The 57,671-nt window shown below is 65.2% G+C and carries 42 protein-coding genes and 1 pseudogene (3 of these 43 running past the window's edge); 20 read left to right on the top strand and 23 right to left on the bottom strand.

Annotated features, from left to right (window positions below):
- The 5 genes from LB564_RS09250 to LB564_RS09230 form a co-directional block, all read right to left on the bottom strand.
- On the bottom strand, nt 1-1,014 hold the 5' portion of the coding sequence (locus LB564_RS09250; RefSeq protein ID WP_224536949.1) for a hypothetical protein. It extends 261 nt beyond the left edge of the window; the window shows 1,014 of its 1,275 coding nt (coding positions 1-1,014); its start codon is at nt 1,012-1,014; the stop codon falls past the left edge of the window.
- 29 nt (nt 1,015-1,043) lie between these two features.
- Nucleotides 1,044-1,571: a phage tail protein gene (locus LB564_RS09245; RefSeq protein ID WP_224536946.1), complete on the bottom strand. Its 528-nt coding sequence runs from the start codon at nt 1,569-1,571 to the stop codon at nt 1,044-1,046.
- Between the two features lie 12 nt (nt 1,572-1,583).
- The gene (locus tag LB564_RS09240; protein ID WP_224536944.1) at nt 1,584-2,087 is read right to left on the bottom strand and encodes a phage tail protein; all 504 of its coding nucleotides are present in this window, start codon (nt 2,085-2,087) and stop codon (nt 1,584-1,586) included.
- A gap of 12 nt (nt 2,088-2,099) precedes the next feature.
- Nucleotides 2,100-2,612, bottom strand: coding sequence for a phage tail protein (locus LB564_RS09235; protein WP_224537791.1), 513 nt, complete (start codon nt 2,610-2,612; stop codon nt 2,100-2,102).
- A 202-nt stretch (nt 2,613-2,814) separates the two neighbouring features.
- The gene (locus tag LB564_RS09230) at nt 2,815-16,203 is read right to left on the bottom strand and encodes a hypothetical protein (protein ID WP_224536942.1); all 13,389 of its coding nucleotides are present in this window, start codon (nt 16,201-16,203) and stop codon (nt 2,815-2,817) included.
- A 347-nt stretch (nt 16,204-16,550) separates the two neighbouring features.
- Here LB564_RS09230 and LB564_RS09225 point away from each other — a divergent pair, with 347 nt between their 5' ends.
- On the top strand, nt 16,551-17,087 hold the full coding sequence (locus tag LB564_RS09225; RefSeq protein ID WP_224536940.1) for an invasion associated locus B family protein: 537 nt from the start codon (nt 16,551-16,553) through the stop codon (nt 17,085-17,087).
- 70 nt (nt 17,088-17,157) lie between these two features.
- Nucleotides 17,158-18,402 carry a M24 family metallopeptidase gene (locus LB564_RS09220; protein ID WP_224536937.1) on the top strand — a complete coding sequence of 415 codons (1,245 nt, stop codon included), beginning with the start codon at nt 17,158-17,160 and terminating at the stop codon, nt 18,400-18,402.
- Nucleotides 18,403-18,585: 183 nt separating this feature from the next.
- Here the strand turns inward: LB564_RS09220 and LB564_RS09215 are convergent, their stop codons facing one another.
- From LB564_RS09215 to LB564_RS09195, 5 genes are all read right to left on the bottom strand, one after another.
- On the bottom strand, nt 18,586-20,028 hold the full coding sequence (locus LB564_RS09215; RefSeq protein ID WP_224536935.1) for an amidase: 1,443 nt from the start codon (nt 20,026-20,028) through the stop codon (nt 18,586-18,588).
- A gap of 164 nt (nt 20,029-20,192) precedes the next feature.
- Nucleotides 20,193-21,284, bottom strand: a complete 1,092-nt coding sequence (locus LB564_RS09210; protein ID WP_224536932.1) for a Gfo/Idh/MocA family protein — start codon at nt 21,282-21,284, stop codon at nt 20,193-20,195.
- 273 nt (nt 21,285-21,557) lie between these two features.
- Nucleotides 21,558-22,721 carry an ABC transporter substrate-binding protein gene (locus tag LB564_RS09205; protein WP_224536929.1) on the bottom strand — a complete coding sequence of 388 codons (1,164 nt, stop codon included), beginning with the start codon at nt 22,719-22,721 and terminating at the stop codon, nt 21,558-21,560.
- 66 nt (nt 22,722-22,787) lie between these two features.
- Entirely contained in the window at nt 22,788-23,630 is an 843-nt protein-coding gene (locus LB564_RS09200) for an ABC transporter permease (RefSeq protein ID WP_224536926.1), read from the bottom strand.
- A complete protein-coding gene (locus tag LB564_RS09195) occupies nt 23,627-24,454 on the bottom strand; it encodes an ABC transporter ATP-binding protein (RefSeq protein ID WP_224536923.1) in 828 nt (275 codons plus the stop codon). Before LB564_RS09195 ends, LB564_RS09200 begins: the two co-directional genes overlap by 4 nt.
- A 314-nt stretch (nt 24,455-24,768) precedes the next feature.
- On the opposite strand from LB564_RS09195, the gene LB564_RS09190 reads away from it, so the two are divergent.
- Together LB564_RS09190 and LB564_RS09185 are read left to right on the top strand one after the other, a co-directional pair.
- Complete coding sequence (locus LB564_RS09190; protein WP_224536920.1) at nt 24,769-25,707, top strand: MurR/RpiR family transcriptional regulator; 939 nt, start codon at nt 24,769-24,771, stop codon at nt 25,705-25,707.
- Between the two features lie 110 nt (nt 25,708-25,817).
- Nucleotides 25,818-27,608: an NAD(P)/FAD-dependent oxidoreductase gene (locus LB564_RS09185; protein ID WP_224536917.1), complete on the top strand. Its 1,791-nt coding sequence runs from the start codon at nt 25,818-25,820 to the stop codon at nt 27,606-27,608.
- 206 nt (nt 27,609-27,814) lie between these two features.
- Here the strand turns inward: LB564_RS09185 and LB564_RS09180 are convergent, their stop codons facing one another.
- Together LB564_RS09180 and LB564_RS09175 are read right to left on the bottom strand one after the other, a co-directional pair.
- Nucleotides 27,815-29,056, bottom strand: coding sequence for an amidohydrolase/deacetylase family metallohydrolase (locus LB564_RS09180; protein ID WP_224536914.1), 1,242 nt, complete (start codon nt 29,054-29,056; stop codon nt 27,815-27,817).
- Nucleotides 29,057-29,083: 27 nt separating this feature from the next.
- Entirely contained in the window at nt 29,084-29,449 is a 366-nt protein-coding gene (locus tag LB564_RS09175) for a RidA family protein (RefSeq protein WP_140703987.1), read from the bottom strand.
- Nucleotides 29,450-29,671: 222 nt separating this feature from the next.
- On the opposite strand from LB564_RS09175, the gene LB564_RS09170 reads away from it, so the two are divergent.
- Complete coding sequence (locus LB564_RS09170) at nt 29,672-30,157, top strand: hypothetical protein (RefSeq protein ID WP_224536912.1); 486 nt, start codon at nt 29,672-29,674, stop codon at nt 30,155-30,157.
- A gap of 256 nt (nt 30,158-30,413) precedes the next feature.
- On the opposite strand, the gene LB564_RS09165 is transcribed toward LB564_RS09170, so the two are convergent.
- Complete coding sequence (locus LB564_RS09165) at nt 30,414-31,487, bottom strand: peptidase C39 family protein (protein ID WP_224536910.1); 1,074 nt, start codon at nt 31,485-31,487, stop codon at nt 30,414-30,416.
- 217 nt (nt 31,488-31,704) lie between these two features.
- Between LB564_RS09165 and LB564_RS09160 the strand changes: the two genes are divergently transcribed.
- The 10 genes and pseudogenes from LB564_RS09160 to LB564_RS09120 all read left to right on the top strand — a co-directional run bounded on the left by LB564_RS09160 (nt 31,705) and on the right by LB564_RS09120 (nt 41,963).
- On the top strand, nt 31,705-32,349 hold the full coding sequence (locus LB564_RS09160; RefSeq protein WP_224536908.1) for a TetR family transcriptional regulator C-terminal domain-containing protein: 645 nt from the start codon (nt 31,705-31,707) through the stop codon (nt 32,347-32,349).
- Complete coding sequence (locus LB564_RS09155; protein ID WP_140703685.1) at nt 32,346-33,269, top strand: LysR substrate-binding domain-containing protein; 924 nt, start codon at nt 32,346-32,348, stop codon at nt 33,267-33,269. The genes LB564_RS09160 and LB564_RS09155 overlap by 4 nt, the downstream gene beginning before the upstream one ends.
- A 165-nt stretch (nt 33,270-33,434) precedes the next feature.
- Entirely contained in the window at nt 33,435-35,576 is a 2,142-nt protein-coding gene (locus LB564_RS09150; protein WP_224536905.1) for an acetate--CoA ligase family protein, read from the top strand.
- A gap of 9 nt (nt 35,577-35,585) precedes the next feature.
- Nucleotides 35,586-36,755, top strand: coding sequence for an acyl-CoA dehydrogenase family protein (locus tag LB564_RS09145; RefSeq protein WP_224536903.1), 1,170 nt, complete (start codon nt 35,586-35,588; stop codon nt 36,753-36,755).
- 40 nt (nt 36,756-36,795) lie between these two features.
- Entirely contained in the window at nt 36,796-37,629 is an 834-nt protein-coding gene (locus tag LB564_RS09140; RefSeq protein ID WP_224536900.1) for an ABC transporter permease, read from the top strand.
- Entirely contained in the window at nt 37,626-38,426 is an 801-nt protein-coding gene (locus tag LB564_RS09135; RefSeq protein ID WP_224536897.1) for an ABC transporter permease, read from the top strand. The genes LB564_RS09140 and LB564_RS09135 overlap by 4 nt, the downstream gene beginning before the upstream one ends.
- A gap of 113 nt (nt 38,427-38,539) precedes the next feature.
- Nucleotides 38,540-38,863, top strand: a pseudogene (locus LB564_RS31730) (ABC transporter ATP-binding protein); the annotation flags it as partial.
- Nucleotides 38,864-38,908: 45 nt separating this feature from the next.
- Nucleotides 38,909-39,535, top strand: coding sequence for an ABC transporter ATP-binding protein (locus tag LB564_RS31725; RefSeq protein ID WP_411961729.1), 627 nt, complete (start codon nt 38,909-38,911; stop codon nt 39,533-39,535).
- Nucleotides 39,528-40,580: an ABC transporter substrate-binding protein gene (locus LB564_RS09125; protein ID WP_224536894.1), complete on the top strand. Its 1,053-nt coding sequence runs from the start codon at nt 39,528-39,530 to the stop codon at nt 40,578-40,580. Before LB564_RS31725 ends, LB564_RS09125 begins: the two co-directional genes overlap by 8 nt.
- 78 nt (nt 40,581-40,658) lie before the next feature.
- The gene (locus LB564_RS09120) at nt 40,659-41,963 is read left to right on the top strand and encodes an NAD(P)/FAD-dependent oxidoreductase (protein WP_224536892.1); all 1,305 of its coding nucleotides are present in this window, start codon (nt 40,659-40,661) and stop codon (nt 41,961-41,963) included.
- Nucleotides 41,964-42,001: 38 nt separating this feature from the next.
- Here LB564_RS09120 and LB564_RS09115 read toward each other — a convergent pair whose 3' ends face one another.
- On the bottom strand, nt 42,002-42,634 hold the full coding sequence (locus LB564_RS09115; RefSeq protein ID WP_224536890.1) for a methyltransferase family protein: 633 nt from the start codon (nt 42,632-42,634) through the stop codon (nt 42,002-42,004).
- A gap of 230 nt (nt 42,635-42,864) precedes the next feature.
- Here LB564_RS09115 and LB564_RS09110 point away from each other — a divergent pair, with 230 nt between their 5' ends.
- From LB564_RS09110 to LB564_RS09100, 3 genes are all read left to right on the top strand, one after another.
- The gene (locus LB564_RS09110; protein WP_224536887.1) at nt 42,865-43,653 is read left to right on the top strand and encodes a hypothetical protein; all 789 of its coding nucleotides are present in this window, start codon (nt 42,865-42,867) and stop codon (nt 43,651-43,653) included.
- A gap of 103 nt (nt 43,654-43,756) precedes the next feature.
- The gene (locus LB564_RS09105; protein WP_140703665.1) at nt 43,757-44,440 is read left to right on the top strand and encodes a winged helix-turn-helix domain-containing protein; all 684 of its coding nucleotides are present in this window, start codon (nt 43,757-43,759) and stop codon (nt 44,438-44,440) included.
- 63 nt (nt 44,441-44,503) lie between these two features.
- The gene (locus LB564_RS09100; RefSeq protein ID WP_224536885.1) at nt 44,504-45,868 is read left to right on the top strand and encodes an ATP-binding protein; all 1,365 of its coding nucleotides are present in this window, start codon (nt 44,504-44,506) and stop codon (nt 45,866-45,868) included.
- 427 nt (nt 45,869-46,295) lie between these two features.
- Here LB564_RS09100 and LB564_RS09095 read toward each other — a convergent pair whose 3' ends face one another.
- Nucleotides 46,296-46,724, bottom strand: a complete 429-nt coding sequence (locus LB564_RS09095; RefSeq protein ID WP_224536883.1) for an Lrp/AsnC family transcriptional regulator — start codon at nt 46,722-46,724, stop codon at nt 46,296-46,298.
- 121 nt (nt 46,725-46,845) lie between these two features.
- Between LB564_RS09095 and LB564_RS09090 the strand changes: the two genes are divergently transcribed.
- The gene (locus tag LB564_RS09090; protein WP_224536880.1) at nt 46,846-47,949 is read left to right on the top strand and encodes a saccharopine dehydrogenase family protein; all 1,104 of its coding nucleotides are present in this window, start codon (nt 46,846-46,848) and stop codon (nt 47,947-47,949) included.
- A gap of 266 nt (nt 47,950-48,215) precedes the next feature.
- On the opposite strand, the gene lpdA is transcribed toward LB564_RS09090, so the two are convergent.
- From lpdA to LB564_RS09070, 4 genes are all read right to left on the bottom strand, one after another.
- Nucleotides 48,216-49,613: a dihydrolipoyl dehydrogenase gene (gene lpdA / locus LB564_RS09085; RefSeq protein ID WP_224536878.1), complete on the bottom strand. Its 1,398-nt coding sequence runs from the start codon at nt 49,611-49,613 to the stop codon at nt 48,216-48,218.
- 199 nt (nt 49,614-49,812) lie between these two features.
- Nucleotides 49,813-51,138, bottom strand: coding sequence for a dihydrolipoamide acetyltransferase family protein (locus LB564_RS09080; RefSeq protein WP_224536876.1), 1,326 nt, complete (start codon nt 51,136-51,138; stop codon nt 49,813-49,815).
- A gap of 18 nt (nt 51,139-51,156) precedes the next feature.
- Nucleotides 51,157-52,170 carry an alpha-ketoacid dehydrogenase subunit beta gene (locus tag LB564_RS09075; protein ID WP_224536873.1) on the bottom strand — a complete coding sequence of 338 codons (1,014 nt, stop codon included), beginning with the start codon at nt 52,168-52,170 and terminating at the stop codon, nt 51,157-51,159.
- A 3-nt stretch (nt 52,171-52,173) separates the two neighbouring features.
- On the bottom strand, nt 52,174-53,406 hold the full coding sequence (locus LB564_RS09070) for a 3-methyl-2-oxobutanoate dehydrogenase (2-methylpropanoyl-transferring) subunit alpha (protein WP_224536870.1): 1,233 nt from the start codon (nt 53,404-53,406) through the stop codon (nt 52,174-52,176).
- Between the two features lie 611 nt (nt 53,407-54,017).
- Between LB564_RS09070 and holA the strand changes: the two genes are divergently transcribed.
- The gene (gene holA, locus LB564_RS09065; RefSeq protein WP_224536866.1) at nt 54,018-55,061 is read left to right on the top strand and encodes a DNA polymerase III subunit delta; all 1,044 of its coding nucleotides are present in this window, start codon (nt 54,018-54,020) and stop codon (nt 55,059-55,061) included.
- Nucleotides 55,062-55,232: 171 nt separating this feature from the next.
- On the opposite strand, the gene LB564_RS09060 is transcribed toward holA, so the two are convergent.
- Nucleotides 55,233-56,120, bottom strand: coding sequence for a ParB/RepB/Spo0J family partition protein (locus tag LB564_RS09060; RefSeq protein ID WP_224536864.1), 888 nt, complete (start codon nt 56,118-56,120; stop codon nt 55,233-55,235).
- 67 nt (nt 56,121-56,187) lie between these two features.
- Complete coding sequence (locus tag LB564_RS09055; protein WP_031240355.1) at nt 56,188-56,988, bottom strand: ParA family protein; 801 nt, start codon at nt 56,986-56,988, stop codon at nt 56,188-56,190.
- Nucleotides 56,989-57,041: 53 nt separating this feature from the next.
- Nucleotides 57,042-57,671, bottom strand: the 3' portion of a protein-coding gene (gene rsmG / locus LB564_RS09050) for a 16S rRNA (guanine(527)-N(7))-methyltransferase RsmG (protein ID WP_224536860.1). It continues 3 nt past the right edge of the window; the window shows 630 of its 633 coding nt (coding positions 4-633); the start codon falls outside the window, past its right edge — the gene reads right to left on this strand; it ends in the stop codon at nt 57,042-57,044.
- Nucleotide 57,671: a 1-nt sliver of a tRNA uridine-5-carboxymethylaminomethyl(34) synthesis enzyme MnmG gene (gene mnmG / locus LB564_RS09045; protein ID WP_224536857.1), read on the bottom strand. The gene runs 1,871 nt beyond the window's last position; just 1 of its 1,872 coding nucleotides falls inside the window; the start codon falls outside the window, past its right edge — the gene reads right to left on this strand; its stop codon straddles the right edge of the window (only 1 of its three bases is visible, at nt 57,671). The genes rsmG and mnmG overlap by 4 nt, the downstream gene beginning before the upstream one ends.

Below are 57,671 nucleotides of genomic sequence, written 5' to 3'. Positions count from 1 at the left end.
TTGGGCGTTGAACGCGTGGACATGCTGCTGGTCGGAGGCCACCAGCATGATGTCGCCGTCGCCCTGGATGCCGGCGCAGATCTTGTATCTGGGAACCCTGCTATAGCCGGGCGTCGCCCAGGCGGTCCAGCTGTCGGAACCGGCCGGCTGTTGCTTGGTGTGCAGCACCTGGCCTGACTGCGTCATGGCAAACAGATTGGTGGCGCCCAGCGGGCCGACGATCGGCGCCATTTCCGTGAAAGGATAGCCGGCGTCGATCTGCACCCATGGCGTCCAGTCCGCCACCGTCAGCGCCTGGGCCTTGGCCTGCTGGCAGCGATAGAGGTGAAGAGTTGAGTTGATGCCGAACAGCGCGATGCGGCCGTCCGCCTGGCGCAGCGCCGTGACCGTCACGAGCTGGCCGGTTAGTTGTATCCAGGCGCTCCAAGGTTGTGCGGGCGGCCTGAGCTCGTCAACGGTAACGACGATCGGCGTCGTCGTGCCGGGCGGCGTGATGGTTTTTTGCACCTGCACGACGACATCCGGATTCTGGTAGATCCACCAGATGCGGCCCAGATTATCGGTGAGGAAGATTTCGATTCGGCCGTCGGCGTCGTTGGCCATCGACAGCTTTTGATAGAGGGTCGCGCCGGGCGGCGCGCCGATGCCGACCGGCGGATTCCATTTGTCGACCGGGCCGACCTGGTTGGCGTCCTCGGTGATGAAGGACAGGTTGGTGGTGCCCGACGGCTGCGCGACCACCGCGACGCGGCCGTCCTTGGTCAAGCCGGCGCTCATGATCACCCACGCGCCGGCCGCGATTGGCGACCACGCGGAAGGCCACGGCCCGTTCGGCGCGGTCTGCGCCTTCTGGATCAGCCGCCCGGCCGCCGAATCGATGCCGACGACCATCAGCCGCGACAGCTCGAAGAACGGCGCACTGGCCGGCATGGTCTGTAAGGAGGGAGCGGGATCGGACGTCGCGGCCTTCTTGCCGCTGGCCGCTTTCGACTTTGGAGCTGTTGTCTTGGCCATTTGATTGGTCCTGCCCTGTTGGCTCGGTATCAGGTTCTCGGCGGGAAGACGCCTTGCAGCGCGATGCAGAAATAGCAGGTGAGATAGGGTTGCATATTGTTGTGCGCCTGGTTGCCGCCGGCGGGCGCGAGGGCGTTGGGACTCATGGGCGCCAGATTGACGTTGGTGGCCTTTTGAAACACCTGCCCGCCAACGGAGGTTGCCAGCGTGATGTTGGCGGTCAGCGTACCTTGCGTGCCATTTTCGACGGTTCCCCGCATCGCATGGTTGTGCATCGGAATCTCCGATTCCAGCAGGGACACGGTTTCCGAGCCTCCCGTCTCGCCAAGGTCATGCAGTGAAAGCCCGGGGCCTTGTCCCGGATGCATGGGCACGCTGCCCTGCAGGTCGGGCAAGGCGAAGTTGGACTTGCCGTTGCCGCCATAGGTGGTGCCGAGAAGCGAGAACAGGGCGGTGTTCTGCGACAGCGGCAGAAGCTGGCCATCGCACCAGGCCCAGCCCCTTGGCGCGAAATTGAACGGAAAGATGCGGATTTCGGCGACGAACGGATCAGCCATGACGGTGCCTCTTCAAGTCGGCGACGGGAAGATGCCGAACAGCGAAATGATGAAATTGACGCAGAGATAGGGCTGGAAATTCGTATGCGGCTGGCTGCCGCCTACCGAGGAAATGGCCGATGTCGCCATGTTGGCGTCCGCTGTTTCGGCGGCGTAGAGCTGGATCAGGGTCGAACTTGCCAGCACATTGTTCGCCGGCGAAGCTTGCGATCCATTGGCTATGTTACCCAAGAACGGATGGGAATGCGCCGGTATCTGCGGGATCGACAGCGTAATCTCCTCGGCGCCGCCGGTCTCCGCCAGGACAAAGCCATTGCCTTGATGAAGCGGGACCCGGCCGCGAAGGTCGGGCAGCGCGAATGTGCTCTGGCCGTCGCCGCCGTAAGTGGTGCCGATCAGTTGGAACAGCGTCTCGTTCTCGGAAATCGGCAGCAGCTGTCCCTCGCAGAACATCCACCCTGCCGGGGCGAAATTGCCGGCAAACATGCGGATTTCGCCAACATAGGGTTGTGCCATGATCGCGTTTCCTCAGGTCGGCGACGGGAAGATGCCCTGCAGGGCGATACAGAAGCAGAGCGTCAGGAAGGGCTGCATGTTGAGATGCGCCTGGCTGCCGCCGATGCTAGAGACGCTGCCTGAATTCAGTGCCGTCAGGCTGACGGCGGGGCCATAGATATTTCCGGGGTCTTTCGCCAGGACATTGCCGACATTGGCGAAATTCGGATTGGTAGAGTCGCCCTGCGTGGTGGATGCGTTGGCGACATGCGTATGCTGAGGTAGCTCGCTTATGGAAAGGGTGTGCGCCTGCTCCCCGCCGCGCTCGCCCAACGCATGGCCGCCACCGACATGATTTGGGATGCGCCCGCGATAGTCCGGCAGGGCGAAATTCACCCGCCCGTCGCCGCCGAAGGTCGTGCCGAGCAAGGAGAACAGCGCCTGGTTCTGGTCGATCGGCAGAAGCTGTCCGTTGCAGAGCGCCCAACCTCTCGGCACAAAACCAAAGGACATGATTCTGATTTCAGAAAGAAATGGTTCCGCCACGCCGCCCCTCCCGCCCGCACAAAGCGCGAGCCAAAGCATGTCGCGAGATACGCTCGCGACTCCCCGGAAATCGATACTTAAGTTTGTCGGCAAATTGCAATTATGTACCGCATTCTTATTGAACAACTGATCTCATTACTTTGCAAGACGATATTTTTAGCTAAAGCTTGAAAGCGCTGGCTTTCCGCGATGGTCCACCGGTTCAAGGCAGAGGATTGGTCGTCGGCAGCGGCGCTGCGCCTGCCGAGAACGTCACCGACCCGGACGCGGCGGAGATGTTGAACTTTGTCGGGTCGGTCGAGTTGTTGGCATTGTCGAGTTCGGTTGCAGTGTTGCCGGCTGTTGGCGCGTCCTGCGTCACCTTGAAGATGCCATACGCTTTTCTAAGGCGCACAAACTGCCCGTTGCCGGCCGCGCCGGAAATATTGGCGAAGGAATTGCCCTGAACGTTGGCCCAAATGGTCGGGAACGGTCCGGCGCCCGGCGGATTGGCGATATCGGTAACCTGATTGTCCGAGATGATAATCGCACGGTCGCCGTTGATGTGGCGGATGATGTTGTTGGTAACCGTGACATCCGTCTCGCCGCCTCCCGTGGCTAGGCCACCAAGGCCAACATTGACGTTGATGCCGGGAGCAGTTGCTATCTGATAAATCTGATTGCCGTCGATTAGGTACTTAGCGTTGATGGCACCTTCATTGGAGATGCCTATACCGTAGCCGACAAGCGACCCCGAATTGGTGACCGCGTCGTCGCCGATAATGTTGTTCTTGATGGTGCCGTTGACCGTCCGGGTGAAAGGCGCATTGCCATTGTTGAACTGGTTGATGGCCGTCGAGCGCTGGCCGATGAAGGTGTTGTTCTCGATATCGAAAGTCAGCGACGTCGCTACGGGATCGGTGGAGACGTTGATGCCCGCATTGTTGTTGGTGAAAGTTGCTCCGGACACGTTGACCGTCATATTGGTGCCGCCGGAGTTGGCGAACAGGCCGAATGCGGTAATCGTCGACGGCGGAGAGGCCGCGTTCCAATTGCCGGTGAAGCTGCCGCCCGTGACGGTGATCCCCATCGTCGACGATCCCGTGCCAAGGAAGTTGACCAGGTTGCCGTGCGGCGAGGAGGCATTGCCGTTGATCGGCAGGCCGTTGCTGGAGATCGTGTTGTTGTTGAACACGAGGTTCGTCAAAGTGCCCGACGAGTTGGAGATCTGAATCTCGAACTCGTTGTTGTTGCTGATCACCGAATTGCTGATCGACGTCGCATGCGCGCCGTTCGAGGCGGTTCCGGTCAGCTGCGTGATGTTGATGCCGGACTCGTCCGTCGCCGCATCGCTGCCGTTGCCGGAGATGTTTAGCCGGTTCAGCACGAAGCCGTTGATGCCCGAGCCGCCGATGCCATCGCCCAGATTGTTGGTAAGATTCATATAGGCGAGATGGACATCCTGGGTGTTGGTGAGGCTGATGCCGTCGCCTGTCGAATTCTGGATGGTGCCGCCGGAGCCGTTGTTGGCGCCGCCGCCATCGCCCGTCACCGTCAGTCCGCCAGCGGTGCCCGTATTGTTGAGGACGATGCCGTTGGCGGCGCCGTTTGACGAAATGCTGCGGAAGGTCAGGCCTGCTGCGCCGATTGTCGTGCCGGTCACATTGAGCGCTGTCGCGGTACCCGAACTGATGATGCTGCCGGTGCCGTTGGCGCTGATCGTGCCGCCGCCCGTCGCGCTGAAGCCGGCGACATTGCTGCCGGTCAGCGTCAGCGTGTTGGTGAAATTGATGATCGCGCCGGTGTTGTTGCTGAGCGCTATGCCACCGCTCGAGCTCGTCGCCGAAATGGCTCCGCTGAAGGTGGTCGTGCCGCCGGTATGAGACGATACGCTGACGACGTTGCCGGCGCTTGTCTTGGCGATGGTGCCGCCGTAGCTGATCGTCGCATTACCGCCGCTGACATCGAACGCGTTGCCTGAGGCGCCGCTCAGCGCGCCGGTCCCGAGGCTCACCGTGCCGGTGACGTTGGTCAGCGAAACGTTGTTGGCGCTGCCGCCCGAACTGGTGGAGGTGAAATTGATGCCGGCTGCGATGCCGTTGAGGTTGACCGCCTGGGCGGCAGTCGCACTGATCGAGCCGGTGGTGACATTGACCGTGCCGCCATTGGTCGCGGTGAAGGCGGTGTTGCCGCCGCCGGTCGTGATCACGAGGTTGGCGAAGTCGACGGTCGAGGCCGTGCCGCCATTGTCGATCGATACAGGCGTGCCGCCGTTGGCGGTGAGATTGACCGCGCCGGTGAAGCTGACCGTGTTCGCCGCCGTCGCGCCGGAGATGGCGATGCCGCTGCCCCCGGTGCTCGTGCCAATCGTGCCGGCAAAGCCGAAGCTGCCGCCGGTGCGGTTGTTGATGCGGACAGCGGTTCCGGCGAGGCTGGAAATCGAGCTGGTGCTGTCGAAGCTGAACACCGCATTGCCGCCGGTGACGGACAGGCCCCCGCCGCTCGAGATGTCGATATTGGTGCCGGTGACCGTTCCCGAGGCAGCACCAAACTTGATGCCGATCCCGGCCGCCCCCGTCGAGAGCAGCGAGAGATTGGTCAGCGTCGTCGTGCCGGTGGCTCCGGTGCCGAAGTCGATATCGGCGGCGCTGACGTTCCTGATCGTCATGTTGCTGATCGTGGCATTCGCCGTGCCGGAGCCGCTGATGCCGATCGCTGCATTGGCGACGCCGAGGCCGTCGTTACCATCGATGGTAAAGCCGTCGATGATGTTGTTGCCGGTGAGGCCCAGCTTGATGATGCTGCTGCCGTCCGTGCTTGTCAGCGTCGCCGCGCCGCCACCGGTCTGATCGGTAATCGAGACGTTGTTGCTGGCCAGCTGGATCGCCGACGGCACCGTCAGCGCCAGGTTGATGTTGCCATTGCCGAAGCCGCGCACCTGTTCGCCGGCCTGCAGCAACAGGGAGTTGTCGCCTCCCGCCGCCGTGATGACGCCATTGTTGACGAGAACGATGATGTCGTTTGGCCCGGCCTGGAATTCCGCCCCGGTCAACGTCGTCAGGTTGTTCTGGTCCTTGCCGCTGAGATCGCCGGTCGCGCTGGCGCCGACGTAGTAGATCTTGCCGAGGCCGAAGCCGAGGCCGGGGCTTCCCTGGAAGTTCACGTCCTGGAAATTGTAGCTGCCCAGTGTCGGCGTGCTCGATGCGTCTATGCCGACATTGGCGCTGATGGTCGAGTTCTTGTCCGTCGCGGACTCGCCATCGCCATAAATGAAGGCAAGATTTGTCGTGCTGTTCAGGAACACGCCGGTGTTGACGCCGGCGATGCTGGAACTGGCGCCGCCGTTCGCAACGGTGTCGCCGAGCCGCACCGTCTGGCCGCCCGTGGCTCCGCGCAGGTCGACGCCGATCGAGTTGCCGGCGCCGGCCGCGGCATTGGTGACGTCGAAATCATTGGCCGTGATGGCCGCGTTGATGGCCGCGCCGCTGAGGTCGAAGGCGGTCGCGGTGGAGCTGTTGAGGCCGATGGCGAGAGAGTTGAAGGAAAGGGCAGCACCCAGCGTGCCGGAAACATCGACGCCGAGCGAGGTGATGCCTTGCAGGTTGACCGTGCCGAGCACGATGGCGCCGCCGCCGGACGATGCGACATTGGCCACCGAAATGCCGGTCACGGCATTGGTGGTCGAAACGGTGGAGAAATTCACGCCACCGGTGCCGGCCGTGACGCCCGTGAGGGTCAGCGCGGTGCCGGTGCCGGTCGAAATCGTGTTGCCGGCGCCGGTGACGCTGACGGTTCCGCCAGTCGTGGCGCTGAAGCCGGCGCCGGAGGTGGTGGTGATCGCCAGCCCGCCGCCGCTGAAATTGGTGGTGGCACCGGTGCTGGTCGCCAGGTTCACCGCCGCATTGGCGCCGGTGGTGAGCGTGTTGTTGGCACCGCTGAAATTGAACGTGCCGCCGCTGTTGCCCGTGACGGAGATGCCATTGTCGAACCCGCCGGTGGCGCTGACTTTGCCCGACAATGTGACTGTGCCGCCGGTGACGCCCGAGATGTCGACGATCTTGCCGGCACTGGTCTTGGTGACCGAGGCCGCGATGTTCAAGGTGGCGGCACCGTTCGAGACCTCGACGCCGATGCCCGTCGGATCGTTGGTCGCGCCGATCGAGCCCCCATTGATGTTGACAGTGCCCGATGTGTTCAGCAGGCGCACGCCGGACGCGCCAGTATTGTTTATCGTCACCGTGCCGAAAGTCACCGTGCCGGTCACGCCACCGTTGATGTCGATGCCGTTTAAGGTGGCGCCACTGACGACGGCGCTGTCGAAATTGACAGTCGAGGAGGTGCTGTTCTGGACCGTGATCGCGTTGTTGGAGGACCCGGCGATGGAGACATCGCCGCCGTTGAATGCACCGCCCGAGACTCCGGATATCTGCACCCCGGGACCGCCGCTGACAGTGCCCGTCGCCGTCAGCGTGTCGAACGTCACACCACCGGCTCCGATGGTCGCGGTCTGCATCGACACGATGCGGCCGGTTGCCGTCGTCACCGTGTTTGTCGCGCCCGTGACGGTCACGGCGGCGCCAGTGGTGACGAAGAAACCGTCGCCGGACGTGGTGTCCAGGGTCAGGCCGCCGGTGAAGCTGGTCGTGCCGCCGGTCTGCGACAGGCCGGCGCCGCTCGTCGTGTCGATATTGGCAAGGCCGGTGACCGTGAGCGTTCCTGACGCCCAGCCGATGCCGCCGCCCGTCGAGCTAGTGTTGTCCACCGTCACCGTGTTGAAGGTGAAGGTGCCGGCGTTGGTGTTGATGGCGCTGATGCCGGCGCCCGACGTGCCCGAGATGCTGGTGGCGTCGGTGACGGTGAAGGCGCCCGCCACGCCGTCGAAGATGATGCCACTCGCGCCGCCCGTGGCGGTGACGCTGTCGAGCGTCATGCCGACCGTCAGCGGGTCGAGATTGAGGGCGGTGCCGTTTGTGGTGTCGACCGAACCGCCGCTGCTGTTGAGCGTGAAGATGGTGGCTGGCGGGCCCTTGGTATCGACGAGCAGGCCGGTGCCGCTGTCATTGGCGATGTTCAGCGTGCCATAGTCGAGCTCGCCCGACACCTGGGTCAGCGAAATGCCGTTGCCATTGACGCGGGCCGCGGCGGTGCCGATGGTCGAGTTGCCGCCGTTGACCGGATTGATGGCGCCGCCGGGCGTCGCGTCGAACGTCGCGGTGTTGATGGCGATGCCGGACCCCGACCCGGCGCCACCTTCGATGGTCAGGCCGTCGAAGCGGGTGATCGTGGTCGTGCCGCCCGTACCGTCGATCGACAGGGCCGCCGCGCCCGTACCGGATTTCAAGGTCAGGTTGGACAGTGCCAGATTGGTCACTGTGTTCGACGTGATCGACACGGCGGGTACGCCGATGCCGCCGCGAACCGTGCTGTTGAGCAGGGTCAAGCCGGCTATGTTGGTGCCGATGATGCCGGTGCCGCCGCCGCCATTGCCGATCACCACGCCGCTGATGCCGTTGGTGCCGGTGAGCGTTACCGTCGCCCCGGCAGCCATCGTCGTCAGCGTCACCGCGCCGTTGCCGGTGGGATCGGTCACCGTCGTGCCGCCGGCGGTGATGGTGGTGAATTGGAAGGCACTCGGCGCGCCGCCGGCGGTGAAGCCGAGCGTTGCCAGATCGACGGTGCCGCCGTCGCGGAAGCCGACCAGGGCCTGGCCATCGGCCAGGGTGAGCGTGGTGCCGCCTGTTATGGTGCCGCCATTGTTGACCAGCACGATGACTTGTGCCGACGAGGCAATCGCGCCGGCGATCGTGCCTGGATGGGCGCGCGTGCCGTCGTCGGTGCCGTCAACGGTGTTGTCGACATAGTAATAGGAGATCGAGCTGGAAAGGTTCGACGTGTCGCCGGAGAAGGTGACGTCGTTGAAATTGTAGTCGCCATTGGTCGGCAAACTATCGGTGGCGTGAATGACCTGACCGCCAGTGGTGGCGATCGTCGATTCGGCCGGATCCTGGCCGTCGCCGAACACCAGCTTGGCGTTGGTGGCGCTGGAGAACTGGACGCCATAGCCGACATTGCTGATAGTCGACGTCTGGCCTGCCGGGTTGTTGTTGACGAGGTCGCCGAGCTGGATCGTGCCGGTGCCGGTCGTGCCGGCCATGTCGATGCCAATCGTGCCGGCGAAGCTGCCGCCATCGACGTCGAAATCGCCTGCCGTGATGGTGCTGGCGCCGAGCGCGGCGCCGTTGAGATCGAGGCCGATCGCGTTGTCGGCAGCAAGCCCGACATTGATGCTGGTGAATTCGAGCGTCGAGCCGAGCGTGCCGGAGATCTGGACGCCGGCGCCGGTGATGCCTTGCAGGTTGACCACGCCGAGATCGAGAGCGCCGCCGCTGACATTGTTGAGCGAAATGCCAGTGGCCGCGCCGGTGGCCGAGATCGAATCGAACTTGATGCCATCCACGCCAACCGTCGCGCCTGTCGCCCCCGCCACGATCGCTGTCGCGTCGCCCAGCTTCAGCGCGGTGCCTGTGCCGGTGGTGATGGTGTTGCCGTCGCCGGTGACGCTGACCGTGCCCGGACCGAAAGTGCTGGCGGTGAAGCCGGCGCCGCTGGTGGTGGTGATGACGAGGCCGCCATTGGTGAAGTTAAGCGTGCCTTGGGTCTGCGGATCCGGCACGTACGCTGGTGCCTTGTAGATGGCATCGTTGGCGCCGGTGTCGAATATCTTCGACGTGCCCGAGAAGGTGACCGTGCCGTTGGCCGAGCCGCCGATAGAAACACCTGTGCCGCCGCTGTGATCGATGGTGCTGGAAATATCGTATATGCCGTCGGCATGGCCAAAGAAGTCGAAGGCCGTCGATGCCGTGGTCGAAACGACCGAACCGCTCATGGTCAAATGGGTCCAGTCGCCGCTGGCTTGCAGCACCGAGCCCGTATCGACCTTGATCGAACCGTTGTAGTTCAGCGTCGCATTGATAAGGTCGTTGCCGCCGGAGAGGCTGATGGCCGCAACAGTGGTGCTTGTCGTCGCCCCGATGCTGGCAACGCCGCCATTGCCGCCGACATTGACGGTCCCGGTCTGCAGGACGGCCAGCGCAAGGCCGACCTGGCTGCCATCGATGGTCAGGGTGGACCCGGCGACATTGGCGATGTTTATGGTGCCGACCTGGCCGCTGATCTCGAACCCTTCGTAGCTGGTGTCGAGATCGGTCGTGCCGGTGAAATTGACCACGCCGGTGCCGAACAGGCCGGACAGCGAGGCGCCGATGTACCCGGTATCGATCAGGCCGCCGATGTTGACATCGCCCGCGAGGGTCATGCCTGACAGGAACACGCCAGCACCGCCACCGTTGGCGCTTGTGGATACCGCCGAGATGCTGTCGAAGGTGACACCGCCGGCGCCGACATCGGCGCCGTTCACCAGCAGACCGTCGCCACCGGAATTGATCTTGTTGCCGCTGCCGGTGACGGTAAAGGTCGAGGAGCCGAGGTCGCCAATGGCTATGAAGCCCGCGCCTGTCGTCGTCGTTATGTCGAGGCCGCCATTGGTGAAGTTGACGGCCGAGTTCGTGTTGGGAGTCGGCGTGCCCAGCGGCCAACCGCCGGGGAGGCCCAGATTGACACCGTCGGCCGCGCCCGAGCTGATTTGCTTGGTCGTGCCCGAGAAGGTGATGGTGGTGGAATCGTTGCCGGCAACGAAAATGTTGCCGCCGGCGGCCGCATTGTTGTCGGTCAAATTGCCCGACAGGGTCACCGAGCCGGCAGTCATGCTCTGGATCGAGACCGCGGCGCCCGTGCCGTTGGTGGCAATCGTGCCACTGTAGGACATGGCTGCGGTGCCGCCGCTCCCGGCGGTGGTCGAGCCGACATCGAAGGACGTGTCCGAACCGGTGTTGGTCAGCGTACCGGTGCCGAAATCAGCCGTGCCGCCGAGATTCTGCAGGTCGATGCCGTTGCCGGCGCCGAACGTGGCACTGGTCGACGTGAAATGAATGTCGGCCGTGACGCCGTCGAGCGCCGCCGCTTGCGCGTTCGTGGCATTGATCGTTCCGGCGTCGACCTTGATCGTGCCGCCGCCAGTGGCGGTGAAGGCCGTCGACCCGTTGGTGGTGATGTCCACGTCGGCGAAGGTGATCGCGGCACCGGTGTTGTTGGTCAGCGACACGCCATTGCCGTCGACCGTCACATGGTCGGTGAAATCGACCGTGCCGCCGGTGCGGTTGGCGATCGTGATGCCGCCGCCGGTCAGCGTGCCGGCCGGCCCGCTGTTGGGCAGGGTACCGCGCGTGACCGTGATGTCGCCGTTGCCGCCATTGGCATCGAGCAGCGTGCCGGCGACGTTGATGTTGTTGTTGGTGATTGAGACATTGCCGATAGTGCCGGTAGCCCCGTCGACCTTGAACGCTGTCTGGCCGACGGCGACATTGCTGACCGTAACGCCGTTGATGACGATGCCGCCAGTGTTGTCGAAGGTTGCCACGCTCGAGTCGATGGTGAAGACCGAGCCGCTGCCGCCGCTGAAATCGAAAGCGGTATCCTTCACCTGATTGCCGCCGAGCAGATGCAGCGTATCGCTGCCCGTGCTCATGACAACGCCCTCATTGCCGGTGACGGTCGCGCCCGTGGCGCCGAGATTGCCCTGGACATTCACCGGCTGGATAGTGCCGGACGTCACGATGGAGGAACCGTTGCCGAAGCCGACGATCGACTGCCCCGCATCGAGCGTGAACGGCGTGCCGCTGAGGTCGACGGTGCCGACAAAGGCAAAGCTCAATGTGCCGGTCATCGCATCGGCCTCGGCAGCCGTGACCGTGGCCACATTGGCGCTGAGCCCGTCCGTGCCGGCGTTGATGACGCCGCCCGTCTGCGAGACCATGATGACACCGCCTGCAGCCAAGGCAAGATTGGCACTGCCGGTGAAGAACACGTCGTTGAAATTATAATTGCCGAGCGCCGGATCGAGCCCGACCGTGTTGACGGTGTAGCCGCCCGCCGCCGCAGTGATGGAGGATTGCAGCCCATTGGCGGAGGTGCCGTCGCCGAAGGTGAAATTGGCGTTGGCCGAAGTCGCGGTCGAGTGATCCGATGCCAGTTCGACGCCGACGCCGGCGTTGCTGATGCTGGAGCCGGCCAGGAAGGTGATGGTCTTGTTGCCCGTCGTCGACGACAGGTCGATGCCGCGCGAGGTGAGGTCACCGTTGCCGGTGATCGTGGTCACGCCGAAATCAGCCGTGGTCGATGAACCGCTGAAGTCGATGCCCGCCTGGTTGGCGCCCGCTCCCATCGTCACCGTCGTGGTGCCGAAGCTGACATCGGCGTTGGTGCCGCTGAAATTGATGCCGGCGGTGCTGCCGGCCGAGCCCAGCGTCACATTGGTCGTGCCGAAGGTCACCGATCCGGAATTGCCAGAGATGTCGATGCCGTTGCCGCCGGCGGTGGTCACGGTGACGGCGCCGAAAGTGGCGCTGCCGGCGACGTTGGAGACCGATACGCCATTGCCGGTCGCGTTGGTGATCGACAAAGGCGCCGTTGCGTTGAAGGTCGCGGCCGCGCCGAGGCCCGCGATGACCGCGCCACCGCCGCCGCTGGCGGTCAGCGCCGAGCCGGTGAAGCTGATCGCGCCGCCCGTCGGCGCGGTGGTCGAGCCGATGGCGAAGAGGTTGCCTGTACCGGTCGAGGTGACGTTGCCCGAGAAGGTTACCGAGCCGCCGGTGATGCCGTCGACCTTGACCGCGGTGCCGGGCGCGGTCGCCGAACTGGAGATGGCGGCCGAGACGGTGATCGCCGCGCTGCCGCCGGAGACCACGACGCCATCGCCGGTGCCGGAATTGGTGATGGTGCCGCCAATGCCGATCGTGCCGGTGTTGTTGGTCAGGCTGACATCGGCGCCGGAGACGCTGGTGGTGACGAGATTGCTGACATTGACCGTCGCGGCGCTGTTTTGCACCACGAAACCGGGGCCCGGTCCGCCGACGGTGGCGATCGTCGTTGTTCCGTTGAAAGAATAGATGCCGCTGGCGACATTGGTCAGGCGGATGGCGTCGCCATTGGCGCGGCTGATGTCGACACCGCCGAAGGTGACGTTGCCGCCGCTGGTGTTCTCGATGACGATGCCGGCCGGCACCGAGCCGCCGGAACCGTCGACGGTGACGCTGGCGAACGTCACGCCCGCCGCGCCGATCGTCAGGCCGCCGGCGCCGCCAAGATGAATGCCGTTTTCCGTCACGCCGGCGCCGGTGTTGACCGTATTGCCGGAGCCGGTCACCGTCAGCGTGCCGCCATTGACGGCGCTGAAGGCGTAGCCGCCGTCGGTGGTCAGGTCGAGGCCGCCGGTGAAATTGATCGTGCCGCCGGTGTTGCCGGTCAGGTCGATGGCATTGGCCGCGCCCGTGCTGGCGGTGATCTTGCCGCCGAAGGTCGCGCTGCCGCCGGTCATGTTGCTGATCTTGACCGCGCTTGCCGCACTGGTCTGATTGATGGTGCCGTTGTAGGTGACGTTGGGCGTGGAATTGGTGATGGAGAAGGCATTGCCGCCTGTGCCGGCGATGGAACTGCCAGCCCCGAAGGTCAAGGTTCCGCTCGAGCCACCGACGACACCAACGCCTATGCCGCCGCCGGTGATGTCGAGGTCGTCGAAAGTGGCGGTGCCGTCGAAATTGTTGGCGAACAACCCGACATTGGTGGCGTTGGCGATGGTCGTGTTGCCGGTGAAATTGACGGTTGCGCTCGAATCGGCAAGCGCGATGCCGGTTTGGCTCACATTCTGGATGTCGAGATCGTCGACCGTCACGGCGCCGGTCACGCTATCGAGAACGAGGCCGAGCGCGACATTGCTGACCGACACGCCCTGGACCGTCAGGCCGGCGATGCCCGCCCCACTGATCGCCGCGCCGCTGCCGCCCGAAATATTGAAGTCGAGCAACGAGTTGCCGTTGCCCAGCGTGACGACGTCGCCGGCGCCGGAATTGGTCAGCGTCGCGGCGCCCGTGCCCGGATCGGAAACCACGACATCGTGCTGGATGTTGTCGCCGGTGACATTGATCGGCACGCCGCCTAGTGAGAAGGAACGGCCATTGCCGAAGGACGCCAGTGTCTGGTCATCGCTGAGCGAGAAGCCGCCCGAGGTGTCGATCGGCGTGTTGCCGGCGTCGTTGACCAGCACGAAGATCGCATTGGCGTCGGTGATGCCGTCGGCGGTGCCGACCGACGCCAGGTTACCAAGCGAGGAACCGTCGCCGGCGCCCGAGGCCGTCGCGCCGACGAAGATGACATTCTGCACGTCGAACAGCTGCGGGCCGCTGAACGTCGTGGAGCCGAAGGCATAGAGGCCGAGTGTCTGGTTGAGCCCGCGCGCGTCGAGCGAGGCGGTGACGCCGGCGATCGAGCCGCCGCCAAAGGTGAACTGGGCATTGGCCGAGTGGGCCAGCGAGCCGGCAACGCCCAGGCGCACGCCGGTGTCGACGCCCGAAATGGTTCCACCATTGGTGATGATGATCGAGGCACCGCCTGTCGTGTCGGAGAGGTCGATGCCGATCGAGCCGGCGCCTGATCCGCTGATGTTGGCCGACAGGGCCGTGAAGGTCGTCTGGCTGCCCGAGAAGTCGAGGCCGGTGTGGCCGAGACCGAGCCCGGAGACGACGATGTTGCCAGCCACCACCGCCGCGTTGACGCCGCTGAACGACATGCCGTCGGCGCCGGGATTGGTGATGTTGATGTCGCCGAAGCGGATCGTTGCCGGCGAATCGGAAATGGCGATCGCCGGTCCGGTCGTGTTCGAGATCGTCGTGGCGCCGTTGACCGTAAAGCTGCCCGAAACATGGTCGAGCACCACGCCCGACGTGCCGCCGGTCTGGGAGATCGAATCCAGCACCACATGCGCGGTGATCGGGTCGATGTAGACGCCGATGCCGCCATTGCCGGAGATATTGCCGCCGGTGGTGGTGAAGCTGCCGCCGCTCGACGTGCCCTGCACGGTGATGCCGCGGTCGGTATTGTTCAGCGCATTGACCGTGGCGAAGGTGTAGGTGCCCTGGCCGGTGATATCGAGGCCGTCGTCGAGATTGCCCGACAGCAACGTCGTGCCGGTGAAATTATAGGTGCCGTTGTCCTCGATATGCAGGCCGTCGAGACCGTTATTCGTGGACGTGAAATCGGACGCCTTGACGTTGGTCGAATTGCCGGTGAACTCGGCGCCGTTGCCGCCGGCACCCGTCACCGTGACCTTGGTCAACGTCGTGCCGGTGACGTTGTTGCCGAAGATGCCGTCGGCGCCGCCGGTGATGGTGATGCCGTTCAGCGTGTTGCCATTGCCGAGTGTGATGACGTTGTTGGCGACGTTGGTGCCCTGAATGGTGCCGTCGCTGCCGCCGAGGTTGAAGGTGGTGGTGCCACCGTTGAGAAGCTTCGCCGTGACGCTCGCACCACCGCCGATGACGGTCTGGCCCGTGGCCAGCGTCACGCCATTGGTCGTCAAATTGCCGTTGCCGCCAAGCGCCACCACATAGCCGCCGCTGCCGGCCTTGGTAACGGCGTCGTCAAGCGTCGTCGGATCGGCCAACGTGCCCGCACCGGCCAGGCCGCCATCTGCGAAGTAGAATTTGCCGAACGCCGCATTGGTGGCGGCGTTGATGGCGACGCGGGTGGTCGAGCCGCCGGTCAGTTCCTGGCTCTGGATGCGGACGCCGATATCGCCGCGCACCCGCTCGTTGACGCGCTTGCGCAGGCCTTCGCTGACCGGATAGACCGGATCCGCCCCGATGGCCGCGGTATTGTCCGAGCCGCCGCCGGGATTGAACGGGATGTTCAGCCGCACGCTGCCGGCGAACTGGGTGTCGTCGCGATTGTCGTTGCGCACCTCGCCGGTGAAGGTCAGCGACGTTCCGGTGCCGAAGACATCGCCGATCTCATATTCGATGCCGGCCTTGGCGCCGGTGACGCTGCCGTCATCGCCGTGCGGATCCTCGAAATGGTAGCCGCCAATGTCCAGCCGCAGCGAATGCTTGTCGGGCAGGTTGATCGGCACCTTGGCGCCGACCTCGCCCTCGATGCCCCAGGCCGCGTAATCGCGATGGTCGAGCACCGAGATCTGCTCGATCAGCTGGTTGGAGACCATCGACAGGGTCGAAGAGGCGGAGTGGTCGGTCGAGTCGCCCTTGATCGGGATAAAGACGTTCACATGCGCGTCGAAATTCGGCGTGATCGCCTCGACGCCCAGCGTGCCGCCGGTGAACTGGGTACCGCCGTAGCTCTCGGCATTGAAATAGGCGTAGCCTCCGAGCATCAGGTCCGGGTTGACGATGCGGCGGATGCCGAGGCCGATATCCTGGCCGAAGGCATCCCTGAAATCGTGTTTGGCCCGGACATCCAGGAACAGCACCGATTCGGCGGTCTGCTTGATCGGGATGAAGCCCTCGAGCGCGGCGTTGCCGCCATTGTTGTCGGCGCCGACGATGGCGCGTATCTGCGGCTGCCAGAGCCCGGCGTCGTCGCCATGGGCGGCCGCGCCCGAAAGCGCCAGCGCCAGCGACGTCAGCGCCGTCGTCTTCCACAGATGCCTTGCAATGCTCGAACGGCGATAGCCGGCGCGCACGTGGAAACCCTCCCCACGCGCCGCCATCCCACCAACTTGCCGAGACTTCTCGGTAGTTCCCATCCCTGGCGAGTCCTTCCGGGACTTGCACGTCCCACGTGTAGGAATTTTTACGCAGATTCTATTGTATAGCGAGCGCTTATTGTCTGGAATTCAGTTGTTGCCCGCTAAAGTTCTTATGTGTGGCATGACGGTCACAGTAATTTTGCCGACTGTCTCGCCCGAGCTCGCCTTTCACAACAGTTCCCGGTGTAGTATCAAGCTCTTGCCGGCTCGAATACATGTACGGAGCTGGAAACCCAAGGGGCGCGGAAGACATGACGTCTAGATTAGCGAAAGCTAATAGAAAAGATCTGGCCGCTGGATTGGGCGCCTTGTGGTTGATCTTGTCCGCCACCGGTTCCGCGCTTGCAGAGGACGCCAAGTCGGCCCAGCCCCAACCGGCCGAGCCCCAATCGGCCCAGTCAAAGCCGGCCCCCTCAAAGCCTGCCGACGCAAATCCTTGGGCGGTCAACTGCTCCAGCGGCTCGGCGAGCACCGAGCTTCAGTGCCAGGTGTCGCAGAACCTGACCGAAGCCAAGACCGGCCAGCGCGTACTCACCGTGACGGTGCGCCGCGACAATGCCAATGGCAGCCTCGCCATGTTGCTCGCGCTGCCGCATGGCCTGTTCCTGCCGTCCGGCGCGAGTTATCAGATCGACCAGGGGCAGAAGACGACCATCGCCATCCAGACCAGCGACCAGAACGGCGCCTATGCCGCCACCCCGCTGCCGCCAGAGCTGATCAAGGCGATGAAGGCCGGAACCAATCTCAACATCGGCATGGAGTCGGTGACCCGCAAACCGGTTACCATCCCGGTGTCGCTGGCCGGCTTCACCGCCGCGCTCACCAAGCTGGAATCGATCAAGTAGCCCTTGCCGGCTGCTTGATTGTCAGCGCCCACAATGCTCCGTTGCCGGTTCAGGCATATGGAGACGCTTCATGACCGGCTTTGTCGACCGCCAGCGCGCCGCTGAGCTGATGCAGCGCGCCGGCATCGGGGCGCTGGTGCTCTCGGCACCCGAAGCTTTCCACTATGCGACCGGCGCGTCGAGCGGCCCGGCCGGCCTGTTCCGGCGCACCGGCGCCGGCTTCGTCGTCATTCCGGCCCAACAGGACCTGCCGATCGGCGTCGTCGTCGCCGATTTCAATGCGGAGCAGACGCGGCGCGCCATGCCTGAAGCGGTCGTACGTTCGCATCCGATCTGGATCGAATCCGCGCCGCTCGACCCGGGGGCCCAGGACCTGCCTTTGGCCGGCCGCATCGAGGCCGGCCTCGCTTCGCTCGCCCGCGCGCCGGATTTCGCGCGTCCCGCCACCTTCGACCTCGCCGGCTCGGTGCGGCAGTTGCAGGCCTTGCTGAAAGAATTCAGGTTGGAGCGCGCCACGCTCGGCTTCGACCTCGACTTCATTCCCGCCGCCGATTTTGTGGCGATGCAGGCGCTGCTGCCGGATTGCACCATGGTCGACGGCTCGGCCGTGCTGGACCGGTTGCGGGCGATCAAGTCGCAACGCGAAGTCGATCTCTTGCAGCAAGGCATTTTTCTCTCGGAAGCCGGACTGGAGCGCTTGCAGGTCGATGCCATGGTCGGCATGCGCCAAGCCGACCTGATCGCGCTCTACCGGCAAGGCGTCGCCACGGCCGCCGCCGGGCTGTCGCATCCGGTCGTCACCGCCGAATACGTGACGCTCGGCGCGTGGGCCAAGGGCGCCGACGCCAGGGCCGTGGCCGGCGATCCGCTGAAGTGCGACATAGTCTGCACCGTTGGCGGCTACGCTTCCGACATGTCGCGCAACTTCACCTTTGGAGCGCCCTCGGCCGACCAGGCGGAGCTGCACGCCATCGCCGAGCGCGCCTTCGAGCAAAGCCTGGCAGAGCTCGTCCCTGGAAACACACTTGGGCACGTGCATCGCATCGCCACCGAAAGCCTGGCGCGGCAAGGCCTGCGCTCCTACCGTCGCGGCCATTTCGGCCACGGCGTCGGCCAGTCGGTTTTTTCCGAACAATGGCCCTTCATTGCGGCCGGCAGCGATGTCGTGATCGAGGCCGGCATGGTGCTGGCCTTCGAGATTCCGCTCTATATCGACGGCCTCGCCAGCTTCAACCTCGAGGACCAGTTCCTGATCACGGCGGATGGGCCGGTTGCGATGAACCGCTTGCCGAGACGGCTGGAGGTGATTGGGTAGTCGTTGCTGAACCGCTGCTTGAAGTTTGGCGCCATGCGGCGGGATGTGCCGAGATTCGGGTCAGGCCGAGACGACAGCGGTGGTTTCCGAGAACCGGAGCGGAGCGTACTTGAAGTATGTGAGCACCGGAAGCGCAGGAAATCACCGCTTGCAGGCCGGCATCACCTGAATATCGGCGCATCCCTAAGCGCTCACCGGCGGCCGCCTGTCCTTCCACGGCATCGCCTCCTCCAGCTGCGCCGAAGCCGCCAGCACCGTCGCCTCGTCGCCATAGCGGCCGACGAGCTGCACGCCGATCGGCACGCCGCCTTTCGACCAGCCGAGCGGCAGCGAGATCGCCGGCTGGCCCGAAATGTTGAACGGGAAGGCAAAGACGGCATCCGCCCATTTGGCGTTGTAGCGGTCGATGTCGGTCTCCGACATGTCGTAATAGCCGAATGGGCGCGGCAATTGCGTCAAGGTGGGCGTGACGAAGAGATCATAGGCATCGAGATCGCCGACAATGTCGCGGCCGACTTGCCGGAGCTGCTCGACATCGGAAATGTGCCTGATGCCGCTGGTGGCGCGGCCGCGCTCGATGATCGCCCAGGTCACCGCCTCGACATCGCCTGACGTCGCCGGCCGACCGATCACCGTTTCCAGATAATCGAAGGTCGCCGCCGTCTGCACGCAGGTCATGTTGGTGTAGGTCGTCCATACGCCATTGGCGTCGAGCGGCATGTCGTGCTCCTCGACATGATGGCCGAGCTGCTCGAGCGTCGCCACGGTCGCCAGCACCGCCGCCTTCACCTCCGGATCTATCACCGGGCCATTGGGTGGCGTGACCGTGAAGCCGATGCGCAATCGCTTCGGCGCCCGCGCCGACAGGCTGAGCCAGGATCCGTCCGGCACCGGCGGCGTATACGGATCGCCCGGCAGCGCGCCGGCCACCGCGTCGAGATAGGCCGCCGTGTCGCGCACCGTGCGCGAGCAGCAGAGAAAATAGGCGCCGCCATACCAATAGTCGCCGAACGGCGCCAGGCTGACACGGCCGCGCGACGGCTTCAGGCCGACAATGCCGCAGCAGGAGGCGGGAATGCGGATCGAGCCGGCCCCGTCGCTGGCTTCCGCGATCGGCACCATGCGCGAGGCGATGGCCGCGGCCGCGCCGCCGCTCGATCCACCGGGCGTGATGCCGTCCTTCCAGGGGTTCTTCGTCGTGCCGTAGAGTTTTGGCTCCGTGGTGATCGACCAGCCGTTTTCGGGCGCGTTAGACTTGCCGACCAGCACCAGCCCTGCCGCCTTCATGCGGCGAACGACTTCGGTGTCGAAATCGGCGACGACATCTCTGAGGTAGAAGCAGGAATTGGTGTTGGGCGCCCCAGTCCAGGACGAGGCCAGTTCCTTGAGCAGGAATGGTACGCCGGCAAAGGGAGCCGATGTGTCGACCGTCCGCGCCTGCGCGCGCGCCATGTCGTAGAGGCGGTGGATGACCGCGTTGAGCGACGGATTCAACCGCTCCACCAGCGTGATCGCCGCCTCGACCAGTTCCACCGGCGAAACCTGGCCGCCACGCACCAGCGCGGCCAGATCGAGCGCGTCGGAGTCCGCGTAGGTTTTCAACAGACTGTCGGTGACGGCGGCCATGTATTGCTCCTTTTATGTCTGAGACTCACCCTCACCCAGCCTCCGCTTCGCTCGGCCGACCTCTCCCCGAGGGGAGAGGAGACTGTCCGGCGCTGGCGCCTCCCTCTTCTCCCCTCGGGGAGAAGGTGGCCGCGAAGCGGCCGGATGAGGGGGCTGGCGCAACGTCAGGCCAACTCGACGGTCCGCCCCAGCTCGATGCTCTGTTCGGCCGCGAGCACGATGCGCAGGCTGTTGACCGCCGCATCCATCTGCTCGGTCAAATCGAGGTCCTCGCGGATGGCGCGCAGGAAGAAGGCCTGCTCGCGGTCGCACAATTCCTGATGGCCGGGCTCGTCCTCCATGCTGACGATCTCGTCGGGTTTTTTGAAGTTCTTGTCGCCGTCGACGGCGGCATAGTGGATCTTCAGCGCATCGGTCTTTGTGTGGCGGTCGATGTCGGCGGAGTTCGACACTTCGGCCAACTCACCCGCACTGCTTGCCTGCTGCCCGGCGACGATCGACACCGCGCCCTTCGGACCGACGACGTCCTTCACGAAATAGGCCGTCTCGCTCATCATCGGACCCCAGCCGGCCTCGTACCAGCCGACCGAACCGTCATCGAAGGTGACGTGCAGATGGCCGTAATTCTGCTTGTCGGCCTCTGCCCAGAGTTTCGCGCCGATGCCGTGCACGCGCACCGGCTTGGCGCCGGTCAGCTGGCACATGACGTCGACATAGTGGACGCCGCAATCGACGATCGGGATCAGCGAATCGATCAGGTTCTTGTGCCAGTGCCAGGCGCTGCCGCTGCTCTGCTGGTTGAGGTTGAGGCGCATCACCAGCGGCTTGCCGAGCGTCTTGCCGACCTCGATGAATTTGATCCAGGAGGGATGGACGCGCAGGATGTAGCCGAGCACCAGCTTGCGGTTTTTCGCCCGCGCGGCCGCCACGACCTTCTCGGCATCCTCGATGTTGGTGGCGAGCGGCTTTTCCATGAAAACATGGCAATTGGCCGTGATCGCCTTCAGCGCGTATTCGGCATGGGTGTTCGGCCAGCTGTTGATCGAGACGGCATCCGGCATGGTCTCCTTCAGCGCCAGGTCGAAATCCTCGTAGAGCGGATAGCCGGCAAGTTCGGCCGGGATTTTCGTGTTGCTCTTGATCGAGCGGCTCATGATCCCGACGATCTGAAAACCCTCCGAGCGATGATAGGCGCTGGCATGCGACGCACCCATATTGCCCAACCCCACCACCAGCACTTTTACCTTGTCGGCCATCTCAGCCTCCCGTTCCTTATTCATTAAAACCATGTGCGACGGCTCAGTTGCCGCACGGGTTGATCGCTTGCCCGGGCAATCATCTTAGGTTTGCGCAGCCCCTCATTGCCCTGCCGGGCATTTCTCCCCGTATAGTGACGGGGAGAAAGACGCTGTCATCACCGATTTTCACCAATCGCCAGCGTTGGAGCGCTTCCCTTCTCCCCGTCACTATACGGGAGAAGATGCCGGCAGGCGGATGAGGGGCCGCGCCGACCTTGGCAATTGCGTCCCCTACTTCACCGCCGAATCGAACAGATGCGCCTTGATCTTCTCGACATCGAGCGCGGCGAAGCCTTCCGACAGTTTGACGCCGTCGGCATCCGCCTTGACCTTGGCCTTGTCGAAGTCGTTGGCGGCCGGAATCAGGTCGTTGGTGCAGACATCCTCGGCCTTCACCGGGCTGGTGATCTGGCCGATCTTATGGATCTCGTCGAAGAAGCCCTGCCAGCTCGCCATGTCGTGCGAGCCCCAGCCGCCGCGCTTGTCCATATCGCCACGGAAGACGTTGATCTGCTGCAGGATCGAGGTGGTGCCGAGCTCCGGTCCGAGGTTCTTGGCCAGCGTCGGGAACTGCTCGAACACCGCTTCGACCGCCGCGCGCGGGTTCTGGTAGCCGAATTCCAGCCCCATCGCCCAACCGCGCAGGTATTTTTCCAGGAACGCCTTCTTGTCGGGATCCTCGAGATCGGCTGCACGCACGACAAAGGTGTTGGCCGGCAGCTTGGAGTTCTTCACGCCGAGCCAGTATTCGAAGTCGAGACCCTTGGCGATCCATTCGGCGCGCAGGCCTTCCCACGACAAAGCCGCGTCGCCCTGGCCGCCGGCCAGCGCGGTCCCCCAGGTCGGCCAGCCGGCCTCGACATATTTGACCTTCTTGATGTCGACGCCTTGCGCGGCCAGCAGCGGGTCGGTGATCGACTGCCAGGCGGCGGAGCCGAGCAGGATGGTCTTGCCTTCGAGCTTCTTGAGATCGTTCGAGCCCTCGCCCTTGCGGAAGGCGATCGAGAACGTGTCGCGCGCGCCCATGTGGAACACCGACTTCAGCTTCATGCCGTTCTGGATGGCGAAGGAGAACACGCCGGGCGAGGGAAAGCCCATATCGGCCTGGCCGACATCGACGAATTTCACCGTTGCCGTGCCGTCGGACGGTCCCGGCTGCATGTCGGTGTCGAGCCCGTCGAAATAGCCGGCTTTCTTGGCCGCCCAATAGGGATAGTCGTCGAGCACTTCGAGCGTGCCGCGCGGCGAGATCCAGGTGAATTTCCCATAGGCCTCGGCTTTGGCCTTGAGGCCCGACGCGCCGAGCGCGGTCGCCGTCACCAGACCGGCGCCGGTGACCTGCAGGAAGGTACGGCGGCTCATTCCCGCCTGGTGGATGAAATTGTCTTTGGTCATGGCATTCCCCTTTTTTGTTTGATGTCGGTCAGTCGCCCGCCTCCCGGGCGCTTTTTTCCTCTTTGGCTATGCCTCCCAGCTCGCCCATTTCTTGCCGATCAGGAAGAACAGCACGTAGATCAGGATGCCGAGCATCGACAGGATCAGCACCACGGCGAAGAATTGCGGCATCTGGATCATCGACGAATAGGTGGTCAGCCGGTTGCCGAGGCCGAAGCCGCCGCCGACCATCTCGGCGCCGACCGCGGTCAGCAGGCCGAAGATGGCGCCGATCATCAGCCCGACCAGGATCATCGGCAGCGCCATGGGCGCGCGGATTTTCCAGAAGATTTGCAAGGTGCTGGCGCCGTAGGAGCGCGCCAGCGCGATCTTGGCGCTGTCGACGCGGCGAAAGCCGGTGGCGGCGTTGATCATCACCATCGGCCCTGCGGCCAGCGCCACCGCAATGATGCGCGGCGTGTAACCGAAGCCGAAGCGCAGGATGAGCAGCGGCACCAGCGCCAGCATCGGCGTGGTGACCAGCAGCAGGATGTAGGGCGCGACGATCTTTTCCGCGAAGGGGAACTGGGTGATGACGGCGGCCAGCACCAGTCCGACGGCGGCGCCGATGGCAAAGCCGGACACCAGCTCGACCAGCGTGTAGCCGAGATGCGGCGCGATCAGCGGGAACTCGTCGAGCAGCGCATAGGCGATCGAGCTCGGCGGCGGCATGATGTAGAGCGGCACGTGGAACAGCCGCAGCGCCAGTTCGATGCCGCCGATGATGATGACGGCGACGGCGAGGATGGCCGCCACCTCTTTCCCGGACTTGATGCCGGGGCCGCTGGCGAATGCCGAGAGGTTGGTCAGGCTGACGTCTTGCCCATCGCCTGATTTCGATTTGGAGAATTCCGGGATGGCGTCGCTCACGGCCTGATCCTCACGATCTCAGCGCTCGGGCGTTCCGGCGCCTTCGGCCTGGTGCGCTCGCCGACAATGTCCATCTTGATCCGGTTTGTGAGGTCGAAGACCTCCTTGGTCGCCATGATCTCCAGCGAACGCGGCCGCGGAAACGGCACGCGATATTCCTTGGCGACCCTGCCCGGCCGGGCGCTCAGCACCACCACGCGGTCGGAGAGGAATATCGCTTCCTCGATCGAGTGGGTGATGAAGACGATGGTGGTCTTGGTGTCGAGCCAGATCTCCTCGACCAGCCGGTTCATCTCCTCGCGGGTGAAACTGTCGAGCGCGCCGAACGGCTCGTCCATCAGCAGCACCGAAGGCTTCAGCGCCAGCGCCCGCACGATCGCCGCGCGCTGCTGCATGCCGCCCGAAAGCTCGCGCGGAAACTTGCCGCCGAAGCCGTCGAGGCCGACCCGGTTCAGGAGATGCGCGATCCAGGCGCGGTCGGGTTTCTCGCCCTTGATCTCGAAGGGAAAACGGATGTTGGCGTCGAGATTGCGCCACGGCAGAAGGTTGGCTTCCTGGAAGACGATGCCGATATCGGGATGCGGCCCGGTGATCTTGATACCATCGAGCCGGATCTCGCCACTGGTCAGGCCGTGCAGGCCCGACATCGACCATAAAAGCGTGGTCTTGCCGCAGCCGGACGGCCCGACGATCGAGACGATCTCATTGGCCCTGACGTCGAGGCTGCAGCGGTCCAGCGCCAGCAGGTCACCGGACGCCGTGTGGTAGATCTTGGTCGCTGCCTGCACGCCAAGCTTCGGCGTTGTTATCTCGCCCGCGTTCATCCGCCCCTCGGAGATTGCGTGATGATCCAATAGGTCACCAGACTGCCAGAAATCAGTGTGTAACTATCCTACTTTGCTGTCAAGCGCTCGCGGTGGTAAGCGTACCACGGAAACTGCAGCGTTGGGTTATCTGTTTGTTTTAGCGGATTTTTCTTCGGCTTGAAATCTGTGTTGCTTTCCTACATAGTTGAACAGGTGCATGCGCCACTGCCCCGGCGGCACGTGACGGTTGCAGCAGGGCCGGACGCATGGAACGACAGCGTGCAAACATGATAAGAGGTCAGGTCGAAAACGGGCTAGGGAAGACCGCCTTCATGACCGAAGCTGCCAGCCATCCGATCGCGGACGAAGAGGGAGCCGGGGGCGAGCCTGTCCGGCGCATTCCCGACATTATCTCGCTGGTCAAGGATTCTTACGCGGAATTGCGCCCGGCCGAACGCCGCGTCGCCGACGTCGTGCTCGACGACGTCAAATACGCAGTCGACGCCTCCAACGCGGCGCTGGCCCAGCGCGCCAGCGTCAGCGAGCCGACGGTGACCCGCTTCTGCCGCGCCATCGGCTGCGAGGGCGTGCGCGACTTCAAGCTGAAGCTGGCGCAGAGTCTGGTCGTCGGCGCGCTCTATCTGGACACGTCGCCGGCCAAGGAGAGCGGCTCCGGCATGCCGTTCTGGAACGCCGTGTTCGGCGAGGCGCGCCGTGCCTTGCAAGAGGCCGAGCGGCAGCTCGATCCCGGCGAGTTGCAAAAGGCCGCCGAGCTGATCGCCCGCGCCCGCCAGGTCACCGTGTTCGGGCTCGGCGGCAGCTCCTCGGCGCTGGCGCAGGAAACCCAGTACCGGCTGTTTCGCTATGGCATCTCGATCAGCGCCCAATGCGACCCCTATCTGATGCGCATGACCGCCTCGACCCTGAAGCCCGGCGACCTGGTAATCGCCATCTCGGCGACCGGGCGCACGCGCGAAGTGATCGAGGCCGTCGAACTCGCCAAGCACTACCGCGCCAACGCGATCGCCGTGACCGCACCCGATACCGAACTCGCCCGCGCCTGCGACGTCAGGCTGACGGTCGCCGTGCCCGAATATCCCGACACGCTGAAGCCGACCGCCTCGCGCTTCGCCTTCCTGGCGATGATCGACCTTCTGGCGGTCGCCTCGGCCTACAAGCTCGATGGCTCGGCGCGCGAGACGGTCCGCCGCATCAAATACAACGCCCAGATCCACCGCACGGGCAAGGAAATGGAGCCGCTCGGGGACTAGCTCCCTTCTCCCCGTTCACGGGGAGAAGGTGCCGGCAGGCGGATGAGGGGCAGCGCCGGGTTCAACAATACCGTCCGATACAATTGGGCGCATGCAGCAAGAGAGAAGAAATGCTCGAAATGGCACCATCCAAACAGGCGGCCGCATGGCTCCAATCCCTGGCGCAGGCGCTCGAAGCCGGCGACGTATCCGCCGCAAGCAACCTGTTCGTCGACGACTGCTACTGGCGTGACCTGCTGACCTTCACCTGGAACGTCACCACCATGGAAGGCCGCGAGGCCATCGCCGCCATGCTGAAGTCGACGCTGGCGGCGACGAAGCCCACCGCCTGGCGCCTCTCCGGCGAGGCGACTTCGGATGAAGGCACCATCGAGGCCTGGTTCACCTTCGAGACCACCGTGGCGTCCGGCCAGGGCATCATGCGCTTGTGCGACGGGCGCTGCAGGACCCTGTTCACGGCGATGACCGACCTGAAAGGGTTCGAGGAGCGCAAGGGCGCGGCGCGGCCGCTCGGCGTGCGCCACAAGGCCGACCCGGAACGCGAGACCTGGTCGGAGGCGCGGGCGCGCGAGACGCGTGAACTCGGCGCATCGGAGCAGCCCTATTGCCTGGTCATCGGCGGCGGCCAGGGCGGCATCATGCTGGGTGCGCGGCTCAGGCAGCTCGGCGTGCCGACCATCGTCATCGAGAAGAATGCCAGGCCCGGCGATTCCTGGCGCAACCGCTACCGCACGCTCGTGCTGCACGATCCGGTCTGGTACGACCATCTGCCCTACATCCCATTCCCCGACAATTGGCCCGTCTTCACCCCCAAGGACAAGATGGGCGACTGGCTGGAGATGTACACGCGGGTGATGGAGCTGAATTACTGGGTCGCCACCAGGTGCCTCAGCGCTTCCTATGACGATGCGGAGAAGGTCTGGACCGTGGTGGTCGATCGCGTCGGCCAGCGCATCACGCTGAAGCCGAAGCACATCGTCTTCGCCACCGGCGCCTATGGCCCGCCGCGCAAGATCGACCTGGCCGGAGCCGGTGACTTCAAGGGCGAGCTGCTGCACTCCAGCCAATATGCGAGCGGCGAGAAATTCCGCGGCAAAAAGGTCGCCGTCATCGGCGCGGCGAGCTCGGGGCATGACGTCTGCGTCGATCTCTGGGAGAGCGGCGCCGAGGTCACCATGATCCAGCGCTCGCCGACCACCGTGGTCAAGTCGGACACGCTGATGCAGGTCGGCTTCGAGATCTTCTCGGAGGATGCGCTGGCGCGCGGCATCACCACCGAGAAGGCCGACATGATGGTCGCCTCGACGCCCTTCGCCTTGGTGCCCAAGGGCCAGCGCGCGCTCTACGACGTCATCCGCGCCCGCGACGCCGCTTTCTACGAGCGCCTCGCCGCCTCCGGCTTCGCGCTCGATTTCGGCGACGACGAGACCGGCCTGCTGATGAAGGCCTACCGCACCGGCTCCGGATATTACATCGACGTCGGCGCTTCCGACCTCATCATCGACGGCAAGGTCGGCATCCGCGGCGGGGTGGCGATCAAGGCGCTGACGGCCAAAGGCATCCTGTTCGAGGACGGCACCGAGCTTGAGGCCGACGCCATCATCGCCTGCACCGGCTACCAGTCGATGAACGAAAACGTGGCGGCGCTGGTCTCGCGCGAGGTCGCCGACAAGGTCGGCCCCTGCTGGGGCCTTGGCTCGGGCGTCAAGGGCGACCCCGGCCCCTGGCAAGGCGAACTGCGCAACATGTGGAAACCGACGGCGCAGGAAGCGCTATGGTTCCATGGCGGCAATCTGGCGCTGTCGCGGTTTTATTCGAAATATGTGGCGCTGCAGATCAAGGCGCGGATGGAGGGGATTGCGACGCCGGTTTATGGGGCCGTCAGCAACGCGCCGACCTAGGGTTCGTCATCCTAGGGCGAAGCAGGAGCGAAGCTCCGTCGCGGAGACCCTAGGATCCATGCCGGGACGTTCGCGACGTGCGAAGGCTTAGCAGGATTGGCCCGTTTTGCCGAGACCGTGCAGGTTTCGTTCTGCACCGCTGCATTCTTCGGCAGCAGTCGCGGCATGGATCCTAGGGTCTGCGCTCCGCTTCGCGTCGCTCCGCCCTAGGATGACGACAATGAAGGCCCGAAATGCTGGGCCGCCACCTCGACATGCGTATGGTTTGCATGTGGCTCGAAACATTCGGTCTCGCTCAAATCATTCGCCGCTTCGTTCGGCCACCATGTGCCGCCGATGGCGATGCCTTCGCAGACCAGCCTCTGATCAGCAACCAGCGAGGCGCCGACCGCGTCGACGAAAGTGAACCGGCCCGTCCGCTGCCGTAACACGGCGACATCGCCGACGGTGCCGACAGCCAGCGTGCCGAGATCGGGCCGCGCGATCGCCCGCGCCGGCGCTTGCGTGGCGGCGCGCAGAACCTCGACCAGCGGCATGCCCAGCGCCATCAGCTTCGACATGCAGACCAATATGTCGAAGGCCGGCCCGTCGACGCAGTAGAGATGCACGTCGCTCGAAATGACGTCGGGCGCCAGCCCTTCGGCCAGCATGGCCCGCGCGACCTCGAAATCGAACGAGCCCATGCCATGGCCGAGATCGAAGATGACGCCGCGCTCGCGCGCCAGCCGCATGTCGGGCCGCACCGCGCCGGAGGCGAAGACCGGCGCGTTGGGGAACGGCCGGAAGCAATGGGTGAGGATGTCGCCCCGGCGCAGGCGCGGCAGCACTTCCGAGCGGCCGGGCGGCGGCTCGTCTATATGCGCCATCAGCGGCAGTCCGGCTTTGTCGGCGGCTTCCAGCGCCAGATCGACCGGCGCGATGCCGCTGGTGCCGCCGGCATGCTTGCCGGAGCGGACCTTGACGCCGACCACGACATCGAAGTGCTCGCGCGCCGCAGCCACCACCTCGCGCGGCTCGCAAAGCCGGAGATCGCCGCACTCGCCGACCGATACCGTCTGCGAGAAGCCGAAAATGCCGGCAAAGGAAATGTTGACATAGGCCAGGATGCGCACTTTCGAGCGCTCCATGACATGGCGGCGGAAGCCGAGGAAATTGCCCGCGCCCGCGCTGCCCGCGTCGATGAAGGTGGTAGTGCCGCTCTTGGCGGCAAGCCGGTCGGCATCGACGCCGAGCGAGGTGCCGCCCCAATAGACGTGGCTGTGCAGGTCGACGAGACCGGGCGCGACGATGCAACCCGTGGCGTCGATCACCTGGGCGGCGCTGGTCGCTGGAATGTCGGCGTCGATCGCGGCGACCCGGCCATTGGCGATGGCGACGTCGCGCGGCGCATCGACGCCGGCCGCCGGGTCGATCAGCCGTCCGCCCTTCACCAGGAGGTCGAATTGCATGGCAGCCTCCGCCTTCATGATCTGCTGTCAGACCGGCCGGTACGCGACGGCCTCGACCTCGATCTTGATGTCGATCATCAGCCGCGACTCGACCGTGGTGCGCGCCGGCGGGTTCTTCGGGAAGTGCCGGCCATACACCGCATTGAAGGCGCCGAAATCACGCGCATCTTCCAGCCAGACGGTGGTCTTCACCACATCGTCCAGAGTGCATCCGGCCAATGCCAGCGCCGCCTCGACATTGGCCAGCACCTGCTCGGTCTGTTCCGTGATGCCACCCTTGACCACGATGCCGTCGCCGCCGACCGGAACCTGGCCCGAGACAAAGACGAAATCGCCGGCCCGCACGGCGGGCGACAGCGGCACATGGGATGTTCCAAAAGTCTGCTTGGGCAAGGGACGGCCTCCTCCGACGACATGGTCGGACACCGAGGCGGCGCCCGCTTTGCGAGGAGATTTACCGCGATCGGGGCGATCACGATAGAGGCCTTGTTGGAAAGCAACATTCTCTAGAATCCGTGTTGCTTTATTACAGAAGCGCTTGCATCGTGCGGACTTGCCGGACGGGCTCGACGCGCCACGACGGACAGACGCCATTGCGAGACCGGAGACCCGACGATGACCTTCGACAAGAACCCGTTTCCTTCAGGCGACGCCGACCGCCACGCGCTCTGGGAAATGCTGGTGCGGCGCGACATCGACGCCTTCATCGGCCAGGACTGGTCGATGGTCGAGAACGATTTCATCGCCGAAAGCTTCTTCGGCATGCACGCGCATTTCCTGGCCAATGCCGATGCCTGGCGGCTGCAGTTCCCCAGGCTGGAAATCTACCGCGACGAGTGGCTGCGCCAGGCCAAGGAGACGGCGGCGACCAAATTCGCCGAGCCGCTGCGCGAGGCGCTGTTTCGGGTCACCAATCTGCGCGACATCGATGTCGACGGCGACCGCGCCGTGCTGCACAAGAAGTTCGACGGCAGCGTCGCCAAGGCCGATGGCAGCGTCGACCGGCTGAAATGGCAGACGCTGTATTTCTGCCGCAAGGTCGGCGCGAGTTGGAAGATAGCCGGCTTCGTCGGCTACATGCCTTATCCTCTGGGAAGCTAGTTCTATCGTTCGCTCCCGTAGATGAGCATGGACATTTGGCCGAAGCCTCAAACTTCGTCATCCTAGGGCGGAGCAGGAGCGAAGCTCCGTCGCGGAGACCCTGGGATCCATTCCGTGACCTCCATCGAAGGGTGCAGCGGAACGAAACTCTGCACCGTGGCAGCGCTTTGAGGTCCCGGCATGGATCCCGGGGTCTACGCCGCGTCGCTTCGCTCCTTGCTCCGCCCCAGGATGACGAAACGATGGGAAGTCTCCGCTAAGCACGGAAAGTCCCCGACCCCACCAACACCGCGGCCCGATACGCCGGATTGCCGTACCACGCCATCCGGTCGAGTTCCGCCTCCAGGATCGGCAGATCGACGACATCCATTCCCTGTTCGCGCCGGTCGGGTTCGATCCAGGGATCGTTGAGGAAAAACACCCCGTCGCCACGGCCGTGGACGAGCACCCAGTGCGGGCAGGTGTAGCCCATCATCGGCGCCTGATCGATCAGCACCAGCGCCAGCAGCCCGCGATCGAGCGCTTGCGCCAGCTCCTCGATGGCAAAGGCGCGCGCCGCGTTGGGCAGCGCCGCGGCCTCGACTTCACGCCTGAATCCCGCCTGCACGAACGCCATCAGGCCGCGCCGTTCCTCCGAGCTGGCACGGTCGAGGAAGATCGGCCCGGGGCTACTCATGAACACTTCCGTCCGCAGCCCGCGCCGGTGCGCCGCCAGCGCGAGGCCATAGGGGTCGCAGCCGCCTGGGCCGCTCGGACCGATGATGGTCGTCGCCTCGCGCCAGAGTTCGACTTCCAGCGCCCGGTCCGGCAGCAAGGCCGGATCGAGGCCGGCCATGGCCATGGCGAGCGCCGACGGCCCGCAGGTGAAGCCCGCCGTCTGCGGCCAGGAGGGCGGTATCCGATCCTGCCGGCGGCTCGGCTCGATGCCGATCCAGCGTTGCAGGAAACCGTCGCGCCGCTGCCACTGGCCGCCGAGGCGCGACGCCGTGTCCTCGTCGGCGCGCAGGCAAAGCACATTTTGCGCGAGGGCGTCCGTCTCCAGAGCCTCCAGCAGGCGCTGGCCATCGGCCGCCATGAAGCCACCGGCGGTCCAGGCCAGGGCAATGCGCATCATCGCCGCCGCCGGCCGTCGCTGTCCAACCACGATCGCCAGCGGGTGCCCTTCGGCACCGTATTGCGCAATGCATGTGACACCGGCGATCGCCTGCAGCCCGGCCAGGCGATCGGCGATATCAGCCGGCAGCGCCGCCATCAGTCCGGCCCAGCCGGCCGGATCGTCCGACGCAAGGACCGCGATGCCGGTTCCGCCCTTCAGTCGCGCATTGGGCATGGTCCGTCTTTCCCGTCCTTATGGCGCGCCGCGTCGCCCGTCTTTCGGGTTGCGGCGGCCCGATATTCGCGTAGACTGATTGATCAGTCAATGATGGTTGTATGTTCTGAACACCTTCGCGGCGACCGGAAAGCCAGGGAGCGGCGCCCGAATGGATGGCATGGCCGCGCGAGACCGAGCTGCGAGACCTCAGGGCTAAGGAAAGAGGACCGGACGGGTGAGCACGCCAGACAGGAAAGCCCGCGATGCCGAAAAGGTCGCCAGGCGACGGCAGAGCCTGATCGAAGCGGCGATCACCGTCATCGCCCGCAAAGGCCTGCCGGGCATGACGCTGGCCGACGTGGCGCGCGAGGCTGGCTGCGGCTACGGCCTGGTGTCGTTCCATTTCGAGACCAAGGAACGGCTGCTGCTCGCATCGCTCGACGCCCTTGTCGAGGAATACCGGGCGGCATGGCATGCGCGCAGCGACGCCCATGCGGACGCCGCGGCCAAGCTCGAAGCGCTGATCGACCTCGATCTCGGCTCCGATGTCGGCGACGAAAGACATATTGCCGTGTGGACCGCGTTCTGGGCCGAGACACCGCGCAATGCCGACTACAAGACCCGGTTCAGCGAATTGAACAGCGCCTATCTGGCGCGGCTGGAACCGCTGATATCAGCACTCGCCGCCGCCGAGCCGGCATGCACCGACCATCGCTTGATCGCCGGTGGGCTCAGCGCGCTCTTCGACGGGCTGTGGATCGATAGCCAGACCCGCGGGCAAGGCGAGGTGGACTGGAACCGCGCACGCGCCACCTGCCGGGCCTATCTCCGCGCCTTCTTTCCAAAAAGTTTCGGACCCGAAACGGACTGGCGGCCATGACCCTGCGCAAGCTTCTGCCTTCCCCCAACGCCATCTTCATGTTCGAGGCCGCCGCCCGTCATCTTAATTTCACCAGTGCGGCGCGCGAGTTCAACGTCACCCAGTCGGCGATCAGCCGCATGATCGCCCGGCTGGAAAGCCACCTCGAGGTCAAGCTGTTCGTCCGCGCCCCGACAGGCATCGACCTGACCGACGACGGCCGCCTGCTCTACGGCGCCGTCGGCAGCGGCTTCCAGCAGATCGAGATCGCGCTCGACGACATCAGGGCACGCCAGGGCGAGGCCGGCACGGTAACGCTGTCACTCTCGTCGGCCTTCGCCATGCACTGGTTCATGCCGCGTTTCGACCGCTTCCAGGCTTCCTTCCCGGGCATCGACCTGCGCTTCCAGCTGGTGCGCGGCGAACCGACCGGGCCGATCGAGGATGTCGATCTCGCCATCCGCTACAACCAGCCGTCCAATGCCGAACAGCAGAGCTGGGAGCTGATGGAAGAGGTGGTATTGCCGGTCTGCAGCCCCGGCTACCTGGCCGAGCATGGCAGCCTAGACGATTGCGGCGATCTCGGCCGGCACACGCTTGCCCATCTCTCCGGCTCGCTGCGCATTCCCTGGCAACGCTATCTCCAGCAGTTCGACTATCCGCAGCCGGCGGGCAGCCGCAGCCTGACATTCTCCGATTACACGCTGGTCATCCAGGCGGCGATCAAGGGCCGTGGCATGGCGCTCGGCTGGTGGCATGTCGTGGCGCATGAATTGCTGCAGAAGGGACTGGTCAAGGGCGCCAGGCATGAACTGCGCACCGGCGATCACTATTACCTGGTGGCAACGGCACGGCGTCCCCTTCGCAAGCCGGCCGTGCTGGTGCGCGATTGGCTGCTCAACGAAATGGCCGTGATGAAGCGGGAAATCCTGGCCGGCTAGGTCGCCGTCCCGCTTGCACCCCATGACTACAGATCATCGGCTCGTGACTATTCGGACCGTGCGCGATCGTTTGCCGGCCTTATAGTCGCCCCGACCCGAACCCCGCGAAGGCTGAACAAGCGGGGGCGGCAAGAGGCTTCGGGAACGAGCCGTGGGAGCAGACATTTGGCCGGAACCATCGCCGCCCTTGGCGGCATGACACAGACGGGGCATCGCCTCGATGCGCTGCTGCGGCCGGCATCGATCGCCTTCGTCGGCGCCTCGGTGCGCCCCAACACGCCGGGCAACACTATGGTGCGGGCGGCGGCGATGGACGGTTATCGGGGCCGGGTCTACGCCATCAATCCGAAATACGATCAAGTGGAAGGCGTGTCGTGCTTCCCCGATCTGGCGGGCCTGCCTGAGACGGTCGACCATGTCGTGCTCGGCGTCGCCAACGACTATCTCGAAAGCAATCTGCTGGCCGCCGCGCGGCACGGCGCCAGGGCGGTCACCATCTTCGCCAGCTGCGACCTGACCGGAGCCGCCAACGACCCGCTCGCCGCCCGCCTGACCGACATCGCCCGCGACGCCGGCATCGTCATTTGCGGCGGCAACGGCATGGGCTTCTGCAACCCGCAGATCGGCCTGCGCGTTTCCGGCTTCGCCGCCAATCTCGCCATGAGGCCCGGTGGTGTGGCCCTGGTCACGCAGTCGGGCTCGGCCTTCTCGGCGCTCGCCTATAATGACCAGCGGCTGAAGTTCCAGCTCTGCGTCTCCAGCGGCCGCGAGCTGACGACGACGACGGCCGACTATGTCGACTGGGCGCTCGACCAACCCGACACGACAGTCATCGGCCTGTTCCTAGAAACCGCGCGCCGGCCGGACGATTTCGCCCGCTGCCTGGAAAAGGCCGACCGCCTCGGCATTCCGGTGGTGGCGCTGAAGGTCGGCCGCACCGAGCTGAGCGCCGGCTTCGCCGCCAGCCATAGCGGCGCCATCGCCGGCGACAATGCCGCCTATGAGGCGCTGTTCGACAGATGGGGCGTCTTCAGCGTCGACACGCTGGACCAGCTCGCCGCCAATCTCACTTTGTTCTCGGCCGGCAGGCCGGCGGCGAAAGGCGGCCTTGCCAGCCTGCACGATTCCGGCGGCGAACGCGAAATGGTCGCCGACCTCGCCGCCAAGGCCGGCGTCCCGTTTGCCGCCATCTCCGAGCACACCCGCGAGGGGCTGCGGCTGCATCTCGACAGCGGCCTGCAACCGGCAAACCCGCTCGACGTCTGGGGCTCGGGCCTCGATTTCGAAATCCATGTCGAGGCCTGCATGGACGCCATGCTTGCCGATCCCGATACCGCCATCTGCGTGCTGTTCCAGGACATACGCGACGGTTCCTACATCGCCGAGGGTTTCACCCGGGCCGTGATCCGCTCCAGCGCCAAGACCGGCAAGCCGGTGGCCGTGGTCAGCAACTACGCCACGGTGAACCATCGCGCGCTGGCCTTGGCCACGACGGAGGCCGGCGTGCCGGTCATCGACGGCACCGAGGAAGGCCTGCACGCCATCAGCAACCTGCTGGCGTTCCGCGACCGGCGCGCCGCGACCCACATATTTGCGCCCGCCGTGACGCGCGATGTCCGCGAACGCTGGCGCCGCCGCCTCGGCGAAGCCAGGCCATTTGGCGAAAGCGAAGCGCTGGCGCTGCTGGCCGACTACGGCATCGCCACGCCGCGCGTCATCGCCGCCGCCACACAAGATGACGTTCTCGCCGCCGCGCGGGAAATCGGCTTTCCCGTCGCGCTGAAGACCGCGGTCCCGGGCATCCAGCACAAATCGGACGTCGGCGGTGTCCGCCTTCGCCTTGGCGACGCGGCGGCGCTGATGGATGCCTATGCCGATATGGCGCTGCGGCTTGGCCCGGAGGTGCTTGTCGCCGAGATGGCGCCCAAGGGTGTCGAGATCGCTTTCGGCCTGATCCGCGACCCACAGTTCGGACCCTATCTGGTCGTCGCCTCCGGCGGCGTCTGGATCGAAGTGCTGAGGGACCGCGCGGTCGCCCTGCCGCCGCTCAGCCTCGAACGGGCGCAAGCGCTGATCGGCCGACTGAAGACAAGTCCGCTGCTCGATGGCGGGCGCGGCCAGCCACCGGCCGACCGGCGGGCGCTTGCCACCGTGCTGGCGCGCTTCTCGATGCTTGCCGCCGATCTCGGCGACCTCATCGACGAGATGGACGTCAACCCGCTCATGATTTCCGACCGTGGCTGCATGGCCGTCGACGCGCTTCTGCTCGGCCGCCATGCCGGTCGTCAACACGATGAATTGCATTAGGGGATTGCCATGAATTTCGACCTCAGCCCGCGCGAAAAGGAACTCTCGAAAAAGGGCCGCGACTTCTGCGACCAGGTGCTCTTGCCGCTGGAAGCCGTCACCGACGAACATGGCGAACTGCCGATGGAGCGCCGCGAGGCCGTGCGCCAGCAGGTGCGCGACTGGGGCCTGGCTGGCATCAACCACTCCAGAGAGAATGGCGGGCTCGGCCTGACCATGGTCGAGCAGACGGCGATCGAGGAACAGCTCGGCCGCGTCACCAACGGCCTGTGGAGCTGCGTCTGGCGCCCGCCGGTCAGCCTGAAATTCGGCACGCAGGCGCAGAAGCAGGACTATCTGATCCCCTCCTCGCACGGCCACCGCCGCGGCGCCTTCGCCATCACCGAACCGGAGGCCGGCTCCGACCCACGGCGCGTGAAAACAAGCGCCGTGCTGAAGAACGGTGAGTGGCACCTGACCGGCGAAAAATGGTTCGTCACCTCCTACAACGCCTCTGACTTCGTCATCGTCCATGCCCATGTCGACGACGACCCCGACAAGCCGACACTATTTCTGGTCGACAAGCCGGTGAACAACATGGTGCATCTGCGCTCGCCGAAATTCATGCACAATTTCGCTTTCGACCATGCCGAGCTTCGCTTCGAGGGCACCACGGTCGGCGAGGACAAGATGCTGGGCAAGATCGGCCAGGGGCTGGAACTGACCAAGGACTGGTTCGTCGAGGCCCGCCTGCAGATCGCCTCGCATGCCGTGGGCGCCGCGACCCGCGCCGCCGAAATCGCCAACGACTACGCCACCTCCCGACACCAGTTCGACCGGCCGATCCGTGATTTCCAGGGCGTCGAGTTCATGCTGGCCGACATGGCGGTGGAGATCTTCGCCGCCAAGTCGATGCTCTACCGTGTCGCCTGGGAGATCGACCAGGGTCTCGACCGCAAGCGCGTGCACGCCCATGCCAGCGCGCTGAAACTCTACTGTTCGGAGGCCGCGGGCCGCGTCATCGACAAGGCGCTGCAGGTTCTCGGCGGACGCGGCTACATGCGCGAGAACCCGGTCGAGCGGCTCTACCGCGACATCCGCGTCGACCGCATCTGGGAAGGCACTTCGGAAATCCAGCGCGTGATCGTGGCCGGCCAGATCCGCAAGCGCGGCATTGGTGTCTTCAGCGAGGTCGCCTGATGCCCTCGTCCCGCCAAGACAGCAGGGGCGTGCCGTCGTGATGGCGCGCCGGCATCTGGAGACCGCATGCCTGCTCGGCCCGGCACTGGTCGTGCTGGCGCTGCTTTTCGTGGTGCCGCTGGGGCGTCTGTTCTCGCTCGCCTTCACCGATCCGGCCGGTCCGTTCGCGACCTTCGGCGTGCTCGCCGACAGCGCCGTCTATCGCCAGGTGATGTGGAACACCTTCGTCGTCGCGCTCATGGTCACGGCGCTCTGCGTACTGCTCGCCTGGCCGGTCGCCTATGTCCTGTCGCGCCTCGAAGGCGTCTGGTTCGGCCTCGCCCTCTATGGCGTGCTGTTCCCCTTCTGGATTTCGGTGCTGGTGCGGACCTTTTCCTGGATGCTGCTTCTGGAGCGCAACGGGCCGATCAACCGGCTGTTGATGGCAACGGGCATCACCGAAGCGCCGCTGGCGCTGCTGTTCAACAATGTCGGCGTGCTGGTGGGCATGATCCATGTCCTGTTGCCCTACATGATCCTGCCGCTCTACGGCGCCATGGTTCGCATCGACCGCCGCCTGCTGCTGGCCAGCGACGGGCTCGGCGCCGGCCTCATCGACACCTTCCGGCGCATCTATCTGCCGCTCTGCCTGCCCGGCCTCGCCGGCGGCGCGACCTTCGTCTTCCTGCTGTCGCTCGGCTTCTTCATCACGCCTGCCCTGCTTGGCGGCTCGAATGCCATCACGCTGTCGATGCTGATCGCCAGCTTCGTCAACGACCGCCTCGCCTGGTCGCTCGCGGCCGCCGGCTCGCTGGCGCTGCTGGCGATCGTGCTGGTGCTGATGGCGCTGACCGCCCGGCTGCTGCCGATCGAGAGGGGGTTGTTCGCGCGATGAACAGGCTGCCGCTCGTCCTGCGCATATCGGCCAATGCCGGCGCCAGCCTGGTGCTGGCCTTCCTTGTGCTGCCGATCCTGGCCGTGGTGCCGGCCTCCTTCAACAAGGCGAGCTTCATCTATCTGCCGCCGCGCGCCTGGTCCGGCGTCTGGTACGAGCGCTTCCTCGCCGATCCGGAGTGGCGCACGTCGCTCGTCAACAGCGTCGAGGTCGCCGCGTTGGCCACCATCATCGCGGTGGCGCTCGGCACGCTGGCGGCGATCGGCCTGCGCCGCATCGACGGCCGCTGGCGCACGCTGGTCACCGGCCTGTTTCTGGCGCCGATGATCGTGCCCGTCATCGTCACCGCCGTGGCGCTCTACCGCAGCGCGCTCGATGTCGGCCTGAGCGGCACCATCCTTGGCATGAGCCTTGGCCATGCCATCCTGGCGCTGCCTTTCGTCGTCATCAATGTCGGCATCGCGCTTCGTGCCGTCGACGACAACTGGCTGCGCGCCGCCGCCGGCCTCGGCGCCGGCCCGTGGCGGATCTTCCGCACCGTCACCTTGCCCAACATCACCCCCGGCATCGTCGGCGGCGCCATCTTCGCCTTCATCACCTCCTTCGACGAGGTGATCATCGCCGTGTTCATGGCCGGCTACGCCTCCAAGACACTGCCGGTGAAGATCTGGGAATCGATCCGTCTGGAATTCACCCCGGTCATCGCGGTCGCCGCCACGGTGATGATCGCGCTCGCCATCGTCCTGTTCGCGCTCGCGCAAATCTTCAGCCGCAAAACCGGGAGCCCGAGCCGATGACCCCTATCCAATCGGGACAGTCGCTGCGCCTCGCCGGCGTGTCGAAGACCTATGGCGGCTTCCGGGCGCTGGAGCCGACCGACCTCGACGTGAAGGCGGGCGAATTCCTGACGCTGCTCGGCCCCTCGGGCTCGGGCAAGACGACGCTGCTCAACCTCACCGCCGGCTATGTCGAGCCGACGGCGGGCGAGATCCGTATCGGCGCGCGCGACGTAACCCATATGCCGGCGCGCCACCGCAACATCGGCATGGTGTTTCAGAACTACGCGCTGTTTCCGCATATGAGCGTCGGCGAGAACGTCGCCTATGGGCTGAGCGTACGCCGGTTGCCAAAGCCCGAGATAGCGCGGCGCGTCGGCGAGATCCTTGCCCTGATGCGGCTCGACGGTTTTGCCGACCGGCCCGTCCAGCAACTCTCGGGCGGCCAGCAGCAGCGCGTGGCGCTGGCCCGCGCGCTGGTCATCGAACCCGACGTGCTGTTGATGGACGAGCCGCTCGGCGCGCTCGACAAGCAATTGCGCCGCTCGGTGCAGCTCGAACTGCGCCGGCTGCACCAGAAGCTTGGCCGCACCACCATCTACGTCACCCACGACCAGGAGGAGGCACTGGTGCTCTCCGACCGCATCGCGGTGATGGATGGCGGCCGCATCCAGCAATTGGGGACGGTCGACGACCTCTACGACCGCCCGCTCAACGCCTTCGTCGCCGGCTTCATCGGCGAATCCAACCTGCTGCCGGTGCGCGTCCTCTCGACATCGGGCGGACAGGCCTCGGTCGACGTCGAAGCGTTCCGAAGGACAATCGCCGTCGACGCCGCCCCTGGCACGGCGACAGGCGAACCGGCACGGCTGCTGATCCGCCCCGAGCATATCGAGCTTGGCCTCGGCGGCGACGGTGTCGCCGCCGAGATCGTCGAGGTGATCTATCTCGGCGAACTGACCCAGCTCACCTTGCGGCTGGACGGCGGTGAGACGCTCGCCGCCCGCCAGATCACCGACCGGACCTTGCGGGCCGGCGCCAGGGTTCATGTCTCGTGGAAACCGGGCCACGCCCGCGCCGTCCCCCATTCCCCATCCAAACCCACCAAAACGGAGAAAGCTGATGCATAGGCGTACTTTCCTTCTGACGGCAGCGGGCGGCCTGCTGGCCGGCGCGACGGGTCTTCCGCGGCTGGCGCGGGCCGATGGCCGGCCCTTCACCTTCACCTCCTGGGGCGGTGCGCTGTCCAATGCCGAAAAAGCGGCCTTCATCGATCCGTTCGGCCAGCTCAAGGGCATCCAGGTCGTCAACACCTCGCCGACCGAGACCGCCAAGATCAAGGCCATGGTCCAGGCCAAGGCGGTCGAATGGGACCTCGTCGATGTCGGCGGCCGCACGGTCTGGCAAGGCGCCGATGAAGGGTTCCTCGAACCCATCGACGTCGCCAAGGTGCCCAACGCCGCCGCGCTCGAAAAAGGCTGGGTCGCGCCCAACGGCATCGCCACCTCGACAGGCGCCACCATCATGGCTTGGTCGAAGACGGCTTTCCCGGACGCCGGTCCGCAATCCTGGGCCGATTTCTGGGACGTGAAGCGCTTTCCCGGACCGCGCGGCCTCTACCGCTTCTTCTACTACAATTATGAGGCGGCCCTGCTTGCCTCGGGCCTGAAGCACGACGAGGTGTTTCCCTACACCACCGAGAAAGCCGACATGGCGATGGCAAAGATCAAGGAGCTGAAGCCGCATGTGAGTGTCTGGTGGGGCAGCGGCGCGCAGCCGCCGCAGCTGCTCTCCTCGGGCGAGCTGGCGCTGTCATCGGCCTGGAGCGGCCGCGTGCTGGCGGCGGAAGCGGAAGGCGCGCCGGTGGGCTTCACCTACAAGGACGGCATTGCCTGGGCCAACTGGTGGGTCATTCCCAAGGGATCGCCCAATGTCGCGCTGGCGCATGAAGCGATCGACTTCGCGCTTGCCGAAGCCCAGCAGGCGAAGCTGCTCGACCTGAAGACCTACGGCCCGGTCCTTTCCAGCGCAACATCGGGCGCCGACGCCGAGACGAAGAAAATCCTCGTCATGGCACCCGACAACATCAAGGACATGCTGATCCTCAACGAGGGCGAGGCCAACAAATATTCCGTCGCCTATGAGGAAAAATGGAACCAGCTGATGCTGCAGTGAGCCGCCAGGCTCGAGCCCAGGCGCCCCGGCGGACGACCGGCCGGGGCGCCGCATCGCATTCTTTCCCGGAGATCAGCCATGCCCGCTGACGCACCCCAGGCCTTGCCGGCCAGCCTTTGGGCGGCCACCGCCACACCCGCGCCCGCCTATGCCGAGGCCAAGGGCGATGCCGTGGCCGATGTCGCCATCGTCGGCGCCGGCTATACCGGCCTCAGCACGGCCCTGCATCTGTCGCGAGCCGGCCGGAGGGTGATTGTCGTGGAAGCCAGCGAGCCGGGCTGGGGCGCCTCCGGACGCAATGGCGGCCAGATCATCGCCGGGCTGAAACACGACCCCGACACGCTGGAAGCCAAATTCGGACAAGCGCTGGGCGCGGCCATCACCAAGACCTTCGGCGCCGGCGGCGATCTGGTCTTCGACATCATCGAGAAATACCGCATCGACTGTCATGCGCGGCGCACCGGCTGGATCCAGGGCGCGCACGGGCCGGGACCTTTTTCCGACATCGTCACGCCCCGCTTCCGGCAATGGCGCGCCAGGGGCGTCGAGGCCCGCCTGCTCGACGTCAAGGAAATAGCCGCGCTCACCGGCTCGGCGCCCGATGCCTATCATGGCGGCTGGTTCGACCCGCGCGGCGGCGTGCTGCAGCCGCTGAGCTATGCGCGCGGCCTGGCCGCGGCCGCGATCGCGGAGGGCGCGACCGTGCTGGCGCGGTCACCGGCGCTTGGGCTGCGCCGGGACGGCGACCACTGGCGGCTCGATCTAGGCCAGGCCTCGATCCGCGCCCGACAGGTCGTGCTCGCCACCAATGCCTATACGGGGAAGCTGTGGCCGGGCCTGCGCCAGACCGTCATACCGGTGACCAGTTTCCAGATCGCCACGCAGCCGCTGGCGCCATCGGTGAGGAAAACCATCCTGCCCGGCGGCCAGGGCGTCGCCGACACCAGGCGGCTCCTGCTCTATTTCCGGCTCGACCATGAGGGCCGGCTGGTCATGGGCGGACGCTCGCCCGTCGACGACAACCCGACCATGGACGATGCAGCACCCCTCAAGGCCGCTCTTGCCCGCATCTTCCCGCAGGCCGCGGGCGCGCCGGTCGAGTTCGTCTGGAGCGGCAAGGTCGCGATCACCAAGGACACGATGCCGCATATCCACATGCTGGCGCCGGGCCTGTTCACGGCGCTGGGCTGCAACGGGCGCGGCGTCGCCGCCTGCACCACGATAGGCAGGCTGCTCGCCGATCTCGCTTTGGGCACAGCGCCGGCCGACCTCCCCTTCCCCGTCACCGCCCCGGACCGTTACGCCCTGCACGCCTTGCGCAGGATCGGCGTCTTCGCCTTCAGCCAGTATTACCGGCTGCTCGACGGCCGCAGCGCCGCGTGAAAATGATTAGCCGGATAATTTGTGGTTCGGCTCGACCTTCAGTAGAGCGTGATGAAAGCCGGCAGCAGGCCGCTTTCGCGGAAATACTCGACGAGCTCGATGACCGGAAAGATGGCGAGGAAGTAGAGCCCGTCGAAGAAGGTGCGCCTCAGCGCGCGGGTCGAAAACTGCAGCTCGTCATTGTCGCGGTAGAGCAGCGGGTTAGGCCAGAACCGGGGCGTCGCCTTGATGTAGCTGCTATAGGCCGGGCCGAACTTGCCCAGCAGAAATTCGGCTTCCTTGCGCGCCGTGACGCGGAAGATCAGGAAGCTGGCGACGCCAAGCAAAGCGGCCGCGACCAGTGAGCCGTAGAGCAGGCCGATGCCGACAGCGCCGACCGTCGAGAAGAAGTAGAGCGGGTTCTGGCTCATCGAGAACGGCCCCGTCGAGACCAGCTCCTCGTTCTTCTTGCCGCCAACATAGAGGATGCTCCACAGCCGGCCGGCAACGCAAATCAGAACCAGGCAAAAGCCGACCAGTTCGAGCGTCTCGTGCCCGTTCGACCCTTCGCTGAGCGCCGGTTTGGTCAGGAACAGCAGCAGCACCGCCAGCGCCGCCGCGACGCGGGTGAAAACCAGCCGCTTGCGCTGGATGAAAGCCTTTGAAACCGGCTTGAGGGACGCGTAGGTCATCTGTCTGTTCCTGAGCACTTTGGTGCAGGCCGGGCCACTGGGGCACGCCATTGATGGCGGATACAAGGCGCTCGCCCTCTATCAGCGCATCGCGAGACTTTCGTAAAGGCCTATTGCGCCGGCCGCCGCCCTCCTTACGAATTTGTATGGCACCGGAAAGGCTGGAGAGAAGTCGCCTCCCTATTGTTCGGATGCCAGACCGCCGCAACCATCGACATCGGATTTCAGCCATGCTCGCTCCCAATTCAGCCGGGCCGGCCCAAAACAGGGTTCCCGAAGTCACCGTCGATTTCTGGCTCATCAAGCTGATGGCGGTGACCATGGGCGAGACGGCGGCCGACTATCTCACCGTCAACCTTGGTCTTGGGCTGACCGTCACTTCGCTGATCATGACCGGCGTCCTGGTGGTCGCCCTTGTCGTCCAATTCGCGCAGAAGCGCTACGTGCCCTGGGCATACTGGCTGGCGGTGGTGCTGATCAGCGTCGTCGGTACGTTGGTCACGGACAATCTGGTCGACACTTTCGGCGTGCGCCTGCAGACCACCACGATTGCCTTTTCCGTGGTGCTGGCGGCGACATTCGCGGTCTGGTACGCGGCCGAACGGACGCTCTCGATCCACACCATCTTCACCACCCGGCGCGAGATATTCTATTGGCTGGCGATCCTGTTCACCTTCTCGCTCGGCACCGCCGCCGGCGACCTGGTCGCCGAGAGCTTCGACATGGGCTATCTGACCACGGGCCTGCTGTTCGGCGGCGTCATCGCGCTCATCGCGCTCGCGTATTATCTCGTCAGCCTCGACGCCATACTGGCGTTCTGGCTCGCCTACATCCTGACACGGCCGCTTGGCGCGTCCTTCGGCGATTGGCTGTCGCAGCCCGTCGAATATGGCGGCCTCGGCTTCGGCACCACCTTCACCAGCCTGCTCTTCCTCGGCTGCATCGTCGCCCTTGTCCTCTATATGACGCTCAGGAAGAATGCCGATGAGCTCGACGAGATGCTGCTGGACTCGGAATGAACTCGGGTGAGCGCGCAAGCCTGGCCAGCCTCACCGCGCTCCTAGGAACGAACCCGAGCCGGTGATAGCCTGTCGCCGATATCGGCAGTCAACCGGAACAGCGATGCGATTACTTCTCGTCGAGGACGACCATAGGACAGCGGACTATATCGTGCGCGGCCTGACCGAGGCCGGCCATGTCTGCGACCTCTTGCGCAACGGGCATGACGGGCTTTTCGCCGCGACCTCCGGCGGCTACGACGTGATCGTCGCCGACCGAATGATCCCGGGCCTCGACGGCCTGTCGATGGTGAAGGCGGTCCGCGCCGCCGGCGTGCGCACGCCGGCGATCTTCCTCACCTCCGTCGGCGGCATCGACGACCGCGTCGAGGGGCTCGAGGCCGGCGGCGACGACTATCTGGTCAAGCCCTTCGCCTTTTCCGAACTGCTGGCCCGCATCAACGCGCTCGGCCGGCGCCCGGCCGCGCAGGAGCAGAAAACGGTGCTCAGGGTCGGCGACCTCGAAATGGACCTGATCATGCGGCGCGTCGTCAGGCAGGGCCAGCCGATCGACCTGCAGCCGCGCGAGTTCAGCCTGCTCGAGGTGCTGATGCGCGGCGAGGGCCGCGTGATCACCCGCACCATGCTGCTGGAGCGCGTCTGGGATTTTCATTTCGATCCCAAGACAAGTGTCGTCGAGACCCATATCAGCCGGTTGCGGGCCAAGGTCGACAGGCCGTTCGAGACCCAGCTCATCCACACCATCCGCAACACCGGCTACAGCCTGCACGCGCCGCTCTCCCAGTGATCGCGACATCCCCATGACGCGACTTGCCTATGACCGCGACTTTCACATGACCGCGAACTTCAGATGACCGCCACCTGGACCCGCCTGCTGCGCAGCACGCCGTTCCGGCTTGCCCTGACATTCGCCTTCCTGTTCATGCTGGCCTTCATCCTGTCGGGCGCCATCGTCTACCAGATGATGAGCGCCGACCTTGCCGAGCAGCTCGACGACACCATCAAGGAAACCTATTCCGTCATCGCCGCGACCTATGCCGACAACGATCTCAAGGAGCTGGTGGAGACCGTCCAGAGCCATTCGATCCGCAGCGCAAGGAAAGAGCAGCTGTTTTCGCTGACCGACGCGGCCGGCAACCGCATTGCCGGCAACTTCACCGCGGCTGGGCTTCCCGACGGGTTCTCGATGTTCGGCGCCGAGATGCCTGGCCTGCCCCCGGACACCGAATACCGCGCCTATTCCGGTCCGGTCGGCGCCAACAGCTTGACCATCGCCTTCAGCCTCTCCGAGACGGAGGAGCTGGAAACGATCATGCTGATGAGCTTTGGCTGGGCGACCCTGATCATCACCGGCCTGGCCGTCACCGGCGGCGCGCTGCTCGCCGCGCGCGTCCAGCGCCGCCTCGACGGCATTGCCGCCACCATGGTCGACGTCTCGCATGGCCGGCTCGACACCCGCATTCCGCTGACCGGCAAGGACGACGACATCGACATCGTCTCCACCCAGGTCAATGCCGCGCTCGATCGCCTTTCGGCGCTGGTCGAAGGCATGAAGCAGGTCAGCGCCGACATCGCGCATGATTTGAAGACGCCGCTCAACCGTCTGCAGATGATCCTGGAGAGCGCCGCCGACAAGGCCGCGCGGGCCCAGAACGTCTCCGACGAGCTGGCCGACGCGCGGACTGAGGGTCATCAGATCAACGAGACCTTCGACGCGCTGCTGCGCATCGCGCAGATCGAGGCCGGCGCGCGCAAGGCGCGCTTTACCGATGTCGATCTCGGCGACATCCTCCAGACGATCGCCGAGATCTACACCGACGTGGCCGAGGACGACGGCAAGTCGCTGTCGCCGCCGCGGCTGGAGGAGCCGGCGGGCCGGATCCATGGCGACCGTGAACTGCTGACGCAGATGGTCGCCAATCTGGTTGAGAACGCGCTGCGCCACTGCCCGCCCGGCACGGCGATCGAACTGGCGGTGACACGTCAGGATGACCGCGTCCTTGCAAGCGTTGCCGACAACGGCCCCGGCATTCCCGCCGACGAGCGCGAAAAAGTGTTTCAGCGGCTCTACCGGCTGGACCACAGCCGCTCGACGCCGGGCAGCGGCCTCGGCCTCAGCCTCGTCAGGGCCATCGCCGACCTGCATGGCGCGACCATCACGCTCGAGGACTGTAAGCCCGGCCTCGCCGTGGTGGTGAGTTTTCCGCTGGCTTAGCCGGCGAAGTTATCCGGTACAGGTCAATGCCGCTTGGGTCCTCGCCCAGCTTTCGCCTGGGCATGCACACATCTTCTGTGATTGACGTGACTGATCGGCGCGAGGCTTAATTGCTAGGTGGTTCCCCCAATCCGTCGCTGCTTCGCAGCGCCACCTTTCTCCCCTCCGGAGGGAAAGGAAGGGAGCGTTGCCGCCAAAAGCCTGGCGCCTTTTCCTCTACCCCGTCGATCGGGGGGTCCGTAGGACGGGCGAGACCCGTGGCTCGCCCCGGCAAGGTGGCTCGGCGAAGCCGAGACGGAGTGGGGGTCGACCAGCTCTGTGTAAGACAATGTATGCGGCAAGCCGTTTGCATGCCGCAGCACAAAGTGCGGGCGAGGAACCCAAGTTCTGTGGGCCGACAGCCGTTTGCGCCGGCAGTGCCGGCCTCTCACCGGTCGATCCGCGTCGACAGGATGATCGATGACGCTGTGCGCTCGACACCCTCCATGGCGCCGATCTGGTCGAGCAACATATCGAGATCACGGATCGACGGCGCGTCGACGATGACGATCATGTCGAAATTGCCGCTGACGGAGTGCAGCGTCCTGACCGGCGGCAGCGCCCGCAGGGCCCGCACCACCGTGTCGGAGAGCTTGGGCGTGACGGTGAGCAGCACATGCGCCCTGACCAGCCCCTGCTCATAATCCGGCGCCAGCCTGACGCCATAGCCGGTGATGATGCCGCGCTGCTCCAGCCGCTCGATGCGGCTTTGCACCGTCGTGCGCGACACGCCGAGCTGGCGCGCCAGTTCGGCCGTCGAGGCGCGCGCGTTGGCGCGCAGCAGGGAAAGCAGGGCCTGTTCGGCTTCGCTGAGCATTTCGACGAATCCCCTCGGCAAATCGGCCAAAAATAGATTTCACTTTGCAGGATTCCACGCTTCCTTTCGACAGGCAAGCTGCGATGATTCCGCCAAACGCGGACCGCGGGGGAATTTGACCATGAACAAGATCGTTATCGTCGGCGCCGGCAAGATCGGCTCGACCATCGCCGAAATGCTCGCTGAAACGGGTGATTACCATGTCACCCTGGTCGACCGCTCGGCCGCACAGCTCACTGCTTCCGAAGTGCCCGGCGGCGTAGATACGCTCGAACTCGACATCGCCGCGCCCGGTGCGCTTGAAGCCGCGCTCGCCGGCAAGTTCGCGGTGCTGAGCGCAGCGCCCTTCCATCTCACCACGCGCATCGCCGAGGCGGCGGCCAGCGCTGGCGTGCATTATCTCGACCTCACCGAGGATGTCGTCTCGACCAGGCGCGTCAAGGAGCTGGCCCGGTCCGCCAAGAGCGCCTTCATCCCGCAATGCGGGCTGGCGCCCGGCTTCATCTCGATCGTCGCCAATGACCTCGCCAGCCGTTTCGACACGCTCGAAAGCGTGCGCATGCGCGTCGGCGCGCTGCCGCAATACCCGTCCAACGCGCTGAACTACAATCTGACCTGGAGCACCGACGGCGTCATCAACGAATATTGCGAGCCTTGCGAGGCGATCGTCGAAGGCGAGCTGGTCGAAGTGCCGCCGCTGGAGGAGCGCGAGGAGTTCTCGCTCGACGGCGTCACCTACGAGGCGTTCAACACCTCCGGCGGTCTGGGCACACTGGCCGAGACGCTGAAGGGCAAGGTGCGCACGCTGAACTACCGCACCATCCGCTATCCCGGCCATGCCGCGATCATGAAGGCGCTGCTGAACGATCTCGGCCTGCGCCATCGCCGCGATGTGCTCAAGGACATTTTCGAAAGTGCTTTGCCGGCGACGCTGCAGGACGTGGTCATCGTCTTCGTCACCGTTTCCGGCCGCAGACAAGGCCGCCTGCTGCAGGAAACCTACGCCAACAAGATCTATTCCCGCCGCGTCGGCCAGACGGTGCGCAGCGCCATCCAGATCACCACGGCGTCCGGCATATGCGCCGTGGTCGACATGCTGGCCGATGGCTCGCTGCCGGCGACCGGCTTCGTCAAGCAGGAAGAGATCGCGCTCGACGCCTTCCTCGCCAACCGCTTCGGCCGCGCCTATGCCCAGCACGATATGGTGAGCCGGCTGGCCGGGTGAGGAGCCGCTCCCCGTTGATTGGTTCGCGCCTTTCCTCTCCCCCGTCGATCGGGGGGTCCGAAGGACGGGCGAGACCCGTGGCTCGCCCCGGCAAGGTGTCGAGCGCAGCTCGACGGAGTGGGGGTCGACGGCTCGACGTATCCGGATGGTTGCCCGATTTTCGACGGCAACAGGTTTGACCAGCGCTTTCCCCCACTCCGTCGCTGCTTCGCAGCGCCACCTCTCCCCCCTCCGGAGGGAGAGGAAAGGAGCCTAGGGGTAACACCTCAAATATGCAGCGCGTGCCCGAGCGCCTTCAGCGCCGCTTCCTGGAATCCTTCGCCCTGCGTCGGATGGGCATGGATGGTTCCGGCTATGTCCTCCAGCCGCGCTCCCATTTCCAGCGCCAACCCGAAAGCCGCCGCCAGTTCCGACACGCCCTGGCCGACCGCCTGGATGCCGAGCACCAGGTGATTGTCGGCGCGTGCGACGACGCGGACGAAGCCGTCTTCGCCGAGCCTGGTCATGGCGCGGCCATTGGCGGTGAAGGGGAACAGGCCGATCTTGATCTCGCCACCAAGCGCCTTGGCCTCTTCGGGCGACAGGCCGGCCGTCACCAGTTCGGGATCGGTGAAGCAGACGGCGGGGATCGAGCGCTTGTCCCAGCCGCGCTTGTGGCCGGCGACGATTTCCGCGACCATCTCGCCCTGCGCCATTGCCCGGTGCGCCAGCATCGGCTCGCCAGTGACGTCGCCGATGGCGAAGATGCCGCGCATCGAGGTCCGGCACTGGTCGTCGATCCTGATGAATTTTCCGGCCCTGTCGAGATCGATCTGCTCGAGCCCCCAGCCCTCGGTCACCGGCCTGCGGCCGACCGTGACCAGGATCTTGTCCGCGGCGACCTTGGCGCTCTTGCCGTCCGACGTCTCGACGAGCAGCGCATCGCCTTTGGTCGACAGGCCCTTGGCCTTGGCGCCCGTCATCACTTCGACGCCGAGCGCGGCGAGCCGCTTCACCACGGGCCGGGTTAGCTCCGCATCATACTGCGCCAGCACGCGCGGCAAGGCTTCGGCCACGGTCACTTCGGCGCCCATCTTGGCGAAGGCCATGCCGAGTTCGAGCCCGATATAGCCGCCACCGACGACCGCGAGTTTCTTGGGAAACTCACTCAGGGCCAGCGCCTCGGTGGATGAGATCACCGGCCCGCCAAAGGGAAGAAAAGGCAATTCGACCGGCGCCGAGCCCGTCGCGATGACGATCGTCTCCGCCCGGATCACCTGGCTTCCGGTCTCGGTTTCGACTTCGACGGTCTTGCCGTCGCGAAACGTCGCCCAGCCCTGCACGGTCTTCACCCCGGCCTTCTTCAGCAGGCCGGCGACGCCGCTGTTGAGCCGGCTGACGATGCCGTCCTTCCAGGCGACGGTCCTGGCAAGATCGAGCACCGGTGCGGTTACCGAGATGCCGAGCGGGCTCTTGCCGCCGGCCATGTGCGAGACCTTCTCGAATTCCTCCGCCGCATGGATCAGCGCCTTTGAGGGGATGCAGCCGACATTGAGGCAAGTGCCGCCAGGCTTGCCGGCCTCGACGATGACCGTATCGACACCGAGCTGCCCGGCGCGGATGGCGCAGACGTAGCCGCCCGGACCGGCCCCAATGACAAGCAGCTTGCAGGAGATTTCTTTCATGGTGGCTGCATCCTTTCAGCGGCGAGCCCCCTCATCCGGCCGCTTCGCGGCCACCTTCTCCCCGGGGGGGAGAAGAGGCAAGCGCCAGCGCTGCGGACCTCCTCTCCCCTCGGGGGAGAGGTCGGATTGCCCCGAATTGCCCTTTGCAATTCGGCTGGCAATCCGGGTGAGGGGGACCCTTGAACCTTGCGTCATCGCATCAATCCACGAAAATCAGCGCCGGCGTTTCCAGCAGCGCCTTGATCCGCTGGATGAACACCGCCGCGTCCCAGCCGTCGATGACGCGGTGGTCGAAGCTCGACGACAGGTTCATCATCTTGCGCGGGATGAACTGCGTGCCGTCCCACACGGGCCGCACCATCATCTTGTTGACGCCGATGATCGCCACTTCCGGGTGGTTGATGACAGGCGTCGTCGCCACGCCGCCCATGGCGCCGAGCGAGGTGATGGTGATGGTCGAGCCGGACAGTTCGTCGCGTGTCGCCGTGCCGGACTTGGCCGCCTCGGCCAGCCTGGCGACCTCGGCGGCGCAATCCCAGATGTCGCGCGCCTCGGCATGCTTGACGACAGGCACCACCAGCCCCGACGGCGTCTGCGCGGCGATGCCGATATGGATGCCGCCATGCTGGTGGATGATGCCGGCTTCGTCGTCGAACAGCGAATTGAGCTGGGGCTGGTCTGATATCGCCTTGACCATTGCCCGCATCAGGAACGGCAGCAGCGTCAGCTTGGGCCTCTCCGCGCCTCCCTTGGCCGGGCGCTTCTCCTTGTTGAGCGCGGCGCGCAAGTCCTCCAGCGCGGTGACGTCGATCTCCTCGACATAGGTGATGTGCGGGATGCGCGACTTGGACAGCGTCATCTTCTCGGCGATCTTGCGCCTGAGGCCGACCAGTTTGATGTCCTCGACCGCATCGTTGCGGGCGAGGCCGGATGTCTTGGCCGGTTGCGGTCCGCGCGCCAGGAACGCCTCGATATCCTCGTGGCCGATGCGGCCGGCCGGGCCGCTGCCCGCGACTTGCCTGAGATCGATTCCGGCCTCTTTCGCCCGCAAGCGGACGGCTGGCGACGCCAGCGGCTTTTCGCCTTCCGGGCGCGGCGCGCCGGAGGCCGAGGACCGTGCAATGGTTTTCGCGGCAGGCGGTGCGGGTCTTGCCGGCGGCTCGGCGGGCTTTGTCGCCCTGGGCGACTGTGGGGTTTCTGGCTGCGGGCTCGGCGGCTTGGCGGGCGCTTCGGCCTCGGCGGTTGGCTCCGCGTCTTTGCCGGCGGCTTTCACATTGCCTTCGCCCGCCACCTTCAGCCGCACGATCGGCGAACCGATCGCCACCGTGTCGCCGATCTCGGCGCCCAGCCACAGGATTTCGCCATCGACAGGCGACGGGATTTCGACCGTCGCCTTGTCGGTCATGACGGCGGCAAGCACCGTGTCCTCGCGCACGATGTCGCCGATCTTCACATGCCATTCGACAAGCTCGGCCTCGGCGACGCCTTCGCCGACATCGGGCAGCTTGATGATGTGTTCGCCCATCTCAGGCTCTCCCAATTCTTACGCTTGCAATGTTTCTACGAGAGCGCGGCCGACGCGGGCCGGTCCCGGAAAATACTCCCACTCCTGCGCATGCGGATAGGGCGTGTCCCAGCCGGCGACGCGGGCCACCGGCGCCTCCAGATGGTAGAAGCAGTTTTCCTGCACCAGCGCCGAGAGTTCGGCGCCGAAACCGGAGGTCAGCGTCGCCTCGTGCACGACGACGCAGCGCCCGGTCTTCTTCACCGAGGCGACGATCGTGTCGAGGTCGAGCGGCAGCAATGTCCTGAGATCGATGATCTCGGCATCGATGCCGGTTTCCTCGACCGCGGCCTGGGCGACATAGACCATGGTGCCGTAGGCGAGCACGGTGACAGCCGTACCCGCCCTGCGGATCGCCGCCTTGCCGAGCGGCACCGTGTAGTGGCCGTCGGCAACCTCGCCGAGCTCGTGCTTCGACCATGGCGTCACCGGCCGGTCGTGATGGCCGTCGAACGGGCCGTTATAGAGCCGCTTCGGCTCGAGGAAGATAACGGGGTCGGGGTCCTCGATCGCCGCGATCAGCAGGCCCTTGGCATCATGCGGGTTGGATGGCACCACCGTCTTGAGGCCCGACACATGGGTGAACAGCGCTTCCGGGCTCTGGCTGTGCGTCTGGCCGCCGAAAATGCCGCCGCCGGTCGGCATGCGCACCACGATCGGGCAGGTGAAGTCGCCATTGGAGCGATAACGCAGCCTTGCGGCTTCCTGCGTCAGTTGGTCGTAGGCCGGATACATGTAGTCGGCAAACTGAATCTCCACGCACGGCTTCAGCCCATAGGCGGCCATGCCGATGGCCGAGCCGACAATACCGGATTCGTTGATCGGCGCGTCGAAGCAGCGGCTCTTGCCGTACTTGGCCTGCAGCCCGTGCGTGACGCGAAAGACGCCGCCGAAGAAGCCGACATCCTCGCCGAAAACGACGACTTTGCTGTCGCGCTCCATCGACACGTCCATGGCGTCGCGAATGGCCTCGATCATGGTCCGTCTTGGCATGGCTCAGACTCCCGCCTGCTGGCGCTGGCGCCTGAGATGCGGCGGCATTTCGGCAAACACACCTTCGAACATCTCGCGCGTCGACGGCTTGCCGCCGGCATGCAGCGTGCCGTGGCTTTCGGCCTCCTTCTGCGCCGCGATCACCGTATCGAGGATTTCGGCTTCGGCCTGCGTGTGCCGTTCGTCGGACCAGACGCCGAGCTTGATGAGATGGTTCTTCAGCCGCATGACCGGGTCGCCCAGCGGCCAGGCGTCGGACTCGGTCTTCGGCCGGTAGGCGGAGGGATCGTCCGAACTGGAATGTGCGCCGGCGCGGTAGGTGACATATTCGACCAGCGTCGGTCCGAGATTGCTGCGCGCCCGCTCGGCCGCCCACTTGGCCACAGCATGGACGGCCAGATAGTCATTGCCGTCGACGCGCAGCGACGGGATACCGAAGCCGAGCCCCCGCGCCGCGAAAGTGCCCGAGCCCCCGCGCGCGATGCCTTGAAAAGTCGAGATCGCCCACTGGTTGTTGACGACGTTGAGCACCACGGGCGCCTTGTAGGTGGAGGCGAACACCAGTGCCGAGTGGAAATCGGACTCCGCCGTCGAGCCGTCGCCGATCCAGGCCGCGGCGATCCTCGAATCGTTCGAGATGGCCGAGGCCATCGCCCAGCCGACCGCCTGGATGTACTGCGTCGCCAGATTGCCGGAGATCGAGAAGAAGCCATGCTCCTTCGACGAATACATGATCGGCAGCTGCCGGCCCTTCAGCGGGTCGGCCTCGTTGGAATAGATCTGGTTCATCATCGTGACCATCGGATAGCCGTCGGCGATGAGCAGGCCGGCCTGGCGATAGGTCGGGAAATTCATGTCGCCCGGCTTCAGCGCCTTGCGGAAAGCGCAGCTCACCGCTTCCTCACCCAGATGCTGCATGTAGAAGGACGTCTTGCCTTGCCGCTGCGCCATCTGCATGCGCGCATCGAAGGTCCGCAGCGTCATCATGTTGCGCAGGCCCTCCAGCAATTCCTCGCTGGACAGCAGCCCGGCCCACGGCCCGACGGCTTCGCCGTTGCGGTTGAGCACGCGGATGATCGAAAACGCCATGTCGCGGATCGTGCGCGGATCGACATCAATGTCGGGGCGCGGCACCGAGCCGGCCTCGGCGATGGTCACGTTGGAAAAATCAGGCGTGCCGCCCGGCCGCACTTCCGGCTCTGGAACGTGAAACCGCAACATCCCAGCATCGGCCATGACCTCAACTCCTCCAATGTTGCCTGGCGCGGATATTTGCACATCCCCGCGTCCAGGCCACTGCGAATTCGCGGGGCAAGCCCTTCAGCCATCGGTTCCGGCCACGCCGGCCAATCCGGCTTCCCGCGCCCAAGATGAAGATATGTCCGCGAAATTTCTTGTCTATGTTGGGCCGTGGCACGCAATTTGGCGAATGGTTGCGGGCAGGTTGCCGCCAGATAAGGCGATTGGGTGGCAAGGCTTGGGGTTCGCCGATCTCGGCGCCCTTCCTCTCCCCCGTCGATCGGGGGGTCCGAAGGACGGGCGAGACCAGTGGCTCGCCCCGCCAAGGTGGCGAGCGCAGCTCGACGGAGTGGGGGTCGACCTAGCTCAGGCGGTATATTTCAAGACGGGCGATGTCGCTCCTGATTGATGCCCCCGTGCTGAGTTGGCAGCGGCAGCGGATTTGATCACCGCCTTCCCCCACTCCGCCGGCTTCGCCGGGCCACCTCTCCCCCCCTCCGGAGGGAGAGGAAGGGAGCCAAGACTGGCGAGCTTGCGCCTTTCCTTTGCCCTCCAACGGAGAGGAACCCAAGCTGGAAGCCATCCCCGCATCATGCTAACCACCCTCCATGGCACAGAAGAAAGCTTTCGAGGTCGACGGTTGGCTGGCGCGGCCCGATCCGCGCATCTCGATCGTCCTGCTCTACGGCCCCGACCGCGGCCTGGTCTCGGAGCGGGCGAAGGCCTTTGCCGGCAAGACCGGGCTGCCGCTCGACGATCCCTTCTCCGTCGTGCGGCTCGAGGGCTCCGAGGTCGACCGCGACGAGGGCCGGCTGCTCGACGAAGCCCGCACCGTGCCGATGTTTTCCGACCGCCGGCTGCTTTGGGTGCGCAACGCCACCGGCCAGAAGGCACTGGCGGACGACGTCAAGGCGCTGACGGCGGAGCCGGCGCGGGATGCCATCATTCTCATTGAAGCCGGCGATTTGAAGAAAGGCGTCGGGCTGCGCGCCGTGGTCGAGGGCGCCGACACCGCCATGGCGCTTCCTTGCTATGCCGACGAAGCCCGCGACATCGATACCGTCATCGACGACGAGCTGCGCAAGGCCGGCATGTCGATGACGCTGGAGGCGAGGCAGGCGCTGCGCCGCAATCTCGGCGGCGACCGGCTGGCCTCGCGCGGCGAGATCGAAAAACTTATCCTCTACGCCCACGGCCAGAAGGAAATCGGGCTGGACGAGGTGCGGGCCATGTCCGGGGACGTGTCCGGCGCCTCCTTCGACGACGCCGTCGACGCGCTGCTGGAAGGCAAGGTCGGCGACTTCGACACCGCCTTCACCCGCCATTGCCAGGGTGGCGGCCCGCCCTTCCTGGTGCTGTCCTCGGCGATGCGGCAGCTGCAGCAGATCCAGGTCATGCGCGGCCAGATGGACTCAGGCGGCCGTAACGCGGCTTCCGTCGTTGCCGCGGCGCGGCCGCCGGTCTTTTTCTCCAGGCGCAAGCTGGTGGAGAAGACGCTGGAGCGCTGGAACAGCGAAGCACTAGGCCGCGCGCTGACCCGCCTGCAGACCGCGGTGTTGCAGACGCGGCGCCGGCCGGACCTGTCGGTCGCGCTGGCACGGCAAGCGCTGCTTGGGATCGCCGTGGAAAGCGCGCGGCTGGGGCAAAGGTAGGAAAGCGATCTTCCCTTTTCGGCGCCGAGCGCTGCCTCCATTGGTCAATTCATGATCATGGCGCTCGATTCACTCAGCCTCTTCTCCCCGTGACTATACGGGGAGAAGGTCCCGGCAGGGGGATGAGGGGCGGCGCCAACGCTCAAATCACCAGCAATATTCGCCGGCTAATTACCGCTCCTGCTTCAATCTCCGGCACAGCTCATCGAGCTGCTCCAGCGAGCGATAGGAAACGCGAATCTCGCCGCCCTTGCCCTTGTGATCGATGGCCACGATCATGCCGAGCGTATCGGTCATTAGCTTTTCCAGCGCCAGCGTGTCGGTATCCTTTTCCGGCGCGGCCTGTGCCTGCTTCGGCTTGGCCGGCGTCGGACCGGCCGGCATTTGCGCCAGCGCTTCGGCCTGGCGCACGGAAAGGCCTTCCTCGACGATGCGCTTGGCAAGGCCGGCCGGGTCCTCCGCGGTCACCAGCGTGCGGGCGTGGCCCGCCGACAGCGCGCCGTCGACCAGCATGTCGCGGATCACGTCGGGCAGTTTCAGCAGCCGCAACGTGTTGGCGACATGGCTGCGGCTCTTGCCGATCACCTGGCCGAGATCGGCCTGGGTGTAGCCATGGTCGTCGATGAGCTGCTGGTATCCCTGCGCCTCCTCGACCGGATTGAGGTCGGCGCGCTGGACGTTCTCGATGATCGCCAGTTCCAGCGCCGTGCGGTCGTTGACATCGCGGATGATGACCGGGATTTCGGTCAGCCCGGCGCGCTGCGCCGCGCGCCAGCGCCGCTCGCCCGCGATGATCTCGTAGCGGCCCGCCTGGGTGGGCGAGGGCCGCGCCACCACCGGCTGCACCACGCCATGCTCGCGGATCGACTGGGCGAGGTCGGTGAGTTCGGCATCGCCGAAATGCCGGCGCGGATTTTTCGGATTGGCGCTGATGAACTCGATCGGCACCTTGCCGTCGGCGCTCATGCCGGGCTTTTCCGGTGCGGCCGGGCGATCGATCTCGCCGATCAAGGCTGCCAGCCCGCGACCCAGTCTTTTCCTCGAGAGATCTTCGTTCATCTTTATTCCACGTCTATTTCAGATCGTTTCGGTATCGAATCGGCTGTTAAGCATGCGTCTGGCCTAATCAAGCGGCGCGCAATTTACGCTCGCGGCGGATCACTTCGGAGGCCAGTTGCAGATAGGCCTGGCTGCCCGAGCATTTCAGGTCGTAGAGGATCGCCGGCTTGCCATAGGACGGTGCTTCCGACACGCGCACATTGCGCGGGATGATGGTTTCGTAGACCTTGTCGCCCATATGCTCGCGCACGTCCTGCACCACCTGGTTGGCGAGGTTGTTGCGGCCGTCATACATGGTCAGCACGATGCCCTGGATGGTGAGATCTGGATTGATGGAGCGGCGCACCTGCTCGACGGTTTCGAGCAACTGGCTGAGGCCTTCCAGCGCGAAGAACTCGCATTGCAGCGGCACGAGAACCGAATCGGCCGCCGCCATTGAATTCAAAGTCAAAAGATTGAGCGAGGGCGGGCAATCGATCAGCACATAACCGAACGGCGCCCCACGCTCGGTCGCGGCACGCAGCGCATTGCGCAGCTTGAGCACGCGGTCGGGCGCCGAGGCGATCTCCATCTCGATGCCGAGCAGGTCGAGCGTCGAGGGGACGATCGACAGGCCGGGCACCGCGGTCGGAATGGCCGCGGCTTCCAGCTCGAGTTCGCCCGTCAGTACATCATAGGACGAGACCGTCCGGTCCTTGCGGTCGATGCCGAGGCCGGTGCTGGCATTTCCTTGCGGATCGAGGTCGACGATCAGCACTTTCTCACCGATCGCCGCCAGCGCGGTGGCCAGGTTGATGGCGGTGGTCGTCTTGCCGACACCGCCCTTCTGGTTGGCTACGGTGATGATTCGAGGGCCGTTCTTCATCATGGGCTTATGCCAGAAATTCATCTTTGGGTCGCCGAATAATCAGGCCGGTCGGTTCAGACAGGCCGCACATTGGACAATTCGAGGATGACGCCGCTGGCGTCGGTCACGCTTGGATGTTCTACCAGATCGAACGTCCACCGGTTAACGCTTTCTTGCACTTCGGCGCGGTAATCCCGGCCTTTGTGGAACAATCCGCGCCCGCCCGAAATCAGCCATGGCGCAGACAGGTCGAGTAGCACCGAAAGCGAGGCCAGCGCCCGCGCCGTGACGATTTGCGGCGTCGAAACAAGCGCATGGCTCTCCTCGATGCGGCGCGCCACGACCCGCGCCGGCAGGCCGAACTGACCGATGACGGTCTGCAGGAACGAAGCCTTCTTGCGGTTGCTTTCGACCAGATCGATGCTGGCGCCCGGGCGTTCGGCGAGCAGAAAGGCCATGACAAGGCCAGGAAATCCGCCGCCTGAGCCGATATCGACCCAGCGCGTGGCACTGGGCTCTATGCGCGCGAGCTGGGCGCTGTCCAGGATATGGCGCCGCCAGACGTCGCTCGAAGTCGACTGCGCCACGAGATTGATGCTGCGGTTCCATTTCTGGAACATTTCCTCGAACGCCACCAGGCGCTCGAATGTTTCACGTGAAACCGGACCGGCCACGTCCTGCAGGCTCTCCAGGGAAAGAGAGCT

This window comes from Mesorhizobium sp. ES1-6 (assembly GCF_020164775.1).
GTDB lineage: Bacteria > Pseudomonadota > Alphaproteobacteria > Rhizobiales > Rhizobiaceae > Mesorhizobium.
This window is presented reverse-complemented; position numbering and strand designations above follow the sequence as displayed.

Coding starts and splice junctions, on each gene's coding strand:
- LB564_RS09245 (WP_224536946.1), bottom strand. CDS start 1,571: ATGGCTGATCCGTTCGTCGCCGAAATCCGCATCTTTCCGTTCAATTTC.
- LB564_RS09240 (WP_224536944.1), bottom strand. CDS start 2,087: ATGGCACAACCCTATGTTGGCGAAATCCGCATGTTTGCCGGCAATTTC.
- LB564_RS09230 (WP_224536942.1), bottom strand. CDS start 16,203: ATGGCGGCGCGTGGGGAGGGTTTCCACGTGCGCGCCGGCTATCGCCGT.
- LB564_RS09220 (WP_224536937.1), top strand. CDS start 17,158: ATGACCGGCTTTGTCGACCGCCAGCGCGCCGCTGAGCTGATGCAGCGC.
- LB564_RS09215 (WP_224536935.1), bottom strand. CDS start 20,028: ATGGCCGCCGTCACCGACAGTCTGTTGAAAACCTACGCGGACTCCGAC.
- LB564_RS09210 (WP_224536932.1), bottom strand. CDS start 21,284: ATGGCCGACAAGGTAAAAGTGCTGGTGGTGGGGTTGGGCAATATGGGT.
- LB564_RS09205 (WP_224536929.1), bottom strand. CDS start 22,721: ATGACCAAAGACAATTTCATCCACCAGGCGGGAATGAGCCGCCGTACC.
- LB564_RS09195 (WP_224536923.1), bottom strand. CDS start 24,454: ATGAACGCGGGCGAGATAACAACGCCGAAGCTTGGCGTGCAGGCAGCG.
- LB564_RS09190 (WP_224536920.1), top strand. CDS start 24,769: ATGACCGAAGCTGCCAGCCATCCGATCGCGGACGAAGAGGGAGCCGGG.
- LB564_RS09185 (WP_224536917.1), top strand. CDS start 25,818: ATGCTCGAAATGGCACCATCCAAACAGGCGGCCGCATGGCTCCAATCC.
- LB564_RS09180 (WP_224536914.1), bottom strand. CDS start 29,056: ATGCAATTCGACCTCCTGGTGAAGGGCGGACGGCTGATCGACCCGGCG.
- LB564_RS09170 (WP_224536912.1), top strand. CDS start 29,672: ATGACCTTCGACAAGAACCCGTTTCCTTCAGGCGACGCCGACCGCCAC.
- LB564_RS09165 (WP_224536910.1), bottom strand. CDS start 31,487: ATGCCCAATGCGCGACTGAAGGGCGGAACCGGCATCGCGGTCCTTGCG.
- LB564_RS09155 (WP_140703685.1), top strand. CDS start 32,346: ATGACCCTGCGCAAGCTTCTGCCTTCCCCCAACGCCATCTTCATGTTC.
- LB564_RS09145 (WP_224536903.1), top strand. CDS start 35,586: ATGAATTTCGACCTCAGCCCGCGCGAAAAGGAACTCTCGAAAAAGGGC.
- LB564_RS09140 (WP_224536900.1), top strand. CDS start 36,796: ATGGCGCGCCGGCATCTGGAGACCGCATGCCTGCTCGGCCCGGCACTG.
- LB564_RS09135 (WP_224536897.1), top strand. CDS start 37,626: ATGAACAGGCTGCCGCTCGTCCTGCGCATATCGGCCAATGCCGGCGCC.
- LB564_RS31725 (WP_411961729.1), top strand. CDS start 38,909: ATGGACGAGCCGCTCGGCGCGCTCGACAAGCAATTGCGCCGCTCGGTG.
- LB564_RS09125 (WP_224536894.1), top strand. CDS start 39,528: ATGCATAGGCGTACTTTCCTTCTGACGGCAGCGGGCGGCCTGCTGGCC.
- LB564_RS09120 (WP_224536892.1), top strand. CDS start 40,659: ATGCCCGCTGACGCACCCCAGGCCTTGCCGGCCAGCCTTTGGGCGGCC.
- LB564_RS09115 (WP_224536890.1), bottom strand. CDS start 42,634: ATGACCTACGCGTCCCTCAAGCCGGTTTCAAAGGCTTTCATCCAGCGC.
- LB564_RS09110 (WP_224536887.1), top strand. CDS start 42,865: ATGCTCGCTCCCAATTCAGCCGGGCCGGCCCAAAACAGGGTTCCCGAA.
- LB564_RS09105 (WP_140703665.1), top strand. CDS start 43,757: ATGCGATTACTTCTCGTCGAGGACGACCATAGGACAGCGGACTATATC.
- LB564_RS09100 (WP_224536885.1), top strand. CDS start 44,504: ATGACCGCCACCTGGACCCGCCTGCTGCGCAGCACGCCGTTCCGGCTT.
- LB564_RS09095 (WP_224536883.1), bottom strand. CDS start 46,724: ATGCTCAGCGAAGCCGAACAGGCCCTGCTTTCCCTGCTGCGCGCCAAC.
- LB564_RS09090 (WP_224536880.1), top strand. CDS start 46,846: ATGAACAAGATCGTTATCGTCGGCGCCGGCAAGATCGGCTCGACCATC.
- lpdA (WP_224536878.1), bottom strand. CDS start 49,613: ATGAAAGAAATCTCCTGCAAGCTGCTTGTCATTGGGGCCGGTCCGGGC.
- LB564_RS09080 (WP_224536876.1), bottom strand. CDS start 51,138: ATGGGCGAACACATCATCAAGCTGCCCGATGTCGGCGAAGGCGTCGCC.
- LB564_RS09075 (WP_224536873.1), bottom strand. CDS start 52,170: ATGCCAAGACGGACCATGATCGAGGCCATTCGCGACGCCATGGACGTG.
- LB564_RS09070 (WP_224536870.1), bottom strand. CDS start 53,406: ATGGCCGATGCTGGGATGTTGCGGTTTCACGTTCCAGAGCCGGAAGTG.
- holA (WP_224536866.1), top strand. CDS start 54,018: ATGGCACAGAAGAAAGCTTTCGAGGTCGACGGTTGGCTGGCGCGGCCC.
- LB564_RS09060 (WP_224536864.1), bottom strand. CDS start 56,120: ATGAACGAAGATCTCTCGAGGAAAAGACTGGGTCGCGGGCTGGCAGCC.
- LB564_RS09055 (WP_031240355.1), bottom strand. CDS start 56,988: ATGATGAAGAACGGCCCTCGAATCATCACCGTAGCCAACCAGAAGGGC.